The 56,166-nt window shown below is 55.8% G+C and carries 58 protein-coding genes and 1 tRNA gene (2 of these 59 running past the window's edge); 26 read left to right on the top strand and 33 right to left on the bottom strand.

Annotated features, from left to right (window positions below; translation table 11 throughout):
- Positions 1-1,598, bottom strand: the 5' portion of a protein-coding gene (locus GOX61_RS02025; RefSeq protein ID WP_170330871.1) for an acetolactate synthase 3 large subunit. The gene continues 154 nt to the left of window position 1, outside the view; 1,598 of the gene's 1,752 nt are visible here — the first part of the coding sequence; the start codon lies at positions 1,596-1,598; the stop codon falls past the left edge of the window.
- A 422-nt stretch (positions 1,599-2,020) separates the two neighbouring features.
- Here GOX61_RS02025 and GOX61_RS02020 point away from each other — a divergent pair, with 422 nt between their 5' ends.
- Both GOX61_RS02020 and GOX61_RS02015 read left to right on the top strand, forming a co-directional pair.
- On the top strand, positions 2,021-2,866 hold the full coding sequence (locus GOX61_RS02020) for a HalD/BesD family halogenase (RefSeq protein ID WP_170330869.1): 846 nt from the start codon (positions 2,021-2,023) through the stop codon (positions 2,864-2,866).
- A gap of 47 nt (positions 2,867-2,913) precedes the next feature.
- Entirely contained in the window at positions 2,914-3,294 is a 381-nt protein-coding gene (locus GOX61_RS02015; RefSeq protein WP_170330867.1) for a bleomycin resistance protein, read from the top strand.
- A 7-nt stretch (positions 3,295-3,301) separates the two neighbouring features.
- Here GOX61_RS02015 and GOX61_RS02010 read toward each other — a convergent pair whose 3' ends face one another.
- Both GOX61_RS02010 and GOX61_RS02005 read right to left on the bottom strand, forming a co-directional pair.
- Entirely contained in the window at positions 3,302-3,949 is a 648-nt protein-coding gene (locus GOX61_RS02010) for a response regulator transcription factor (RefSeq protein ID WP_155150930.1), read from the bottom strand.
- Complete coding sequence (locus GOX61_RS02005; RefSeq protein ID WP_170330865.1) at positions 3,946-5,379, bottom strand: cache domain-containing protein; 1,434 nt, start codon at positions 5,377-5,379, stop codon at positions 3,946-3,948. Before GOX61_RS02005 ends, GOX61_RS02010 begins: the two co-directional genes overlap by 4 nt.
- A gap of 247 nt (positions 5,380-5,626) precedes the next feature.
- Between GOX61_RS02005 and GOX61_RS02000 the strand changes: the two genes are divergently transcribed.
- From GOX61_RS02000 to GOX61_RS01990, 3 genes are all read left to right on the top strand, one after another.
- A complete protein-coding gene (locus tag GOX61_RS02000) occupies positions 5,627-6,709 on the top strand; it encodes a TRAP transporter substrate-binding protein (protein ID WP_155150923.1) in 1,083 nt (360 codons plus the stop codon).
- 121 nt (positions 6,710-6,830) lie between these two features.
- Positions 6,831-7,757: a TRAP transporter small permease subunit gene (locus tag GOX61_RS01995; protein WP_170330863.1), complete on the top strand. Its 927-nt coding sequence runs from the start codon at positions 6,831-6,833 to the stop codon at positions 7,755-7,757.
- Positions 7,758-7,774: 17 nt separating this feature from the next.
- A complete protein-coding gene (locus GOX61_RS01990; protein ID WP_170330862.1) occupies positions 7,775-10,129 on the top strand; it encodes a TRAP transporter large permease subunit in 2,355 nt (784 codons plus the stop codon).
- A 56-nt stretch (positions 10,130-10,185) separates the two neighbouring features.
- Here GOX61_RS01990 and GOX61_RS01985 read toward each other — a convergent pair whose 3' ends face one another.
- The 6 genes from GOX61_RS01985 to GOX61_RS01960 form a co-directional block, all read right to left on the bottom strand.
- The gene (locus tag GOX61_RS01985; RefSeq protein ID WP_254436720.1) at positions 10,186-11,541 is read right to left on the bottom strand and encodes a dicarboxylate/amino acid:cation symporter; all 1,356 of its coding nucleotides are present in this window, start codon (positions 11,539-11,541) and stop codon (positions 10,186-10,188) included.
- A gap of 269 nt (positions 11,542-11,810) precedes the next feature.
- Positions 11,811-12,200: a VOC family protein gene (locus tag GOX61_RS01980; RefSeq protein WP_170330858.1), complete on the bottom strand. Its 390-nt coding sequence runs from the start codon at positions 12,198-12,200 to the stop codon at positions 11,811-11,813.
- 6 nt (positions 12,201-12,206) lie between these two features.
- Positions 12,207-13,031, bottom strand: coding sequence for an arginyltransferase (locus GOX61_RS01975; RefSeq protein ID WP_155150909.1), 825 nt, complete (start codon positions 13,029-13,031; stop codon positions 12,207-12,209).
- 76 nt (positions 13,032-13,107) lie between these two features.
- Complete coding sequence (locus GOX61_RS01970; RefSeq protein WP_170330856.1) at positions 13,108-13,539, bottom strand: RDD family protein; 432 nt, start codon at positions 13,537-13,539, stop codon at positions 13,108-13,110.
- A 75-nt stretch (positions 13,540-13,614) separates the two neighbouring features.
- Positions 13,615-14,037, bottom strand: coding sequence for a DUF2852 domain-containing protein (locus tag GOX61_RS01965; protein ID WP_170330854.1), 423 nt, complete (start codon positions 14,035-14,037; stop codon positions 13,615-13,617).
- A 220-nt stretch (positions 14,038-14,257) separates the two neighbouring features.
- Positions 14,258-14,935: an SOS response-associated peptidase gene (locus GOX61_RS01960; RefSeq protein ID WP_170330852.1), complete on the bottom strand. Its 678-nt coding sequence runs from the start codon at positions 14,933-14,935 to the stop codon at positions 14,258-14,260.
- A gap of 629 nt (positions 14,936-15,564) precedes the next feature.
- On the opposite strand from GOX61_RS01960, the gene GOX61_RS01955 reads away from it, so the two are divergent.
- The 5 genes from GOX61_RS01955 to GOX61_RS01935 are packed head-to-tail and all read left to right on the top strand — an operon-like array spanning position 15,565 to position 20,843.
- Positions 15,565-15,954: a nuclear transport factor 2 family protein gene (locus GOX61_RS01955; protein WP_254436718.1), complete on the top strand. Its 390-nt coding sequence runs from the start codon at positions 15,565-15,567 to the stop codon at positions 15,952-15,954.
- 49 nt (positions 15,955-16,003) lie between these two features.
- Positions 16,004-18,796 carry a glutamine-synthetase adenylyltransferase gene (locus tag GOX61_RS01950; RefSeq protein ID WP_170330848.1) on the top strand — a complete coding sequence of 931 codons (2,793 nt, stop codon included), beginning with the start codon at positions 16,004-16,006 and terminating at the stop codon, positions 18,794-18,796.
- Positions 18,783-19,055 (top strand): hypothetical protein, encoded by a 273-nt coding sequence (locus GOX61_RS01945; RefSeq protein ID WP_155150893.1) that lies wholly within the window; start codon positions 18,783-18,785, stop codon positions 19,053-19,055. Before GOX61_RS01950 ends, GOX61_RS01945 begins: the two co-directional genes overlap by 14 nt.
- A 40-nt stretch (positions 19,056-19,095) precedes the next feature.
- A complete protein-coding gene (locus GOX61_RS01940; protein ID WP_170330846.1) occupies positions 19,096-20,304 on the top strand; it encodes an RSP_2647 family RNA methyltransferase in 1,209 nt (402 codons plus the stop codon).
- Positions 20,301-20,843, top strand: coding sequence for an RSP_2648 family PIN domain-containing protein (locus tag GOX61_RS01935; protein WP_170330844.1), 543 nt, complete (start codon positions 20,301-20,303; stop codon positions 20,841-20,843). Before GOX61_RS01940 ends, GOX61_RS01935 begins: the two co-directional genes overlap by 4 nt.
- Positions 20,844-20,852: 9 nt before the next feature.
- Here the strand turns inward: GOX61_RS01935 and GOX61_RS01930 are convergent, their stop codons facing one another.
- Positions 20,853-21,542, bottom strand: a complete 690-nt coding sequence (locus GOX61_RS01930) for a M48 family metallopeptidase (protein WP_155150888.1) — start codon at positions 21,540-21,542, stop codon at positions 20,853-20,855.
- Positions 21,543-21,810: 268 nt separating this feature from the next.
- Here GOX61_RS01930 and GOX61_RS01925 point away from each other — a divergent pair, with 268 nt between their 5' ends.
- Positions 21,811-22,746, top strand: a complete 936-nt coding sequence (locus GOX61_RS01925; protein WP_170330842.1) for a hypothetical protein — start codon at positions 21,811-21,813, stop codon at positions 22,744-22,746.
- Positions 22,747-22,855: 109 nt separating this feature from the next.
- On the opposite strand, the gene GOX61_RS01920 is transcribed toward GOX61_RS01925, so the two are convergent.
- From GOX61_RS01920 to GOX61_RS01900, 5 genes are all read right to left on the bottom strand, one after another.
- Entirely contained in the window at positions 22,856-24,040 is a 1,185-nt protein-coding gene (locus GOX61_RS01920; RefSeq protein ID WP_170330840.1) for a vWA domain-containing protein, read from the bottom strand.
- Positions 24,041-24,044: 4 nt separating this feature from the next.
- Positions 24,045-24,215: a hypothetical protein gene (locus tag GOX61_RS01915; RefSeq protein ID WP_170330838.1), complete on the bottom strand. Its 171-nt coding sequence runs from the start codon at positions 24,213-24,215 to the stop codon at positions 24,045-24,047.
- A gap of 7 nt (positions 24,216-24,222) precedes the next feature.
- Entirely contained in the window at positions 24,223-25,425 is a 1,203-nt protein-coding gene (locus GOX61_RS01910) for a DUF2927 domain-containing protein (protein WP_254436717.1), read from the bottom strand.
- A 161-nt stretch (positions 25,426-25,586) separates the two neighbouring features.
- Positions 25,587-26,036, bottom strand: a complete 450-nt coding sequence (locus GOX61_RS01905) for a GNAT family N-acetyltransferase (RefSeq protein WP_244328137.1) — start codon at positions 26,034-26,036, stop codon at positions 25,587-25,589.
- 125 nt (positions 26,037-26,161) lie between these two features.
- The gene (locus GOX61_RS01900; RefSeq protein ID WP_155150871.1) at positions 26,162-27,007 is read right to left on the bottom strand and encodes an AAA family ATPase; all 846 of its coding nucleotides are present in this window, start codon (positions 27,005-27,007) and stop codon (positions 26,162-26,164) included.
- A 386-nt stretch (positions 27,008-27,393) separates the two neighbouring features.
- Between GOX61_RS01900 and dksA the strand changes: the two genes are divergently transcribed.
- Positions 27,394-27,816, top strand: a complete 423-nt coding sequence (dksA, locus tag GOX61_RS01895) for an RNA polymerase-binding protein DksA (RefSeq protein ID WP_170331092.1) — start codon at positions 27,394-27,396, stop codon at positions 27,814-27,816.
- 72 nt (positions 27,817-27,888) lie between these two features.
- On the top strand, positions 27,889-29,037 hold the full coding sequence (locus GOX61_RS01890; protein WP_170330835.1) for an FAD-dependent monooxygenase: 1,149 nt from the start codon (positions 27,889-27,891) through the stop codon (positions 29,035-29,037).
- Between the two features lie 4 nt (positions 29,038-29,041).
- On the opposite strand, the gene xth is transcribed toward GOX61_RS01890, so the two are convergent.
- Together xth and GOX61_RS01880 are read right to left on the bottom strand one after the other, a co-directional pair.
- Complete coding sequence (gene xth, locus GOX61_RS01885) at positions 29,042-29,821, bottom strand: exodeoxyribonuclease III (RefSeq protein WP_170330832.1); 780 nt, start codon at positions 29,819-29,821, stop codon at positions 29,042-29,044.
- A 60-nt stretch (positions 29,822-29,881) separates the two neighbouring features.
- Positions 29,882-30,205, bottom strand: coding sequence for a HesB/IscA family protein (locus GOX61_RS01880; protein WP_155150862.1), 324 nt, complete (start codon positions 30,203-30,205; stop codon positions 29,882-29,884).
- A 76-nt stretch (positions 30,206-30,281) separates the two neighbouring features.
- On the opposite strand from GOX61_RS01880, the gene GOX61_RS01875 reads away from it, so the two are divergent.
- A complete protein-coding gene (locus GOX61_RS01875) occupies positions 30,282-31,424 on the top strand; it encodes a deoxyguanosinetriphosphate triphosphohydrolase (RefSeq protein ID WP_170330830.1) in 1,143 nt (380 codons plus the stop codon).
- Here GOX61_RS01875 and GOX61_RS01870 read toward each other — a convergent pair whose 3' ends face one another.
- Positions 31,425-31,976 carry a hypothetical protein gene (locus GOX61_RS01870; RefSeq protein WP_170330828.1) on the bottom strand — a complete coding sequence of 184 codons (552 nt, stop codon included), beginning with the start codon at positions 31,974-31,976 and terminating at the stop codon, positions 31,425-31,427.
- 133 nt (positions 31,977-32,109) lie between these two features.
- Here GOX61_RS01870 and argS point away from each other — a divergent pair, with 133 nt between their 5' ends.
- The 6 genes from argS to GOX61_RS01840 all read left to right on the top strand — a co-directional run bounded on the left by argS (position 32,110) and on the right by GOX61_RS01840 (position 37,756).
- Entirely contained in the window at positions 32,110-33,855 is a 1,746-nt protein-coding gene (argS, locus tag GOX61_RS01865; RefSeq protein ID WP_170330826.1) for an arginine--tRNA ligase, read from the top strand.
- A gap of 39 nt (positions 33,856-33,894) precedes the next feature.
- Entirely contained in the window at positions 33,895-35,010 is a 1,116-nt protein-coding gene (locus GOX61_RS01860; RefSeq protein WP_254436716.1) for an SPOR domain-containing protein, read from the top strand.
- Entirely contained in the window at positions 35,007-36,014 is a 1,008-nt protein-coding gene (gene nagZ, locus GOX61_RS01855) for a beta-N-acetylhexosaminidase (RefSeq protein WP_170330824.1), read from the top strand. Before GOX61_RS01860 ends, nagZ begins: the two co-directional genes overlap by 4 nt.
- Positions 36,004-36,798 carry a segregation and condensation protein A gene (locus tag GOX61_RS01850; protein ID WP_155150848.1) on the top strand — a complete coding sequence of 265 codons (795 nt, stop codon included), beginning with the start codon at positions 36,004-36,006 and terminating at the stop codon, positions 36,796-36,798. Before nagZ ends, GOX61_RS01850 begins: the two co-directional genes overlap by 11 nt.
- Complete coding sequence (gene scpB, locus GOX61_RS01845; protein WP_170330822.1) at positions 36,791-37,450, top strand: SMC-Scp complex subunit ScpB; 660 nt, start codon at positions 36,791-36,793, stop codon at positions 37,448-37,450. Before GOX61_RS01850 ends, scpB begins: the two co-directional genes overlap by 8 nt.
- Positions 37,451-37,513: 63 nt before the next feature.
- A complete protein-coding gene (locus GOX61_RS01840; protein ID WP_170330820.1) occupies positions 37,514-37,756 on the top strand; it encodes a hypothetical protein in 243 nt (80 codons plus the stop codon).
- Here the strand turns inward: GOX61_RS01840 and GOX61_RS01835 are convergent, their stop codons facing one another.
- The 8 genes from GOX61_RS01835 to GOX61_RS01800 all read right to left on the bottom strand — a co-directional run bounded on the left by GOX61_RS01835 (position 37,757) and on the right by GOX61_RS01800 (position 43,112).
- Positions 37,757-38,836, bottom strand: a complete 1,080-nt coding sequence (locus GOX61_RS01835) for a 2'-deoxycytidine 5'-triphosphate deaminase (RefSeq protein WP_155150842.1) — start codon at positions 38,834-38,836, stop codon at positions 37,757-37,759. It lies immediately after the preceding gene.
- Positions 38,837-38,897: 61 nt separating this feature from the next.
- Positions 38,898-38,974, bottom strand: a tRNA-Pro gene (locus tag GOX61_RS01830).
- Between the two features lie 61 nt (positions 38,975-39,035).
- Complete coding sequence (locus GOX61_RS01825) at positions 39,036-39,638, bottom strand: MerR family transcriptional regulator (protein WP_170330818.1); 603 nt, start codon at positions 39,636-39,638, stop codon at positions 39,036-39,038.
- 18 nt (positions 39,639-39,656) lie between these two features.
- Positions 39,657-39,959, bottom strand: a complete 303-nt coding sequence (gene ihfA / locus GOX61_RS01820) for an integration host factor subunit alpha (RefSeq protein WP_008755922.1) — start codon at positions 39,957-39,959, stop codon at positions 39,657-39,659.
- A gap of 97 nt (positions 39,960-40,056) precedes the next feature.
- On the bottom strand, positions 40,057-41,028 hold the full coding sequence (locus GOX61_RS01815) for a beta-ketoacyl-ACP synthase III (RefSeq protein ID WP_155150834.1): 972 nt from the start codon (positions 41,026-41,028) through the stop codon (positions 40,057-40,059).
- 21 nt (positions 41,029-41,049) lie between these two features.
- Entirely contained in the window at positions 41,050-42,138 is a 1,089-nt protein-coding gene (plsX, locus tag GOX61_RS01810) for a phosphate acyltransferase PlsX (protein WP_170330816.1), read from the bottom strand.
- A 24-nt stretch (positions 42,139-42,162) separates the two neighbouring features.
- Positions 42,163-42,369 carry a 50S ribosomal protein L32 gene (gene rpmF / locus GOX61_RS01805; protein ID WP_008756996.1) on the bottom strand — a complete coding sequence of 69 codons (207 nt, stop codon included), beginning with the start codon at positions 42,367-42,369 and terminating at the stop codon, positions 42,163-42,165.
- 206 nt (positions 42,370-42,575) lie between these two features.
- Positions 42,576-43,112, bottom strand: a complete 537-nt coding sequence (locus tag GOX61_RS01800) for a YceD family protein (protein ID WP_155150828.1) — start codon at positions 43,110-43,112, stop codon at positions 42,576-42,578.
- A gap of 83 nt (positions 43,113-43,195) precedes the next feature.
- On the opposite strand from GOX61_RS01800, the gene GOX61_RS01795 reads away from it, so the two are divergent.
- The 3 genes from GOX61_RS01795 to GOX61_RS01785 all read left to right on the top strand — a co-directional run bounded on the left by GOX61_RS01795 (position 43,196) and on the right by GOX61_RS01785 (position 46,381).
- The gene (locus GOX61_RS01795) at positions 43,196-43,672 is read left to right on the top strand and encodes an outer membrane protein assembly factor BamE (protein WP_155150825.1); all 477 of its coding nucleotides are present in this window, start codon (positions 43,196-43,198) and stop codon (positions 43,670-43,672) included.
- Positions 43,673-43,769: 97 nt separating this feature from the next.
- Entirely contained in the window at positions 43,770-44,510 is a 741-nt protein-coding gene (locus GOX61_RS01790) for a GNAT family N-acetyltransferase (RefSeq protein WP_170330814.1), read from the top strand.
- Positions 44,511-44,569: 59 nt separating this feature from the next.
- Complete coding sequence (locus GOX61_RS01785) at positions 44,570-46,381, top strand: ABC-F family ATP-binding cassette domain-containing protein (RefSeq protein WP_254436715.1); 1,812 nt, start codon at positions 44,570-44,572, stop codon at positions 46,379-46,381.
- Positions 46,382-46,451: 70 nt separating this feature from the next.
- On the opposite strand, the gene GOX61_RS01780 is transcribed toward GOX61_RS01785, so the two are convergent.
- Entirely contained in the window at positions 46,452-46,997 is a 546-nt protein-coding gene (locus GOX61_RS01780; RefSeq protein WP_170330812.1) for a sugar O-acetyltransferase, read from the bottom strand.
- Between the two features lie 9 nt (positions 46,998-47,006).
- Entirely contained in the window at positions 47,007-47,762 is a 756-nt protein-coding gene (locus GOX61_RS01775; protein ID WP_170330810.1) for an SDR family NAD(P)-dependent oxidoreductase, read from the bottom strand.
- Between the two features lie 338 nt (positions 47,763-48,100).
- On the opposite strand from GOX61_RS01775, the gene GOX61_RS01770 reads away from it, so the two are divergent.
- The gene (locus GOX61_RS01770) at positions 48,101-48,733 is read left to right on the top strand and encodes a hypothetical protein (protein ID WP_170330808.1); all 633 of its coding nucleotides are present in this window, start codon (positions 48,101-48,103) and stop codon (positions 48,731-48,733) included.
- 79 nt (positions 48,734-48,812) lie between these two features.
- Here the strand turns inward: GOX61_RS01770 and GOX61_RS01765 are convergent, their stop codons facing one another.
- From GOX61_RS01765 to GOX61_RS01755, 3 genes are all read right to left on the bottom strand, one after another.
- A complete protein-coding gene (locus GOX61_RS01765; protein ID WP_170330806.1) occupies positions 48,813-50,093 on the bottom strand; it encodes a serine hydrolase domain-containing protein in 1,281 nt (426 codons plus the stop codon).
- A 293-nt stretch (positions 50,094-50,386) separates the two neighbouring features.
- Complete coding sequence (tyrS, locus tag GOX61_RS01760) at positions 50,387-51,637, bottom strand: tyrosine--tRNA ligase (protein ID WP_170330804.1); 1,251 nt, start codon at positions 51,635-51,637, stop codon at positions 50,387-50,389.
- Positions 51,638-51,721: 84 nt separating this feature from the next.
- Positions 51,722-53,014, bottom strand: coding sequence for an MFS transporter (locus GOX61_RS01755; protein ID WP_170330802.1), 1,293 nt, complete (start codon positions 53,012-53,014; stop codon positions 51,722-51,724).
- A gap of 340 nt (positions 53,015-53,354) precedes the next feature.
- Between GOX61_RS01755 and GOX61_RS01750 the strand changes: the two genes are divergently transcribed.
- Complete coding sequence (locus tag GOX61_RS01750; RefSeq protein ID WP_437436572.1) at positions 53,355-54,452, top strand: anhydro-N-acetylmuramic acid kinase; 1,098 nt, start codon at positions 53,355-53,357, stop codon at positions 54,450-54,452.
- Here the strand turns inward: GOX61_RS01750 and GOX61_RS01745 are convergent.
- Together GOX61_RS01745 and GOX61_RS01740 are read right to left on the bottom strand one after the other, a co-directional pair.
- Entirely contained in the window at positions 54,449-55,339 is an 891-nt protein-coding gene (locus GOX61_RS01745; protein ID WP_170330798.1) for a fatty acid desaturase, read from the bottom strand. The two genes, GOX61_RS01750 and GOX61_RS01745, sit on opposite strands and share 4 nt — an antisense overlap.
- A gap of 57 nt (positions 55,340-55,396) precedes the next feature.
- The gene (locus tag GOX61_RS01740; protein ID WP_170330796.1) at positions 55,397-55,816 is read right to left on the bottom strand and encodes a cupin domain-containing protein; all 420 of its coding nucleotides are present in this window, start codon (positions 55,814-55,816) and stop codon (positions 55,397-55,399) included.
- Between the two features lie 87 nt (positions 55,817-55,903).
- On the opposite strand from GOX61_RS01740, the gene GOX61_RS01735 reads away from it, so the two are divergent.
- Positions 55,904-56,166: the 5' portion of a protein adenylyltransferase SelO gene (locus GOX61_RS01735; protein WP_170330794.1), read on the top strand. Its footprint extends 1,156 nt past the window's final position; 263 of the gene's 1,419 nt are visible here — the first part of the coding sequence; it begins with the start codon at positions 55,904-55,906; the stop codon falls past the right edge of the window.

Genomic DNA, 56,166 nt, shown 5'->3' with positions numbered 1-56,166 from the left:
ATCATCTCCATGATCGCATCATCCAGATCGGCGGGGTCGCTGACCATGATACCTTTGGCACCGAACGCTTCGGCAAGTTTGACGAAATCAGGCAGGGCCTCGGACCAGGAATGCGAATACCGCTCGCCGTGCAACAGTTCCTGCCACTGGCGCACCATGCCCAGACGTTCGTTGTTCAGGATAAACTGTTTCACCGGCAGACGGTATTGTACTGCGGTGCCCATCTCCTGCATGTTCATCAGCCAGGATGCTTCACCGGCCACGTTGATGACCAGCGCTTCAGGATGAGCCATCTGAACGCCGATAGAGGCAGGGAAACCATACCCCATGGTACCGAGGCCGCCGGACGTCATCCAACGGTTCGGATCTTCAAAGCCCAGGTATTGCGCTGCCCACATCTGGTGCTGACCAACTTCGGTCGTGATGTAGCGATCATGCTTTTTCGTCAGTTCCTCAAGTCTTTGCAGTGCGTATTGCGGTTTGATCGACTTCTTGTTCTCCGAATAGGCAAGGCAGTTGATCTTGCGCCAGTCTGCGATCTGGCTTTGCCACTGTTTGACATTTGCAGCGTCTGTCTTGCGTCCGCGCGCTTTCCAAACCTTCAGGATATCTTCAAGAACATGGGCAACGTCGCCAACAATCGGGATGTCCACCCGGATCACCTTGTTGATCGATGACGGGTCGATGTCGATATGCGCCTTTTTCGAGTTCGGCGAGAATGCATCGATGCGTCCGGTGATCCGGTCATCGAACCGCGCGCCGATATTGATCATCAGGTCACAGTCATGCATCGCCATGTTGGCCTCGTAGAGGCCGTGCATACCCAGCATTCCCAACCAGTTTTCACCCGACGCAGGATAAGCACCCAGCCCCATCAGGGTCGATGTAATTGGGAACCCAGTCGCATCCACCAGTTCGCGCAGCAACTGGCTTGCGGCGGGACCCGAGTTGATAACCCCACCGCCCGTGTAAAACACTGGCTTTTTGGCGGTTTCAATAGCGGCAACAAGCTCGGTGATCTCTTCCAGATCGCCTTTCAATGCTGGCTGATAATGCGAAGTCGACGGTTTTGGTGGCGTGTATTCACCGCTGGCGAACTGCACATCCTTGGGGATGTCGATCAGAACCGGGCCGGGGCGGCCGGCGGTTGCGACATGAAATGCTTCATGCAGCGTAGATGCCAGGGAATCCGTATCCTTCACCAGCCAGTTGTGCTTGGTGCAGGGGCGGGTAATGCCAACTGTGTCAGCCTCCTGAAATGCATCAGAGCCGATCATAAAGGTCGGCACCTGGCCGGTCAGAACCACGATCGGGATCGAGTCCAGCAACGCATCCGTCAGGCCGGTCACCGCATTGGTGGCACCGGGGCCGGATGTAACAAGCGCAACGCCGGGCTTTCCGGTCGAGCGGGCATAACCTTCGGCGGCGTGGATGGCACCTTGCTCGTGCCGCACCAGAATGTGGCGAATGTCGTTCTGCAGAAAAATCTCATCATAGATCGGTAGCACGGCGCCGCCGGGGTATCCGAATACTGTGTCCACGCCCTGATCCTTGAGGGCTTGAACAACCATCTTTGCGCCGGTCATCTCACGTGTCATCTGCTTTGCTCCGTTCGCGACATGTGTCTTGCGTTTGACAAAAAAAAGCCCCCGAGATTTTCGGAGGCGCATGGGTTCGATTATGGTTTACCGTTACCGGCCCATGCGCGTGGTTCCTACGATTACGACTAGCGTTCTCATCGCCAGAGGCTCCTCTTTGCTTGCAGGGGACATTATGAGCGGGGGGAAGGGGCGTCAACAGGCAATCGCACCAATTTTCTATCTTGAGGGCGGTATTTTGCGACATTTTATTGCGCAGATTGACGCATGTCGGGAATTTCCGAGAATTTGATCGTGCATTTGGTGCTCATGGCACTGAATTGACTTGTCAGAATGCGTCAGGCCGATGTCCGAAACGGGCATGATCGGCGCCCCTGTCTGCGTCACGCTAAACCTGAGAGCGCAAACAAGGGAGGCGGAACATGTTACACGATCTGGTAGATCTTGGGCGGTATCCGATCGATCGGCCGGACTCACCGGCGTATGACAGGATGATCGAAGATTTGAAGCGCGAGTTGGATCAGGACGGATGCGCGGTTCTGCCCGGCTTTGTTCATGAAACCGGTATCGAGCTGTTGTTGCAGGAGGCTGACACTGTCGCGCCCAAAGCGCACCGGTCTTTCAACCGTACCAATGCCTATTTCACCAAAGACGATCCGCGTTTTGGGATCGCGCATCCAATCCGCCGCTTTTGTGACCGTTCAAACGCGTTTGTGCCCGCTGACAATTTTCCAGCTTCCGGTCCGCTGCGCAGGATCTACGAGTTTGAAGGCTTTCTGCCTTTCATTCGCGAAGCATTGGGAGAAGATGAGGATCGGTTCTTTAGATACGATGATCCGCTGGCTGATGTGATTATCAACGTGGTCGAAGAAGGGCAGGGCTTCCCCTGGCACTTCGACACAAACAACTACACCGTGACACTTGCGATTCAGAATGGCGAAGAGGGTGGGGCGTTTGAATATGCACCCAATCTGCGCAGCACTGAGGACGAGAATTTTGATGCGGTCGCTTCGATCCTTGACGGAAACATGGCACGTGTCAGGCAACTAGAGCTGCAGCCCGGTGATCTGCAGATTTTCAGGGGGCGATATTCTCTACATCGTGTCGCGCCGGTCAAAGGTGACCGCAGACGATATGTCGGCATTTTTTCATTCGTTGAAGCAGAGGGCATGTGTGGCGGGGTGGAGCGGACCAGACAACTTTATGGGCGAGTGCTGCCTCATCATTATGAACGTGAGGGGCTGAGGAAAGACCAGTTGCTGGATTGAACGGCTTTGACCGGTAAGATAGCGCTGTTTCAAACAGGAGATTCAGCGTGTCACAGATATTGCAACTCACACCTTTTGTTTTGTGCTCATCTTTGAAGAAGCAGATCGACTTTTACTGCGATCGATTGGGCTTCAACTGTGGTTTCACGCAGGACAACTATGCTTTCCTATCTTTGGGATCGGTTGCCATTCGCTTGCTTGAGTGTCCGCCGCGTGCAGATGGCCGACCCCTTGGGGATGAGCATTCCTTTTACATTGATGTAGAAGGGATCGATGAGTTGTACGAACAACTACGTTCGGGGTTGGACGATCTGCCCGAAGGTCGCGTACGCGCACCGTTTGACCAACCCTATCTGCAACGCGAGTTCCACGTGCTCGATGAAGATGGCACGCTTATATTCTTTGGAGAAGATATTCGGCCACGTTGAGGTCGAACTAAAAACCGACACCAGTGCCTTGCAGCATGCCATGTTCCATGGCGTATCGTGTCAGGCCTGCGGTCGAGGAAATGCCAAGTTTACGTTTGATGTTCTTGCGATGGGTCTCAACGGTTCGCACTGAAATATCCAGGGCCAGAGCAACCTCTTTATTGGATTTACCCTGTGCAAGCTCCAAGAGAATGGTTTGTTCACGCCCTGTAAGAGCCTCGCGCGCGCTGTCGCCTTTGGGTTCAAGTGAGCCACTGGCGCCAGTGCAAAGGTAACGCTCACCCTGCATCACGGCGTCGATCGCCTGTTTGATTTCCTCGGTCTGTACGTCCTTCAGAATGTAACCTCTCGCACCGTGGCTAAGAGCCGTAGAAATGTACTCCGGGCTGTCATGCATGGACAGGATCAGAACACGGGTGTCCGGCAGCCGTTCGAGGATGAGCTCGGTCGCGCTCAGACCACCCAGTCCGGGCATGTTCAGATCCATTAAAATGACATCCGGCTGTAGGAGGTTCGCCTGATCTACTGCTTCCTGACCGTTACTGAGCGTACCGACGACTTCGATTTCGTCATAGCTTTCCAGGATTGACTGAATGCCTTCGGCAACCATGGGGTGGTCGTCGACGATCAGGACACGGATCGTATTGGAACTCATGAACCGGCCTTTCGTTTCGGTGTTGCGTCTTCCTGCGGTGGCAGCAAGTGGCTAAGCGGCAAACTGGCCTCGATCACAGTGCCACTTTGCGCGCCGCGTGATGACAGAATGCGCAGGGAGCCGTCAAGCTGTTCGATGCGCTCCTGCATGTTGCGAAGCCCAATGCCGCTGCCTGATCGGTTTGGTCCGGTGCGCAATCCGCGGCCATTGTCCGTGATCCGCATGGTTGCACCTTTCTTGTGGCCGCGCAGGTCAATGGTAACACGAGTTGCGCCGGAATGGCGTTCGATATTCGTCAGCGCCTCTTGCGCAATACGGTAAAGAGCGATCTTGCTGTCCTGATCCAGACGGTTGCGGAAAACAACGGTGGTGAATTCGGTTTCAATTCCGGTGCGTTCCCTGAAATCATCGGTCAGCGCCTTGAGGGCGGGGCCAAGACCCAGATCATCCAGAACACCAGGGCGCAGGTCTCGGCTGATACGGCGAACCTCGGTAATAGCGGTGCCCAGATGCTCGATCCCTTTGTCCAACGGATCACGTGCGCCATCATCGTCGCCGCGGGACAAGCGGCGGCGAGTGTTATCCAGCGCATAACGGACACCAACCAGTATCTGGCTGATCCCATCGTGCAACTCGCGGGCCACGCGACCACGCTCTTCCTCCTGCGCATCGAAAACACGCTGGGTTAGTTCCTTGAGTTTGGCATCCGCCAAGCGGCGTTCGCGGATGTTCAGTAACATACCCGAGGTAAAGACGATCAGAACCGCCGCCAAAACAATCCCGCCAATATACATGAAAGTACGCTGTACGCGCGCCTCAACCTCGGCCCGGGCATTGGCAACGGTGGCCACAATGTCGTCGATAAAGACACCTGTCCCGACCACCCAGCGCCAGTCCTGCAGTCCCACGACATATGCAATCATCTGCGCCTCTTCCCCGGTCGAGGGCTTTTGCCACATGAAGCTGTGCCAACCGGCACCCTGACGGGCGAGACGAATGAATTCGTTTACGACGGGCGTGCCATCGCTGTCGGTCAAGCCTTCCCAGTTGCGGTTGATGAACTCGGTCTGGCGCGGGCTGACCAGATTATTTCCCTCATAGTCATAGACAAAGAAAAAACCATCCTTGCCATAGATCATTGCCGAGAGGATTTGTTTCACGAGGTTCTGCGCGATCTCATCATTTGGGGCGGCGCGACCATAGATATAGGCGAAACCGTTGCGTGCCTGAGTAACGTAGTTGCGCAACTCTTCTTTCTTGGCCTCGATCAGACGACGCTCGAGGGCCTGAATCTCACGCTCGGCTGTGGCCCGAGATTCATATGTCACCAACAGTGCAATTGCCGCCACAGCCACGACCAGCGGTAGGGCGGCCACCAGTGACAGCTTCTGTGCGTAGGTCAGTGAGACCAGATTTCGGAATCCCCTCATGGTCGAATCGATACGCAAGCCGAGGGATAATTGCAAAAAGAATGGGCATTTTAGTGCGGTAAAGCCTTGAGAATTCGGGTTCAGGCTTGAAATTGAGGCTAATAATTATCCGGAAAGCTGAAAAAAGCCCGTCCTCTACGCAGTACTAGGTATTCACATTCACATCCTCGTCATTAGGCTGGCGCGCACTGAAACGACTAAGCCCGGAGGAGTCCGGGTACTGAATATGTAGGGGAGGATCACTCATATGGATCGTCGTAAGTTTCTGAAAACGTCAGCACTGGGCGGCTCGGCCGCGGCGGCGACCGCTCTGGCGGCACCGGCATACGCGCAGGGTAACCGCACGCTGACTATGGTTACCTCGTGGGGCCGTGGCCTGGCTGGGGTATTTGACAGCGCGCAGCGTTGCGCCGACAGCATCAATGCTATGTCGGATGGCAGCCTGACCGTTGACATCAAGGCAGCTGGTGAGCTGGTTGGCGCGTTCGAAGTATTCGACGCCGTATCATCGGGCCAGGCGGACATGTATCATGCGGCTGACTACTACTTTGTTGGTCAGCACCCAGGCTATGCCTTCTTTACTGCTGTTCCGTTCGGTATGACCGCTCAGGAAATGGTGAATTGGTACTACCAGGACGGCGGCATGGAGCTGCATGACGAGCTGGGCCAGATCTTTGGTCTGAAATCGTTCCTGGCAGGTAACACCGGCGCGCAGGCAGGTGGCTGGTACTCGAAAGAGATCAACAGCCCCGAAGACTTCAACGGTCTGAAGTTCCGTATGCCGGGTCTGGGTGGTAAAGCTCTGGGTAAACTGGGCGCATCTGTTCAGAACATCCCGGGTTCGGAAGTGTATCAGGCGCTGTCGTCCGGAGCGATCGACGGAACCGAGTGGATCGGTCCGTGGGCCGACGAGAAAGCCGGCTTCCAGGAAATCACCAAAGTGTACTACACCGCTGGTTTCCACGAGCCGAACGCAGGTCTGTCGCTGGCAACCAACCGCGACGTCTTTGAAAGCCTGACACCCGCACAGCAGAAGATCATTGAGATCGCGGCGGCTGAATGCCACCAGTGGAACCTGGCTCAATTCCTGGCCAACAATGGTGCGGCCCTGCAGCGTCTGCAGTCGGGTGGCGTCAAGGTTATGGAATTCCCGGACAGCGTCTGGGATGCGTTCGGCGCAGCCAGCCAGGAAGTTCTGGACGAAAACATGGGCGATGAGCTGTTCAAGAAGATCCACGACAGCCACATGGCGTCGTCGGCGTCTTCGGCAGGCTGGCTGGACCAGTCTTCGGGCATCTACACGGCCCAGCGTAACCGCGTACGCGGCTAATCACATTCAATACGATCAATTGGTTTCCCCGCCTGTGCGGGGGAACCTTTCCTGTTGCAAATGCGCGGATTGGACAAAGCCGCTATAATCAGCATTGCAACTGATGCGACCTGGGGACAACATGCAGGACGATAACGGTATCTCCTTCTTCGGCGCCCTGTGGAACGGACTGGTCTGGTTCGTTCAGAACATCGCCGAAGCATTCTATAATTTCGGATACGCCATCACGCATCCGCAGCTCTGGCTGAACTGGTCGGACAAAGAAGCCATCATGCGCTTTGTCTATTATGGCGGATCGGTCGAGTTTTTCTTCGTGATCTTCACGCTGTTTCTGGTTCTGACGGCCATTGGCCTCTATTACCGGAACTTTATGTGGGGCATGGTGCGGGGCCTTGAGGCGTTCGCGAACACAACCGGGCGTTTCTTTGCCTGGGCAGGTTTGCTGATGGTGATTCAGCAGATCGTCATCGTATTCATGCAGCGCGTATTCGCGCGCCCCGACATGTCGTTCGGGCTGGGTATTCCGGTCCAGATGGACATCAGCTGGTACGCTGAGGAACTGAAGCTCTATAACGCAATGGTCGTTTGCCTTTGCTGTACCTACACATTCGTACAGGGCGGGCATGTTCGTGTTGACCTGATCTATGCAGGTATCAGCCACAAGGCCAAGCGTGTGGTGGATATGCTGGGTTCGGTACTGTTCATGATGCCAATGGCGGTGCTGACCTGGATGTACGGCTGGTACTTCATGTGGCGGCACCTGATCGTGCCAAAGCCTTCGGCAAGCGACACACTGGATCGGTTGGTGATGAAATCCCGCGCCTTGCGCTGGAACGTCGAAACCATCGGTTTCAGCCCCAACGGCTTTAATGGCTATTTCCTGTTCAAGATCCTGCTGGTTGCATTCGCGGCGATGGTTTTCCTTCACGCAATCGCATTCCTGTACCGATCCTATCTGGAGTACGTGGAAGGACCTGAAAGCGTTGGAAAATACCTCGACAAGGACAGCCTTGGCGAGGGCGAAGAAGCCTACGAAGGCGCACATTAGGGACGGAGACCCAGACTATGTTATTCGGACTTGATGGCGTCGAAATAGGCCTCATTATCGTATTTTTCTGCCTCTTCGGGGGCATCCTATCCGGCTTTCCGGTGGCCTTTGCCATCGGTGGCGCAGGGATTATCTCGTTCGGGATCATCGCGGCGTTGGACAGCGCCGGATTGTTGATCCATCAGGCGATCGATACCGGTTCGCAAGCCTATAGGGATGTAGTGAACTCGGGCATCAAACCCGACACGATATCCGTGTTCCGATACCCGGATTTGCCAAGGATCGCAGAGCCGGTTTTTGCATCGGGTTGGGAAACCGCTCTGGACCGCAACGTGTCGTTCATCGTTAACCGTATGAATGAACGTGTTCTGGCGGGCCAGTCGATTGAGACCCTGCTGGCGGTGCTGATGTTTGTCCTGATGGGCATCACGCTGGAGCGCTCGAAGATTGCAAACGATCTGCTGACTACAATGGCGCGCGTCTTTGGCCCGCTGCCGGGTGGTTTGGCCGTGTCGATTGTGGTCGTGGGCGCGTTTCTTGCAGCCTCGACCGGGATCGTGGGTGCCACCGTTGTAACCATGGGCTTGCTCGCGCTACCGACCATGCTGCGCAACAACTACTCGCCTGAACTGGCGACGGGTGTCATCGCAGCATCGGGCACGTTGGGCCAGATCATTCCACCGTCCATTGTTATCGTTCTGCTGGGTACGCTTGCCGGTGACCTCTATTCGACCGCACAGGAAACCCGCGCGGTTGAGGCAGGGTGTACCGACGCGCTGACCTATCTGGGTGAGCCTGCCGTGGTTTCGGTCGGAACGCTGTTCCAGGCGGCTCTGCTGCCGGGGATCATGCTCGCGTTGCTCTATGCGCTTTATGCGTTTGGCTATGCACTGCTGAACCCGGACAAGGCGCCTGCGGTTGCAATGTCGGGTGGCACGGGTGAGCCGATTACCCGCGCGGAAGGTCTGACTTGGCTGCTGGGTGCACCGGTTGCTCTGATTGCTGGTGCCTTCCTGCTGGGCAGTGTCGGTGTGATCGGTAGTCAGAACATCGCAGTATCGGGCTTTTCCGATGTCGGGCAGGGCGCGTCGCTTCGCACCAATGTCTCGGCTGAGTGTCAGGCTTCGATGATCGAACTGCATGGTCAGTCTGCCTGGGATCAGGCCGTGGCCGAGCAGGAAGCGATTGACGAGGCAGGCGGTGTGTCACAGGCTCAGCGTCTGAGCGAAGAGGAGATCGCGGCTGAACGTGAGGCCAAGATCGCGGCAGCTGCTCCGATTGGCACCGGCGTGGCCGTGACAGTTGTACTGCTGGCTCTGACGCTGGTTCTGGGTCGGGGTATCGCACCCTCGCGCCCGATGCAGCCTTTGATCCTTGGTGCTATTGGCCTGTTGCTTGTCTTGCTTGTCGATACCTTGCTTGTCGCGCCAACAACATCTTCGGGTGTGACGTTCCTGTTACTGGCGATACCGTTTGCGATTGCGCTGTACGGGTGCAAAGAGGCTGCGGCTCGATGCGCCACAAATGATCTGATCCGGGTGGTCTTCCCGCCACTGGTTCTGATCATCGCGGTCTTGGGCTCGATCCTTGGTGGTATCACCAACCCGACACCGGCCGCTGCGCTGGGTGCGGGTGGTGCGATCATGCTGGCCGCCTATCGCAAGCTGCAGGATGAGGGCCGTTCCGGCAAAGTGATCATCTGGTCGACCTTCGCAGTCATCATCTGTCTGCTGTTGGGTGTGAACTTTGATCTGCGCATCAATCAGGGTGGCGTTACGTTCGAGACCTGGGTGGCATTCGTTCTTGCCTATGCGGCGTATCTCTATGCGCTGTTCGGCTTGCTGTTCGGATGCTGGATCCTGTTTGCCAGTGGTGTCCTGACACCTGTGGTACGCGAGACCGCCAAGGTGACATCGATGGTGTTCACCATCCTGATCGGATCACAGCTTCTGAATCTTGTGGTGATTTCGTTTGGTGGTGAGCATTACATCCAGCAGTTCCTGAAGAGCTTTGACAACGAGTTCACGGTCTTCCTGATCGTGATGCTGGTGCTGTTCATTCTGGGCTTTGTGCTGGACTTCCTCGAGATCATCTACATCGTGATCCCGATTGTTGGTCCGGTGATCTATGGCGGGTCGTTCGATCCGAAGTGGGTCACCATCATGGTTGCAGTGAACCTGCAGACATCGTTCCTCACGCCACCGTTCGGGTTTGCCCTGTTCTACTTGCGCGGGGTGGCACCCAAAGAGGTCACGACGGGCCACATCTACAGAGGTATCATCCCGTTCGTGATCATTCAGGTGGTCGGTATTGCGATCCTTTGGTTCTTCCCAACGATCGTAACGATCGTTCCGGATCTGATCCCGAATTAAGAGATCGCATAGCAACAAGACACAACCGGAGGCCAAATGGCCTCCGGTTTTTCGTTTCAGACGTCGGTTTTTGCGTGGGTTAGTTTGGCGAACTCACGCTCTGCACCGTGATCGATCTCCAGATGGGTGACATCCAGTGTGCCTGCGTTCGGGTCGTTGAAGACAGAATGGTCCATCTTACCGACCCTTTGCGCGACGATCGTGGTAACTACCGCGTCTCCGGTGACATTCACGACAGTCCGCATCATGTCTACGATCCGGTCAACCGCCAGAATGATGGCGATCCCTTCAAGTGGCATCCCAAGCTGGTTCAACACCATGGCCAGCATGACCATGCCGACGCCCGGCACCCCAGCCGTACCAATGGACGCCAGAACCGAGATAGAGATCACCGTCAGATATCCGCCCAGACCTAAATCGATGCCGTAGACATTGGCCAGAAACACTGTCGCGACACCATGCATGATGGCGGTTCCATCCATGTTGATCGTTGCCCCCAGCGGAATACCGAAAGACGCGACCGAACGGTCAACACCAACGCGCTGTGTCACGCATTGCATGCTGGCCGGGATCGTTGCGTTCGAGCTGGAGGTTGAAAACGCGAAGACCTGAGCTGAGCGCATCTTGCGCATGAACATGCGTGGGTTCAGTCCTGTAAATGCATAAAGCAGCACCATCAGCGTTACACAAAGGTGGAAGACCAGCGTCAGGCTGATTGTTGTCAGATAACCGATGACCGGTGCGAACAGGCTGAATCCTTCAAGGGCAAAGGTTCTGGCGATCAGGCAGAAGACACCGATCGGCGCAAAGGCCATGACGATTTCGACAATCTTCATCGCCAGTTCGTTCATGAATTCACATCCTTGAACAAACGCTTTGGCTTTGCTGCCGATCATCAGGACGGCAACGCCAACCACGACGACATAAAAGATGATCTGCAGCATCTCACCGTTCGCCAGTGCATGCACCGGGTTCTTGGGAATGATGTTTGCAAGTATGTCCCACGCGGTTTGTTGAGACGCCACAGCGACGTTCTGATCAGCAAGGTGCATTCCCGAAAATCCGGTGCCGGGACCAATCAGGCTGGCAAACACCAATGCGGTGGTTACGGCCAACGCAGTTGTTGCCAGATAGGTAACGAACGTCAGCCCACCTACGCGCCCTAATACTCTGATGTCACCGATACCGATGACGCCGCAAAGCAGAGAAAAGACGACCAGAGGCACTACCAACATCTGAAGCGCATTCAGAAACATCTGGCCGATCATACCGAACAGACCATTTACCAGATTGTTCTCGAGAAACGGATAGCTCCAATAGTTCAGTATCAATCCAAGAACGGTTCCCACAACCAGGGCAACCAGGATTTGTGTCGTCAGGTTTGCCGCAAGCAGTTTACGCGTGGCGTACATCATTTGCTTTCCCCCAAAATAATACCAAAGCGACGGGCCGGGGACCCGTTGCTGCAATCGATAATTCAATGATGTCAAACGGCTGTGGCCGCTGAATTCCCGCTCGGTGCAACAGTGCACGAGGTCAGCGATATCTGGTGACCCAGCGTCAGTTTTCAACTCTCCGCTGAGCGCGATCACCAAAAACAAGCGCCTAGTTTCAGCCTAAGCTATTGATCGGCGCGTGCTGTAGGGCTGTGAATATGTGATTTATTTCAGGTGGTTGCCAGTTACGCGAACTGAATCAGATCCCAGCGGTTTCCAAATGGATCGCGCCAAACTGCCACAGTGCCATATGGCTCGTGTCTGGGCTGTTCCTCGAATTGAACGCCATTTGCAACCATGGCCGCGTGATCCCGCTGAAAATCATCCGTTTCGAGGAAGAATCCGACGCGGCCACCGGTTTGATTGCCGATGGCGGATTGCTGTTCTTCTCCGTCTGCCTTGGCGATCAGCAGGGACGCCCCGCTTGATCCCTTTGGGCTCAACCGAACCCATCGTTTGCCACCACCCAGATCGATGTCCTGCGTTAGCTCAAAGCTCAGCGTTTGGGTGTAAAATGCGATGGCGTCATCGTAATCCGGCACCACGAGGGTGACCGCATGAAGGTTCTGCTGCATGGGAATTTATCCTTTGGTCGGATGCCGATCCGGAAGTTGGATATTGGCAACCTGCTCGGCAATCGGAGGGGACGACAGCGGATGCTGAGCCGTTTCGGCAAACTCATCCGGGTCTTTGATGCTTTGCCACTCACCCTGCACATAGGCTTCGAGGCCCGAGAACTTGGCTTTGTAGCCCATTTTCGGGCTGCCCGGCACCCAGTAGCCGAGATAGATGTAAGGCAGACCTGCCTCCCGCGCGATATCGATGTGATCAAGGATCATGTAGGTACCCAGCGAGCTTTGCGGCTGCTGCGGGTCATAAAATGAGTAGACCATGCTCAGCCCGTCATCCAGAACGTCGGTCAGGCTGACCGCAATCAAGTTTCCGGTTTCAGGATCTGCGTATTCCACTACACGACTGCGGATCGGCGTCTCTTCGATCATTGCAGCGAACTCGAACACATCCATATCTGCCATACCGCCATCGGCGTGCCGGGCGTCCAGATAACGTCGAAACAGTTCATATTGGTCGTCCGTCGCCCAGGGCGATGTGGCGCGCCGCTCCAGATACGAATTGCGTTTGGCCGCGCGTTTCTGGCTTTTGGTTGGGCGGAAGGCCGAGACGTCGATGCGCGCCGACAAACAGGCGGCGCAATCGGTGCAGGACGGGCGGTAAAGGACATTCTGGGATCGACGAAACCCTTGTTGCGACAGCGAATTGTTCAGCTGATCCGCGCCTTCACCCTGCAAGGCGGTGAATAGCTTACGCTCCATCCTGCCTTCAAGGTAAGGGCAGGGTTGTGGAGCCGTCACATAGAACTGTGGCGCTATTGGCAGCGTGTGTCGCATGAAGGTCCCGTGTTTCCTCGGAACGGATGATAGCAACCGTTCCGGGACGCGCCAAGTGATTCACTTCAAGACTGGCTTATGCGCGCTGATTGATCATCACAGTGCCAAGGAAGGCGTCTGTCAGGCCCTGACAACGGGCGCTGGTCAGCATCATGATCACTGAAATGATCTGGATAACGGGGAAGGCCATGCTGACGAAATACCCGGCCGTATGGGCAACCGCTTTACCGGTATCCATTCGCGCGCCAAACGCATCGCGCAACTCGATCCCCATGAAACGCATGCCCAGCGTGGCTGACCCGTTCGCGATTGTCACAACGCGATACACAAAGCTGACGACCATATAGATCAGCGCGAGGATAAAGAACCCGAGCCCAAAGGTCAGCACAATGGCGACTGTGCAAAGTAGTGAGATAAAGGCGATATCAAACAACCAGGCAATAAAGCGTTTGATCGCCACAGATTGATAAAACTCCGGTTGGCGATCAGGGTCAGGCAAATGGTTCATTTCATGAAGTCCAGGTGATGGGTGTCAAAGGCCCTGACCCGGGATGCGGGGCAGGGCAAAGTTGTCTTGGGCAGGTCAGGCAGGATTGCCCGACTCGGCCTCATTCTGGTTGTCGCGGGCGCGTTCGTCCATGAACTGGTCGAATTCGGCTTTGTCTTTAGCTTCGCGCAGACGACGCAGGAAGGATTCGAACTCCTGCTGTTCACGCTCCAACCGTGCCAGCGTGTCGGCCTTATAGGCATCAAACGCGCTGTTGCCTGACGGCTTCATGGCGCTCATGTGGCTCTGCCAGGATTTGCGGTGGCTGCAGGATTTGCTGAACATGCGTTTGCTCCAGATCATATAGGCAAGAAAGGCCAGGCCGATAGGCCAGAAAAAGATAAAGCCAAGGACCATGGCGGCAATCCAGGCGCCTTTGCCCTTGCTGTCTAGCCAGGCTTCACAACGGTGAAGCCATCCCGGATTTTCTGGGACGGTGTGTTCGGACAATGCGGTCATTGGGGTTCTCCAGGTTGATGTAAATTCCTTTCACATTGTCTAGATGGGAAGCCTTGGACTGGTTGCAAGGGGTGTATGTGAAAAAGATTTACATTTGGCCGAATGCAAGATGTTTGATCGGCAGGCGAAAAGGCAGGATGTGTCGAATTTACCGTTGAACTCGAAACAGGTTCTCTCAAACTCTGACACCAGTGTTTGCAGCAAGACAGTTTTGAGAAATCTAGAAGTCGAAACCGGTTTGGATGGGGGGGTCGTAGGGGGATATTAGTTCTTCACCGTTTGCGCCCGGCTTGATTGGCTTTACGGTATGATGCTCAAATCGACCTTCGTATTTCGTACCAAGTGTCACTTGTGCGTCCTGCGGAGTGATGACGCCTGTTAGCCAATCTTCAATTTCTTCAGGCGTCAGAATGACCGGCATTCGATTATGGATATGTGCGATCTGAGAGCTGGGATTGCGGGTCATTATGCTGCAACTGTGGCCTCCATCTTCTGTCCGGTAGAAGCCCGCAAAGAACATCGTGGGTGAGTTGCTTTTAACAGAGATAAACACGGGACAATCGTGACCCTGGCCCTTTGGCCATTCATAGTAGCCAAGGGCTGGTACGAGACAGCGCCCGTTGTCCCAATAGTCCTTCCAGAAACTGACGTTTTCGATTTTTGAATTGATCAGAGGCTTCCGACTGCGGGGATCTTTGATTTGCCAACGCGCCGATGTAATTTCCGCACAATCACCATCCCAGCGGATCATGCTGACCTGGTCGGTTGGCGATATGTTGAAACCTCCTGATGGCAATTGCTCGGGAAGGTGAGGGGAGACTTTTCCATAAAGAAGGGCCTCCATAATCGCCAGCATTTGTCGCTGTGTCAGATGGCCGGCTGCAAATTTTCCACACATGGGAGAAGGTTAGGCGGATTGGGTAATTGGAACAAGTAAACGGCAAAATAAAGTACTTAGATTGTCGGGGCGACGTTGTTGTACATCATTGTCGTCTGGATCGGCTCTCGATCCGTCGCATCAAGGTCCCCATCCCCTAAAATGCTTGTCCGACCTGACAGTCTTGTTTGCAATTCTGGGGAATGAGGCGGTTTAAGTGTTTTAGCTGGTTAGGCAGAGGTCGATTCAAATGAAATTTCGAACGGTATGTCGGGCAAATACACCCACCGGTGAAAAACCGTTTTGAAGTTACCGGGTATCATGGCGAGTTCGTGAGTAACTCGATGGCCTTCAAAGTATCCTATGATCGTGCCGCCTCACGTCTTATGTTCGAGCCATAGCGCGAGGACGGCCTTCATTACATAACGCGTTTGCGATGCTGGTTCATTTGCAGGCTTGTGTGTCAATGAAATCAAGATTTGCAGATGAAACCTTGTTTTAACGCTGTTTGAAAAGCACTAGGGTTACATGAACTTATTCTGCCGGAGCTTTTTGTGAACACCTTTCTTAACCGCTCATCCGCATTTATCCGGATCGCTCCGGGCTCTTCTGGGTATCTTTAAAAACAAATGTCAAACTACATTCCGACTATGGAAAATACAGAAAACAAGACCGCCCCTACGCTTGATGAGATCCTGACACTCGAGAAGAAGGTGTGGACAGCGTTGGTTGAAGGGAATGCAGAGGCAGACCGTGCATTGCTAAGCCCGGACTTTCTGGGGGTTTACCCGACAGGGTTTGCAAACCGAGACGATCATGTGGGTCAATTTGCTGATGCGCCGACTATGGCCAGATTTGAACTCAGCGAGACCAAGCTAAGGGTGCTGTCACCTGATATCGTGTTGCTTTCCTACCGCGCAGATTATCAAAGGCCGGATGCGGCCGAGTGGGAGGCGATGCTGATCTCTTCACTTTGGGAGCGTCGCCTCGGCGTTTGGATCAACAGTTTCAGTCAGGATACTCCGACAGAGGCCAAGTGATAGGTTTGTCCCATTGACGCCGTGCGATGGGGCTGCGCAATTTGCCTCTATGAAAGATGTTCTTGCCATCAACCGTGTTCCGCGCCCCTTCGATCCATCTCTTGGTGAGGAGGCGCGTTCGTTTGTTCCGGATTTGACACCCGAGCAATCCGAGTTGATCACGGGGACAGCAGGGTCCAGCCCATACCTAAAAGGGCTGATCGAGCGTGAGAGGGAGTGGCTGCCACAAGCCATGCAACACCCGGATCAGGCATTGGCCGAAGTGATGACGGCTGCGCGTGATCTTCCCCCCGACCAACTTAAGCCGGGTCTGCGTCAGGCCAAGCGTCGCATGGCGCTATTGACAGCGCTTGCGGATCTGGCAGGTGCGTGGCCATTGGAAAAAGTGACCGCAGCGCTGACTGATTTTGGTGCACTTGCCGCAGATGTGGCGGCAAAGGCCGAGATCGCAAACCTGATCCGTCGTGGCAAGCTGCCAGGTATGACGGATGATGACCTTGAAACCGCTGCTGGGATGGTGATCCTGGCGATGGGCAAGATGGGTGCACATGAGCTGAATTACAGCTCTGACATCGATCTGATCGTGTTATTCGACGAGACCCGATTTGATCCTGATGACTTTTATGAGGCGCGTCAGAGCATGGTGCGCGCGACACGGAATTTCTGTGCAACACTCAGCGACAAAACAGCAGACGGCTATGTTTTTCGCACCGATCTGAGGCTGAGGCCCGATCCTGCGGTCACGCCTGTCTGTCTGGCGATGGAAGCGGCTGAACGCTATTACGAGAGCCTTGGTCGGACTTGGGAGCGCGCAGCTTACATCAAGGCACGACCGTGTGCCGGTGATCTGTCGGCGGGAACAAAGTTTCTGGAAGCACTGCGCCCGTTTGTCTGGCGGCGACATCTGGATTTTGCCGCGATACAGGACGCCCATGATATGCGCCTGCGGATTCGGGAAAACAAAGGTACTGGCGGTGCCCTGTCCATTCCGGGGCACGACATGAAACTGGGGCAGGGCGGAATTCGCGAAATCGAGTTTTTCACGCAAACCCGACAGTTGATTGCAGGCGGGCGCGATCCGGATTTGCGGGTTCGTGGAACTGTTGAAGGTTTGGCAGCCCTGTCGTCTAAGGGATGGGTGCCGCAGGATGTGGCTGACAAGCTGACTGATCATTATCGTGCCCATCGCGAAGTCGAGCATCGCATCCAGATGGTGCACGATGCCCAGACACACAAAGTGCCACAATCCGATGATGGCATAGAACGGGTGGCATGTCTGATGGGGCTCAGCAGCGAAGAACTGACATCGGACCTGACCCGCCGCCTGACCGAAGTACATGAACTGACCGAAGGTTTTTTTGCTCCGGGGCCCGGTGTCGCGCCTGTGGCTGCACAGCCTGTCGAGTTCGACAAAGGTGTATTAGCACGATGGCCCACATATCCGGCCCTGCGTTCGCAACGGGGTGCACGGATATTCGAACGGCTGAAGCCCGAGCTGATGTCGCGTTTGGCAAAGACTGCCCAACCAGAAGAAGCTCTGGTTGCACTGGACGGGTTTCTTTCCGGGTTGCCTGCAGGTGTTCAGCTGTTTTCCCTGTTCGAGGCTAATCCGCATCTGATTGATCTGTTGATTGACATTGTGGGCACCTCTCACGCGCTGGCCACCCATCTGTCACGCAATGCATCGGTGTTCGATGCTGTGATCGGGGGCAGCTTCTTTACCGATTGGCCAGGTCAAGCCGATTTGCAGGCAGAACTGTCACAGCTGCTTTCTGCCGAAGCCGACTATGAATCTCAGCTCGATCTCGCCCGCCGTTGGTGCAAGGAATGGCATTTCCGGGTTGGTGTTCATCATTTGCGGGGATTGATCGATGGCGCTCAGGCAGGGCAGCAATATGCCGAACTGGCGCAGGCGGTGATTACCGCCATACTTCCCTTTGTCATCGAGAATTTTGCGCGAAAACACGGCCCGGCACCCGGGCGCGGTGCGGCCGTCCTGGGGATGGGGTCTTTGGGGGCAGGGCGGATCAACTCGCAATCCGATCTGGATATGATCGTGATATATGATCCGCAGGATCAGGATATGTCAGACGGTCCCCGACCGCTTGCCACGCGCACTTACTATGCTCGTTTTACCCAAGCATTGATTACGGCTCTTGCTGCTCCGATGGCGCAGGGTCGGCTGTATGAAGTCGACATGCGGTTGCGCCCCTCTGGTAATCAGGGGCCGGTGGCAACCAGTTGGCATAGTTTCACCAATTACCAGCAGAACGAAGCCTGGGTTTGGGAGCATCTTGCCCTTACGCGGGCGCATGTGGTGGCTGGTGATGATGGGTTGGCTGAAGACATCGAAGCGTTCCGTTCGGAGTTTCTGTCACGACCACGGGACCACGGCAAAGTTCTGCGCGAAGTTTCCGAGATGCGTGGGCGCCTTGCGGCGGCCAAGTCTCCGGCCGGGATCTGGGATGCGAAAAACGGCGCAGGCCGCCTGATGGATATCGAACTGATTGCCGAAACCGGAGCTTTGCTGTCGGGGACAACCAAACGTGATGTACATTCGGGATTGGATGGCGCAGTCGCTGCCGAATTACTGGATGTCGCGCAGGCGCAAACGCTTAAAGACTGTTACGATTTATGCTGGTCCGTACAATGCGCGGCACGGCTGTTGTCTGGCAAGGTGATCGAAGCTGACAAGATTGGCGAGGGCGGCACGGCCTTTCTGTGCCGTGCTACCGGCTTTGAACAGGTCGAACAGTTGCAGGCTGCGCTGCAGGAAAGTTATGACACCGCTGCCGCATTGATCGGAGCCGTGGTTGAGGGGGACGAAAATGGCACGCAGTGATGATCCGAATGATCCAAAGGGCCTTATCCGAGAAGCTTACCGCATCGAAGGCATCGCTTTGCCTGAGTGTCGAAGCATCTTTCTGGACTGGGCGCTTAGCCTGCCTGATGACCGTGACCAGCAGCAGGCTTTGTCCGACCTGCACACAGTGTATTCTGGTCAGGATGCCGAACACCCGATGACACAGGTGCTGAGCGAGGGGTTGCAGGCTGCACAAACGCCCAAACGGCGCGGCGGCTGGCGCTCGCGCCCGCGCTAAAGGGCTTTTACACCCGCATGTTCGGGACTATGAGGGCGTCATGACCCAGACTTCCTCTTCCGACCGCCCACGAATCCGTTTGAAACCCAAAGCCAACGCTCGTGGCGTGCGTCACGGATTTCCTTGGGTGTACGCCAATGACATTGTCACCGACCGGCGCACCCGCAAGATCGAAGCCGGAGCGCTGGCGGTCCTTGAAGATGACAAGCGTCAATCAATGGCTTTGGTTGCGGTCAATCCCGCATCAAAGATCATGTGCCGCATTCTGGATCGCGATCCCTCTGCTGAGCTCAATGCAAATTGGTTCGAGGCCCGACTGCAACGCGCGCTGGAGATGCGAGAACGCCTGTTCGACAAACCCTACTACCGTCTGGTCCATGCCGAGGCGGATGGATTTCCGGGAGTGATCATTGACCGGTTTGGTGACGCATGTGTTGTTCAGCCGAATGCGGCCTGGGCTGAGTTGCATCTTGAACTGCTGACAGAAGCTCTGATCAAGGTGACCGGCGTCAGCACCGTAATCAAGAACGCATCAGGTCGGACCCGTGGATTGGAAGGTCTGGACGATGTCAATCTGACCTTGCGGGGCGACGCACCTGACGCTCCTTTGCCGGTGCCGATGAACGGCGCGACCTATATGGCAGACCTTACCGGCGGGCAGAAAACAGGGCTGTTCTACGATCAGCGCCCAAACCATGCCTTTGCAGCCAGATTAGTCCAGCCGGGAGCACGCGTGCTCGATGTGTTCAGCCATGTCGGCGGTTTCGGGCTGGCAATGCTGGCAGGTGGTGCGGCACAGGCTTTGTCGGTCGATGGCTCTGCCGCTGCGTTGGAACTTGCCACAGAAGGTGCCAATGCCTCGGGTTTCGTTGACCGGTTTGAAACGCGTCAGGGGGATGCCTTTGATGTCTTGACGAAACTTGGCGAAGAATGCGCTGAATTCGACGTTGTCATCTGTGATCCACCTGCATTCGCACCGTCCAAACAAGCGCTCGATGCCGGGCTGCGCGCCTATGAACGAATTGCACGGCTCGCTGCGCCCCTGGTCAAGCCGGGTGGCTATCTGGGTCTTTGCTCGTGCTCTCACGCGGCGGATTTAGGGCGGTTCCGTGATGCATCCTCGCGTGGCATTGGTCGGGCAGGCCGGCAGGCACAAATGATCCACACGGGATTTGCCGGGCCTGATCATCCGCAACTGCCGCAACTGGCTGAGAGCGGTTATCTCAAAGCCGTGTTCTACCGGTTGTGAAGGCAGTTCTGGATACTTGCGTCATCTACCCCACAGTGATGCGGGAGATGTTACTGGGTGCTGCGGCCATAGGGCATTTCACGCCAATCTGGTCAGCGCGCATCCTTGAGGAATGGGCTCGAGCTGCCCGTAAGCTCGGACCTCAGGGCGAAGCGCAGGCACGCGCCGAGATCGCATTGGCGCAATCCAAATGGTCCGATGCCGAACGCCCAGCCGCTCCGGGTATCGAACAACGGCTCTGGCTGCCGGACAGTGCAGATGTTCACGTCTTGGCGACGGCCGTCAGTGCCTCGGCGGATGTAATCGTTACCGTGAACGCCAAGGATTTTCCCAGAAATATACTGGCGGAAGAGGGGCTTGAGCGAATTGATCCGGATGCACTGCTGCATCAGTTTTGGATCAAGGATCCTCAGGGTATCGAAGCTGTTTCCGCGGATGTCCTTGCCGAAGCCAACCGTCTGTCGGGCGACCAATGGACCTTACGCGCGCTGATGAAGAAAGCCCGGCTGCCGCGCTTGGGCAAAGCACTGGCGACTTAGGGCAAGACCTTAGCCATTCGAACCCCAGCGGTGTTCCAGTGCCTCAAGCGCCGCAATGCGCTCGTCCGTCTTGGGGTGGCTCATCAGCCAGGCCGGTACCACACCAGCCCGCTGCTGAGTCAGATCCTCAAGCTTGTGGAAAAGAGATTTCTGTGGTCCGATCCCGATACCCGCTTTAGTCAACAACGCAGCCGCATATTCGTCTGCCTCGTATTCATCCGCACGCGACAGGCGTGAGGCGAGCAGGGCGGTCAGGGCATTGGCAATCCATGCGCCGATAAACGGGATGAACCTGTTCAGGATCATCATCAGCGCAGCCCGCATCGCATTCTGACCCGAAAAGTCGATCATCCGACGACGCGCATGCCCAAGAGCTACGTGGCCGAGTTCATGCGCGATCACGCTTGCCATCTCTTCTGCGGACACTTCGCCATTGCGGAACTTTCGATAGAACCCACGTGTGATGAATATGCGCCCATCCGGGGCCGCTAGGCCGTTCACAGGGTCGATCTCATAAATGTAAACTGGCACCCGCGCGACATCCAATGCCGCCGCAAGCCTGTCCGTCATACGTTTCAGTGCCGGATCAGCCAGTTCAGTAGACTTTGCATCTAACTCGCGATGCGTGCGCCAGACGGATATCCGGTACATGACAAAGGCATAAGCGATGGCTAGCAAAATGGGAGTTAGACGGAGCATGTTCTAGATATGGGACCGCGTTATCGGCGGGGCAAATACTATTTTGACATTGCCTTGTAAAAGATTGTGCGTTTCGCCTGAAGCAACACATGATGCCTTGGTTCGCAGGTCGTTGATCTATAAAGCACACCCCAGAAACTTGATATCTGATGCCCTATTTCCGCCATTTTGGATCAGCAAAAAGACGATAAGGTTCAAGAAACGAGCATGCGCGGCAAGGTCGGTTTCTGATAGATATAACAACTGAAAATTTGAGGGAGCATTCGTCATGGGCCATGAGTTTGACTACTTGATTGAAAAAATTCGTAGTGCGGAGTTTGAGAGCAACCCGTTCAAGCATCTTCATATCGAGAGTTTTTTGTCCGACGAACATTTTGCGGCGGTTGTAGGCGCGAGTGAGATCGATACGACTGCTGCAAACACGCCAGAGCAACTTCTAGACCAGCTGGAAAGCGTTGGTTACAAAGCCATCTCTTTTCCGGGTTGTGTGACTTCGAAGGCCGAGTACCTGAAGTGGCTCGAGGGTGAGTCTCAGAAGAGCGTTCATAAGGCGACCGAGGGATTTGGAATGGTCCTGCGCCTCACGCCCCCAAATGGCAGCATCCTGGAAGCACTTGATGCTTTTCTGAAATCCGACGAGATGAAAGAGGCGCTGGCCAACAAGTTCGAGCTTGAGGGAGAGCTTGTGGTGGATGCCGGAATACAGAAATACCTGCATGGCTACGAAATCAGCCCTCATCCCGACACCCGACGCAAGGCGCTAACGTGGATGTTTAATGCCAATCCCGGCTCGGATAGCGAAAATGCCGATATCCACACGCACTATATGACACTCAAGCCAGAGTGGGCGTTTATTTCAAGCTTCTGGCAAGGCAATCAGGATGTCGATCGGTGTTGGGTGCCGTGGGATTGGTGCGAAACCCGGAAGCAGCAACGCAACAACAACAGCATCGTGTTTTTTGCGCCCTCAGAGGACACTATGCACGCGGTGAAGGCGAATTATGATCATCTGAAGACGCAGCGGACCCAGTTTTACGGAAATCTCTGGTACAAAGTCGATCCTATGTTGCCGAAGGTCGAGTTTGAAGATCTGGACATTCGGGCGCATATGGCGGCCTCTTCTTCAACGCTCAATTCCATGAAACGCACAGCGGCTGGACGAGCAGCGATTAGCCTTGCCAAAAAATTCAAAGAGCGGGTGTAACGCTTTCAACAAAGCGACTTTCGCCTGTCAGGTGCTAAGCAGCCCGGTCACAGTGCATCGTACAACTGGGCTGCAACACGTTTGGACCTGAAGGGTATGCAGAAGTTAATTAGCGCGTAAGTTCCCGCATTCCCTGTTCAAGTCCGGCCAAGGTCATGGGGACCATGCGATCTTCAAAGATCTCGCGGATCATGCCAATCGAATGCGTATACTCCCAGTATTTTTCAGGCACCGGGTTGATCCATAGATTCGAAGTCCATTGCTCGCGCGCACGTTGTAGCCAGACCTGCCCGGATTCCGGGTTCCAGTGTTCGTTTGCACCACCGGGATAGGCGATCTCGTAAGGGCTCATCGATGCGTCGCCGACAAAGATGCACTTGTAGTCTCCGCCATAGGTACGAAGGACTTCGTGTGTCGGGGTCTGCTGGTCCCAGCGACGACGGTTGTCACGCCAGACGCCTTCGTACAGGCAGTTGTGGAAGTAGTAGTATTCCAGATGCTTGAACTCGGTCCGGGCGGCCGAGAACAGCTCTTCGACCACCTTGATATGCGGGTCCATCGAGCCGCCTACATCGAGGAACAGCAAGACCTTCACCGCATTGTGGCGTTCGGGTCGGGTTTTGACGTCCAGATATCCATGTTCGGCTGTCGCTCGGATGGTGCCATCCAAGTCCAGCTCTTCGGCAGCCCCTTCACGCGCCCAACGGCGCAGGCGTTTCAGTGCGACCTTGATGTTGCGGGTGCCAAGCTCAACCGTGTCGTCGAGGTTCTTGAACTCACGCTTGTCCCAGACTTTCACCGCACGTTGATGGCGGCTTTCTTTCTGCCCGATACGAACACCTTCGGGGTTGTAGCCATATGCGCCAAACGGAGAGGTGCCTGCGGTGCCGATCCATTTGTTGCCGCCCTGATGGCGACCCTGCTGCTCGCTCAGACGTTCACGCAGCGTTTCCATAAGCTTATCGAAGCCTCCCAAGGCTTCGATCTCGGCTTTCTCCTCGTCCGACAGATGTTTTTCCGCCATCTTGGCCAGCCAGTCGGCCGGGATGTCGACAGCTTCGAGCACCTGTTCAAACGAAATCCCATCCAGTCCTTCAAAGCTGGCGGCAAAGGCTCGGTCGAACTTGTCGATATTGCGTTCATCCTTCACCATCGACACGCGGGCGAGGTAGTAGAATGCCTCGACGTCGTAGGTCGCCAATCCCTTTTTCATACCTTCAAGAAAAGTCAGATATTCCCGCAGCGAAACGGGAATGCCGGCTTTTCTGAGGTTTTCGAAAAAGGGTAGAAACATGGATCTACGCTACCAGACGGACAAGGATCAGCGACAGGATTAGTCCAACCAATGCAAAGGCGATGCCGTAACCGGCCGCGTATTGCGCCATGTCAGCGCCACTGCCGTTACGTTTCCGAGCCGTCAGGGCACCCAGAATCGCACCCAACAAAGCCATTCCCAGAACCACTACCATGCGCGTATCATCCGTCTTCGATGTTCTGCGGGTTGCGCAATGCGATGTCCTGCATCAGCGAGCGAACCACAACTTCCGAGCCAAAGCCGTATCGCGCCCACCCCAGACTGTCCAGCCTGACGGCGCGTGCCTGTTCGTATCTTCCGGACTGTTTCAGAGCTTCGGATTTCAGCAACATAAGCGTGGCCAGCATGGATGCGTTTTCGGCGCGTGTCATGACTGCGATTGCATTGTCGATTTCAGGCAGGACGCTTGGTCCCTTTCGACGTGCCAGTGCATAAGCCGCGGTTTGCGTGGTGATATACGCACGATGTAACTCGGTGCCGGGTGTGTTCGCCAGATATTGCTGTGCGATTGCATATTGGCGCTGCGCTTCCTCTGGGTTGTCGAATTGCCCCATCCGCCCCATCAGATAATGTGGAAATGCCCTGCGGTGATCAGTCCACCCTTGTTGCTGCCCGATTTGTGCTGCCCTTTGAGCGGATCGGAGCCGATTGGCAGAGGATGAACGGGATCCAACGGATTTGTGGATTGCCTTGATCCATTCCCGTGGTGTTTCCGAGATGTGTTGTACGGGCAGGTTGTTGCCGCGCGGGTTCAGTCGACTAAGAACACCAGGGATGACCGCAGCAGCCTGTTCGCGCGTCATGCCGCTTTGCAGTTCAGGCGAATAGGCCGCACGCAGCATCAACATGTCGAAACCAGTCAGCACGGTGTGGAAATTATCATCGTTAAAGACTGAATCCGGCAAACGATACAGGTCGTTTAGCGGACCCAGAGCCTGTGCTAGCTCTTCATGCAGACAATCCCGGATTTCCTGCGGACTAACGTCATAGGGAATAAAGATGCCAAGCCGCTCGCGACTGCGCAGTTTGGACCAGTTGCTTTTCGGTTTGCGACGGTCGCTGCGATACTCTTCGAAACTGGATGCGTTTGGAACGACGAAACAGGCTGCTTGCGGCAATATACGCTGGATCTGCTTCTGGCTGACGGCTTCGATGGTGATGTTGGCCTGACCATCTGTGATCTCTTGGATGTCGATCCCGGCCTCTCTGCGAAGACGTGACAACAGGCGAGTGAGATCAGTTCGCATAGTGGCCGGTGGCGACCCCGTTAGCCGCACGGTGACGGGCATCTCGAAACGAGTAAAAACAGGAAGCTCGGCGCCGCTTTCGAGCTCGAAGTGAAGATCCAGAAAATCTTCGGCCATGTTTTTGTTCGATCGCACAGGCGGCAGAGGCCGGGACCTGCTAAACGACTTTGCCGGTGGCAGCACGATTTCTACGGTTTTGACCTCACTCGGAAGTTCAATCGATTCAACCGTAGTGCATCCGGCCATGATGGCGCCAACTAGAACAAAGCTCCAAAGCTTCACGGGCGCTGGTACCTGATGAATGGGGTAAGCTTGCCTATTCGGTCATAGAGCTTTCGCGCAGTATGGTTGAAATCCTGCGTCAGCCAATACACGCTGGGTGCGCCTTTGTTGTCGGCCTCAGCATACACTGCTTCGATCAACGCCCGGCCGATACCGGTTCCGCGCGCTTCAGGGCTTGCAAACAGATCTTGCAGATAGCAGACGCTTTCAACCTTCCAGGCATGGCGGTGAAACAAAAAATGGGTCAGGCCAACAAGTCGTCCATCAACCTCAGCGACGAAGCATGAGAAATCATGCGGATCATCTCCTAGTAACCGTTCAAAAGTCGTCTCATAGATTTCATCGGATACCTCGGTTTCGTAAAACGCCAAGTAGTCGCGCCACAAAACCGACCATTCCGGACGGTCGGCTGCTTTCAGGGGTCTGATGATCGGAGTTTGGGTCAAATGGCTATCCTGTCTTTGGCATGAAAGCGCGACCCGATGAGGGGCCGCGTACATGTTTGGCCGATGCTGGCAGCCAACCTGCCATATGGCAAGCCGTGATCACCGGATGTTCATGTCCCGGCTGATCAGCGCTTGCTGCGCGCCATGAAGGCAAGCCGTTCAAACAGGTGCACATCCTGTTCATTCTTCAGCAACGCACCGTGAAGTTTGGGCAGCGCGTCCGCTCCTCCGCGCTTGAGGTCTTCGGCAGTCAGATCCTCGGCAAGAAGAAGCTTTAGCCAATCCAGCACTTCGGAGGTCGATGGTTTTTTCTTCAGCCCCTGCGTCTCGCGAATTTCGTAGAACTGGGTGAGGGCGGTGGTTAGCAGAGAGTCTTTGATGCCGGGATGATGTACCTCAACGATCCGGCGCATCGTGGCCTCATCCGGGAAACGGATATAGTGGAAGAAACAGCGGCGCAGAAACGCGTCTGGCAGTTCTTTTTCGTTGTTCGACGTAATGATCACGATCGGGCGGTTCTTGGCGCGGATCGTTTCGCCTGTCTCGTAGACATGGAACTCCATTTTATCGAGTTCCTGCAGCAGGTCGTTTGGAAATTCGATATCGGCCTTGTCGATCTCGTCGATCAGCAGAACAACCTTTTCGTCCGCGTCGAATGCCTGCCAAAGCTTACCTTTGCGAATATAGTTCGACACGTCATGAACGCGCTCTTCACCCAATTGACTGTCGCGCAAGCGGCTTACGGCGTCATATTCATACAGGCCCTGCTGCGCACGGGTGGTGGATTTCACGTTCCACTCGATCATCTTCAGACCCAGCGCACCGGCGACCTGTTTCGCCAACTCGGTCTTGCCGGTTCCCGGCTCGCCTTTGACCAGCAGAGGACGCTCGAGTGTGACGGCAGCGTTTACTGCTATCGTCAGGTCGTCGGTGGCGACATACTCGGCTGTGCCTTGGAAACGTGCGGTCATTGGGCCCTCATGATCAGTTTGCGCGCGGTGCGGGCATAGATTGTGTTGCCCGGGTTACAGAGAGGAGGATATTTTTACAAGCATGGCCGCTACGTCGCGTCACGATGAATTTCTCTGCGACTTCAATCCGTTTTGCTTGATTCGCACGCGTTCGGGTAAGCCGGTGGTTGAAAAATGCCTTGGAATAGCCTGGCAATTTTCACAGAAAAACAAGGTTTTGTTGTTTAAAGTCTCATATTTAGACTGGTGAGCGTGACGGTAAACTGTGCAGAAGTTTGTGTAGTGACATTCTGTGCCCTGTCGGATAAACGCTCCGCAGAAGGGGGTGCCAAATGTCAGGTGAAACTACCGCGACCGACGTTTCTGGCCATACCGAGGGAGCCAATATGAAGCAGGAAGTTTTTCTGCCGGAGGATTATCGTCCGGCCGAAGATGAACCTTTCATGAATGACCTTCAGCTTGAGTATTTCCGCCGCAAGCTGCTGGATTGGAAGAACGAACTTTTGGCGGGCAGCCGCGATACTATCGAAGGCCTGCAGGACAATACCCGAAATATTCCCGATGTCGCCGACCGCGCGAGTGAGGAAACCGATCGTGCGCTCGAGCTGCGCACCCGGGATCGTCAGCGCAAGCTGGTGGCCAAGATCGACTCGGCCCTGCGCCGGATCGACGAAGGCGAATACGGATATTGTGAAATGACGGGTGATCCGATTTCACTCAAACGTCTGGATGCACGTCCAATTGCAACTATGACGCTTGAAGCGCAGGAGCGTCACGAGCGCCGCGAAAAAGTCCACCGCGACGATTGATCGCTGGAACATAACAACACATGAACGCCGGGGCCTGTAGCTCCGGCGTTTTTTTTGCGCTAAGCCCGGGACATGAATATCGAGGGTCTCAAGTTTTGCGTTATTGGCGCTGGTATTGGCGGGTTGGCCGCAGCCATCGCGCTGCGTCAACGTGGTGCTGAGGTTCTTGTACTCGAACAAGCCCCAGAAATAGCTGAGGTAGGTGCCGGTCTGCAGATCAGTGCCAATGGCATGCGCGTCTTACGTGCACTTGGCGTGGTTGGTGATGTGCCCGAAGCTGGCCAGAAATCCTATGGCACAGTGCTGAGGGATTACCGCGGTGGACGGTTCATAAGTCGTATTCCGGCGCCAGCAGCCGGACCGACATATTACTATCACCGAGCCGACCTGATCGACTTGCTGCTTCGCGCGGCCGTCGCCTCTGGGGTGAACATCCGTCTGGACGCCAAGGTGGAGCAGATCCACGATGCCCCAGATGATGTGGGCGTGGTTTTGGGTAATGGCGAAGAAATTGGTGCCGATTGCACAATTGCTGCCGACGGAGGGCGAAGCAGTATTCGCCCTGCCTTGAACGGCGAAGAGCTACTTGGTTTCACGCATCAGGTTGCCTGGCGTGCAACAATTCCTTGGGATCGCAATCTGACAGCCCCAAAGGCGCATCTGACGATGGGTCCGGGTCGTCACGTCGTGACCTATCCTTTGCGCAACCAAAGCCTCATGAACATCGTTGCAATCGAGGAGCGTTCTGACTGGCAGGAGGAGGGCTGGCGCCTCAAGGGTGATCCCAACGATCTCCGCGCCCGCTTTGCCGATTTCGGCGGCAAGGTGCAGGAGGTCCTGCAAGAGGTGCAAGAAACGCATCTGTGGGCTCTTTTCCTGCGTCCCGTTGCCCGCAAATGGCAGAACGGGCGAATTGCCCTATTGGGTGATGCGGCGCATCCAACGCTGCCCTTCATGGCGCAGGGTGCTTGTCTTGCGCTGGAAGACGCGTGGATACTGGCAAAGTCCTTCGATCAGGACGACGTCACCAGCTCTTTGGAGGCTTATGAAACCAAGCGTGCCCCACGTGCGCGTAGGGTTGTCGACGCAGCTTCATCAAACGCGCGCAATTTCCATCTACGTGGTCCCATGAGGATCGCCGCCCAAATGGCTCTGACAGCTTTGGGTCCAAGGATGGGGCGGCGTTACGACTGGATATACGATTACGACCCTACGGCGTAAGCGGTTACAGATCGAGATCGACCCAGACGGGAACGTGGTCTGACGGTTTTTCGTGCCCGCGCACTTCGGCGTCAATCTTGCAATCGCGCATCAGATCAGCGGCCTGCGGTGTCAGCAGGAAATGGTCGATCCGGATACCATCGTTCCTGTTCCAAGCCCCGGCCTGATAGTCCCAGAATGAATAGTGTTCGGGCCCTTGGGTCACGGCGCGAAATGCCTCGGTGAAACCCAAATTCAATATCTTGCGAAACGCCGCGCGGCTTTCCGGACGGAACAGAGCATCCTCGCGCCACGCATCCGGGCGTTTGGCATCCTCGGCCTGGGGAATGATGTTGTAATCACCAGCCATCAGTGCAGGTTCTTCCGTCAACAACAGGTCGCGCGCCCGATCATAGAGACGCTCCATCCAGGCCAGCTTGTACTCGTATTTGGGGCCAGGCACGGGATTGCCGTTCGGCAGATACAGACCACAGATGCGAAGTGCCTTTTTTCCAATGACAGTCGCCTCGATCCAGCGCGCTTGTTCATCTTCATCATCGCCGGGCAGGCCGCGGATCACGTCCTCAAGCGGCAGCTTGGACAGGATCGCCACACCGTTGAAGCTTTTTTGTCCATGGGTTTCGACGTTATAGCCGCGTTCCTCGAACAGCTCGCGGGGGAAATTCTCGTCGATCGATTTGATCTCTTGCAGCAGCACGACATCGGGCTGTGCATCATCCAGCCAGCGGGGCAGGGCTTCGGCCCGCGCTTTGATGCCGTTGATGTTGAACGTGGCGATTTTCATGCGCGATCCTCCGGCTGGCTGCCGGTTGATCTATCCCTCAACCGCGCGGGCAGGGCAAGGTCACATTGAAAATGAAGTGCCGCAGCCGCAGGATGAGGTTGCGTTCGGGTTTTCGATCACAAACCGCGCACCGATCAGTTCCTGTGTGAAATCGATCACCGCGTTTTCCAGAAACGGCAGGGAAATCGAGTCGACGATTACTTTTTCACCTTTGCCTTCCAGCACAAGGTCATCCTCTTTGGGCTCGTCCAGCGCGATTTCGTATTGAAAACCGGAACATCCGCCGCCTTCCACAGCGACGCGCAGGGCCTGACCCTGATCTGCTGCGCCGATTTCGGCGAGACGCTCAAAGGCGCGTTCTGTAACTGTGGGGGGCAGATTCATGCCAAACTCCAAAGGTTTATTTCCTTTACGCCTTACAATATAGAAATTGCAAGGACAGGCGACAAGGACAAGACCTTTGGACATAGCGGGTTTTGCCTCAGACCCAGGCCGCGCAAGGGGGCGGCTTGTGCCAGAGGAGGAGAGCAGTTTCCGGTCATGCTTTCAGCGTGATCGCGACCGGATCATTCATGCCAGTGCGTTTCGGCGGCTCAAGCACAAGACGCAGGTGTTTGTTGAGCATGAGGGTGACAGTTATCGCACTCGACTAACGCATTCAATTGAAGTCGCTCAGGTTGCGCGCACAATTGCCGGGGCTTTGGGTCTGAATGGCGAACTGACCGAGGCGGTCGCACTTGCCCATGATCTTGGTCATACGCCGTTCGGTCATACCGGCGAGGATGCTTTGCATGCGTTGATGGAACCCTATGGCGGGTTTGATCACAACGCCCAAGCCATTCGGATCGTTACGAAACTCGAGCGTCACTATGCGGAATTCGACGGGTGCAACCTGACGTGGGAATGTCTCGAGGGGATTGCTAAGCACAACGGACCAGTCACGGGGGAGCTGCCTTGGGCACTGGCAGAATGCAACGAAGGTTTTGATCTGGAATTGCATACTCACGCCAGTGCCGAGGCGCAGGTGGCAGCGCTGTCTGACGACATTGCCTATAACAACCACGATCTGCTGGATGGATTACGGGCGGGGTTGTTCACTGACGAAGAGATTCAGCGGTTACCGATTGTCGGCGATTGTTATGCTGAAGTTGATCGGAAGTATCCCGGCTTAGACCGCTATCGCCGCCGACACGAAGCACTGCGGCGCGTTTTTGGGGTGATGGTTTCCGACGTGATCGAAACCTCCCGGGGGCTGATATCCCGGTCGGGCGCAAAGACGGTGGAAGATATCCGGCACCTGGGTTACCCGGTGATCCAGTTTTCCGACGGGCTTTGGGCGCAACTCAAAGAAATCAGGGCGTTCTTGTTTGCGCGCATGTACCGTGCACCAACAGTCATGCAAGTGCGGGAAGAGGTCAGCAAAGTCGTTGAGGACCTGTTCCCGATATATCTGAATGATCCCAAGCAGATGCCACAACGTTGGCACGATGATATCGAGGCAGCTAAGACCGAGACGGCACTTGCGCGCATTGTCTCGGACTACATCGCCGGGATGACAGACCGGTTTGCGTTGCAGGACCATGCAAGGCTTACCGGCAACTGATCATTCAATTCCGATATAAGCGATCGCCCAGACCTGCTGCCCGGATTGCTCCTGCGCCAGATCAGCATCGTCCGTAGGTGGAAAGACGATCATTGTCGGGCCATAGCCACCGATGCCCATGGGGACGCCGTCAGCATGCGTCGCAACGATTGGTTGGTGCGCAGCGATACTTTCCCACGGGATTTCGGACTGATAACCGTCCATGGCAACCGGAGTTGCTGCTTTTCCTTCTGCACCGGCCATGATCATGACGTCCGACAAGCGCGGCCCGGAAAAGGCGATATCGCGTTTGTTTCCTTCGGGGCCGTAGGAAATGGTGATTTTGGTCTGATCCATTCTGTCCAACATGGCGGCATCAAAACCTGCCGCCCCATCATGCTGAACCTCGAGATACCCGAGCAACCCACCATCATCTTCACCGCGTGCAGGTAAGTTGGTCTCTGTCACCGCACCACCCAGCGTTAACAACACGTGCCCTTGCGGAGCGGGCATCTCGGCCCAGGCCGGCATGGAAGTTGATAACAGAACGGCAAAGGGTAGGGCTAAGCGCATGGATCGGTCTCCGTTTCCTGAATTTACGCTGACAGTAGCGGGCTTTGTCGGTAAACCAAGTCCAATCTGATCGCTTCCATTGACCTTACCGTGCTGCGTGGTAAACCGCCGGGCAAGTAAAAGGACATCCGAAATGAACCTGTTTTCCGAGATCCGCGGCCTCGTACTGGACGCGCTGGCACAGATGCAGTCCGAAGGCGCTCTGCCCGAGGGGTTGAGCTTTGACAACGTGGCCGTTGAACCGCCGCGCGATGCCGCGCATGGCGACATGGCGACAAACGCTGCGATGGTGTTGGCGAAACCAGCCAAGATGAAGCCGCGTGATATCGCCGACGCGCTTGCCGAAAAACTGGCGGCGGATGACCGGATCACCAGCGCCGAAGTGGCCGGGCCGGGCTTCCTGAACCTGCGCCTTGCGTCGTCGGTGTGGCAGGGTGTTCTGTCGGCTGTGTTGGAGCAGGGTACCGACTATGGCCGTTCGACCATGGGGCATGGCCAGAAGGTGAACGTGGAATACGTGTCCGCGAACCCCACCGGTCCGCTGCATGTTGGTCATACGCGGGGTGCTGTATTCGGTGACGCTCTGGCGAGCCTGCTCGCATATTCCGGCCACGAGGTGACCCGTGAGTATTACATCAACGACGGTGGTGCGCAGGTGGATGTGCTGGCGCGGTCGGCATACGAGCGGTACCGGGAGGCAAATGGCCTGAGCCCAGAGATCGCTGAGGGGCTATACCCGGGTGACTATCTGATCCCGATCGGTGAGGCGCTGAAAGAGAAGTATGGCGACAGCCTGATCGACAAGCCGGAAAGCGAATGGCTTGAAGATCTGCGCGAGTTCTCGACCGACGCTATGATGGACCTGATCCGGGCTGACCTGAAGGCGCTGGGTGTTGAGATGGACGTGTTCTTTTCGGAGAAATCGCTCTACGGCACCGGCAAGATCGAGGCGGCACTGCAGTCACTGACTGATAAGGGCTTGATCTACGAAGGCGTGCTGGAACCACCCAAAGGCAAAAAGCCCGAAGATTGGGAGCCGCGCGAGCAGACCCTGTTCAAGTCCACCGAGCATGGCGATGACGTCGACCGTCCGGTCAAGAAGTCAGACGGCAGCTGGACCTATTTCGCCCCGGATATCGCCTATCACTATGACAAGGTGACCCGTGGTTTTGACGCGCTAATCGACGTGTTCGGTGCGGACCACGGCGGTTATGTCAAACGGATGAAGGCGGCCGTATCTGCGCTGTCCGATGGCAAGGTGCCGCTGGATATCAAGCTGACGCAGTTGGTGAAGCTGTGGAAAAACGGCGAGCCGTTCAAGATGTCCAAGCGGGCAGGGAACTTTGTCACCCTGCGAGATGTGGTCGATCAGGTTGGTCCGGACGTCACCCGGTTCGTGATGCTGACCCGTAAGAACGACGCCCCGCTGGACTTTGACTTTGACAAAGTACTGGAACAGAGCCGCGAGAACCCGGTGTTCTACGTGCAATATGCCCATGCCCGTGTCATGAGCGTGCTGCGCCGCGCCACCGAGGCCGAGATCGCCGCAGATGACGTGACCCTGAGAACCTCTGATCTAGGCAAGATCGACCATGCCTCGGAACTGACGGTTGCCAAAAAGTTGGCGGAATGGCCCCGCTTGGTTGAGATCGCCGCCCGCACCAATGAACCGCATCGGGTTGCTTTCTACCTGTATGAACTGGCTGGTGACTTCCATGCGCTCTGGAACAAGGGCAATGAAGAGCTTTCGCTGCGTTTCATCCAGGATGGCGATGTTGCCACAAGCCAATCAAAAATCGCATTGGCCCGGGCCGTTTCTGTTGTGATTTCAGCGGGCTTGGGTATTCTTGGTGTCACTCCGGCGCAGGAGATGCGGTAACCAATACCGCCCGAACCGCCGGATCGAGGCAGACAAGAAATGACCCGCGCGCCATATTTTCCGGCGCAATCGGGCGGTGAGGCGGAAATGGCGAGTTACGATTACTCGGGGCAAACAGGCCCCGAGCACATGCATTACACGAATCAGCCGCATCCTGAGGATGCGTATGACTATTCCGACGAAATGCAGGGTTATGACGAAGCTCCGCGTGGCGCAGGCGGGCTGGGCCGCATGGTTAATGTCCTTGGTGCGGTCGCCTCTCTGGCACTGGTCGCAGGCGTTGGTGTCTGGGGTTACAAGCTTGTCATGCGCGATGTCAGCGGAGTGCCTGTCGTGCGCGCAGCCGAAGGCCCGATGCGTATTCAACCTGAAAGTCCTGGCGGCACCCCAGCTGATCACCAAGGGCTTGCCGTCAACACAGTTGCCGCTGAAGGTTCGGCAGCACCTCCGGCAGATCGCCTGATCCTTGCACCTCGTCCGGTGTCTCTGACTGACGAAGATGCTCCTATGGGCACTCTGCAGCCGACACCAGCGGTACATGTGGTCGAGGAAGAAATTACCAATCAGGAAGCCGCCGAGTTGCGTCAGGGCGCTGTTGATGCACTGGTTGCGGAATTGGCAGGCGAGGCTGCCAACCCCGCGCAGGCCCAGGAGCCGGGGATCCAGCTTGCATCGCTGTCCACACCTGAAGAAGAGCCAGCGATTGATCCCGCAGATCTTGCGGCACAATTGCCTGACCCCGCCATTGCCGCGCTGCCGGGTGTGCGACGCTCTCTGCGTCCACCCACGCGTCCGGCGCGGGCGACGCCCAGTGGGATTAGCGCAGACAGCAATACCGAGGATGCCATCAACGCTGCTGTCAAAGCTGCGGTTGGATTGGATGTGAGCCCGGATTCGCTGAGCAAAGGAACTCGTCTGGCGCAGCTGGGCGCTTATGAAAGCGTCGAAGTTGCGCAGGCCGAATGGGATCGGGTGAACGGGCGTTTCTCAGAGTATATGGTTGGAAAACAGCGTGTTATACAAAAAACATCAAGTGGTGGGCGCACTTTCTATCGTCTGCGGGTGTTGGGTTTTGAGGACCTGAGCGACTCGCGTCAATTCTGCGCTGCTCTGGTTGCGCAAGGCGCAGACTGTATCCCGGTCGCTGTCCGGTGAAGTTCGGAGCCGCAATCACTGACGCCGAAGGATTGCGTCTGACAGCCGAAGAAAAAGCACTGTTTCGTAAAATGAACCCGTTTGGGTTCATTTTGTTTGCCAGAAACATAGACACAGCCGATCAGGTCCGTGCCCTTTGCGATGACTTTCGAGAAGCTGTAGGCCGGGATTGCCCGATTACGGTTGATCAGGAGGGCGGGCGCGTCCAGCGTCTGCGCGAACCTCTGGCTCGTGAATGGTTGCCGCCGCTTGATCACGCCGAACGGGCGGGTGAGGCAGCAGAGCGGGCCATGTATCTGCGTTATCGTTTGATTGCCCATGAGCTCCGCTCGTATGGCATCGACAGCAATTGTGCGCCAATGCTCGACATAGCCCGGGAAGGGACGCATGTCTTTCTGAAGAACCGTTGCTACGGCCATGATGCCAACCATGTTGCGCGGATTGGGCGTGCAGTAGCGCAGGGTCATCTGGATGGTGGTGTTCTGCCCGTCATGAAGCATATGCCGGGACATGGTCGTTCCACACTGGACACCCATTTTGACCTTCCCCATGTCGATCTGTCGCTGGAAGAACTGGAGCAGAGTGATTTTGCCCCATTCCGTGCGCTGAACGATTTGCCCATGGGAATGACCGCGCATCTGGTTTTTGAGAAGATCGACGCGCAGCCTGCCACGGTCTCGGCAAAGATGATTGAGGTCATCCGTCAGAATATTGGCTTTGACGGGCTGATCATGACCGACGATATCTCGATGAAAGCGCTAAGCGGATCTGCGGCTGAGTTGTCGCTCAAGGCGCTTCAGGCAGGCTGTGACATTACCCTGCATTGCAATGGCTCATTTACGGACCGTGCTGAAGTGCTGGAAGCGGTCGGTGAAATGTCAGACGATGCTCAACGTCGGGCGGAACATGCGCTTGCGATGCGTAAAACCCCGGCAGAACTTGACATCGAGGCTGCTGAGGCGGAACTATCCCGTTTGATGAACGGGCAGGTGTATGACGGATAACCTTTTCAGCGAAGACCCAATCTCGGTTGCTGATCGCCTTGCGGCCGAGGCTCTTATCGTTGATGTGGACGGGTTTGAAGGCCCGCTGGACGTTCTGCTGACCCTGTCGCGGACGCAGAAGGTTGATCTACGGAAAATCTCAGTTCTGGCTCTTGCGCAGCAATATCTGGCCTTTGTTGAAAAGGCGCGTGCGCTACGGATCGAACTTGCGGCAGACTATTTGGTCATGGCCGCATGGCTGGCCTTTCTGAAATCCCGCCTTCTGCTTCCACCCGACCCTGACGAAGAGGGGCCGACCGGCGAGGAACTGGCCGCACACCTGGCCTTTCAGTTGGAACGGTTGCAAGCCATGCGGGATGCCGCCGCGCGTCTGATGGCGCGCGACCAGCTTGGGCGCGATTTCTTCAAACGCGGGCAGGGCGAAGATATCACTCGCATCCGTACCGTGACATACTCGGCAACCTTGCTGGACCTGATGCAGGGTTATGCGCGTATCCGCACGCGTGACGAGTTTCGGCCCTTTGTCATGGATCGTGACGCGGTCTTTACAATGGAGCAGGCACTGGAGCGTATGCGTCCGCTGATTGGGTTTGCCGGAACATGGACCGATATGGAAACCTATCTTCCAGACGGATGGGACGCTGATCCGGTGCGCAGGCGGTCGGCCACGGCAGCTACATTTGCGGCTTCGCTGGAACTGGTTAAAGAAGGACATATGGAGATCAAGCAAAGCGACACCTTTGCCCCCATCCATTTGCGTAAGAGGACCGATAAACGTGACTGACGCTCCTAAAGATGATGGCACAGGCACCCTGTTCGAAGCGCCCCCATTGGCCGAGCAGGAACGTATGGTCGAGGCTGTTCTGTTCGCGAGCCCGGAACCGGTGACCGTTGCAGATCTGGAGGCACGCATGCCCCATGGCAGCAATGCTGCTCAAGCGATCGAAGTGCTTCAGAAACGATATGAAGGGCGGGGTGTTCGGGTTGTGAAAGTAGGTGAGGCCTGGGCCATCCGTACAGCACCCGATCTGGGGTTCCTCATGCAGAAGGAAACTGTCGAGACCCGCAAGCTGAGCCGCGCGGCCATCGAAACTCTGGCTATCGTTGCCTATCACCAACCGTGCACGCGGGCCGAGATCGAAGAAATCCGGGGCGTGTCGGTTTCGCGCGGGACTATCGATCAATTGCTTGAGATGGAATGGATCAGGCTGGGCCGACGGCGTATGACACCGGGTCGTCCTGTCACCTTCGTGGTAACACCCGAGTTTCTGGATCATTTTGGTTTGGAGAATGCACGCGACTTGCCGGGTCTCAAGGAACTGCGTGCTGCTGGTTTGCTGGAAAATCGACCGCCTCCGGGTGCCATGCCGCTGGGTGAAGGGCGTGATGATGATGAGAGTGAAGAGGATCAGACGGAACTCTTCGAGGAAGAGTGATCAACTCGCCCTTTTGTCGTCGCCACAAGAGCATATGTTCTTACGCAGAAAGCGGAGGAAGCCATGAATGCGAACCGGATCATAGATATGATTGTACGACAGGTGATGCGCCGCCTTGTCAGCCGTGGGGTGGACAAGGGATTTGATCTGGCCGATCGAATGTCGCGCAAACCGGGTGAGAAATCCGCTCCGCCACACGATCCAGAAACCGCGCGCAGAATGCAGCAAAGCGCTAATCAGCAGAGGCAAACCTTGAAGCAGGCGCAGCGAATGACACGCCAAATGCGCCGGTTCATGAAATTCTGATTAGCTGACCGCCTTGAAGTGCTTGGATAGTTTCAGGCCCTGTCCCTGATAGTTCGAGGCAATTCCTGCCCCGTACAGTTGGGTTGGCATCTCGGCCATGCGTTCATAAACCAATCGCCCGACCACTTGACCGTGTTCCAGCACAAATGGCGCTTCGTGGCAGCGAACTTCAAGCACGCCCCGAGAACCAGCCCCGCCTGCAGCAGCATGACCGAATCCCGGGTCAAAGAACCCTGCATAGTGCACTCGGAATTCGCCCACCATGGCGAGGTAGGGTGCCATTTCGGCCGCATACATCGGGGGGATATGCACGGCCTCGCGGCTTACCAGGATGTAGAATGCACCCGGGTCAAGAATGATCCGGCCATCACGCGTCCGCACCTCTTCCCAATAGTCCTGCGGGTCGTAGCCACCGATGCGGTCCAGATCGATCACACCTGTATGTGGTTTGGCGCGATAGCCGACCAAATCTGTTTCGGGCAGTTTCAGATCGACTGAGAAACCCAGACCATCCTGAATCACGGCAGGTCCATCTACCAGCGGCGATTCTGCGTGCAGGCTTGTCAGTTCAGCGTCAGTCAGAACTGCTTGTCCCTTCCGAAAACGGATCTGGTTCAAACGCATTCCGGGGCGCACCAGAACCGAGAAAGAGCGGGGGCAAATCTCGGCATAAAGCGGGCCGGAGTAGCCAGCCGGAACCCGGTCAAACTCGGTGCCGCCATCGGTGATCGTGCGGGTCAAAAGATCAAGACGTCCGGTCGAGCTTTTGGCATTGGCAACGGCGCTGGTGTCCGCTGGCAGTGCCAAAGATTCCATGAGCGGCACCAGATAAACGCAGCCCTTTTCAAGAACAGCGCCCTCGCTGATATCTATCCGGTGCATCTCGAATTCGGACAGACGATCAGAAACCGTTCGGCCCTCACCGGCAAGGAAAGAGGCTCGAACGCGGTAAGCTACTGTCCCTAAACGTAAATCAAGGCTCGCGGGTTGAATCTGTGCAGGCAGAATATCAGGGCTGGCGGTTAGTTCGCCGCGCGTAATCATCGCCTCGATTTGCTGGTTTGGGCAAACACCTGTCATCTCGATCCCCTCTTGTGCCAGAGCGGGATCTGGCCTTTGTGCCATAAACGTCGGTGTGATTTGGTCGGGCTAGCAGGACTCGAACCTGCGACCTTCCGTCCCCCAGACGGACGCGCTACCAGGCTGCGCCATAGCCCGACGTTGAGGTGTTCATAAAGACTTTCCCGGCAGGGGCAAGAGGAAATCATCGCCTTTTTGTTTATCCTGCCGATCGATTTTCGACCCGATTTAGCCAAGCTCGCAAGTCCTTGGCAATCGGTTCTATCTTGCGCAAAACCTCATCGTCGAAATCCGTTGTCTGCCATGCTTGTGAAGCGATACCACCAAACAAAGGCGCTGTGCTGACCTCACCCAGTTCTGACGGTGCCTTAGTAGGTTTCTCGTCAGCTTCACCTTTTGAGCCAGCACCATTGACCTTTTGGTCAGACCCTACCTGCAAGTCCATGTCGATTTGCGCGTTTGGAGGTGTAGGCTTGGGGGCAAAGGGGACGACGGTCTCATCTGCAGGTGCAGGTGCCGAGTTTTCATCAAGGCTCTGCGACAGCGATGACACATAGCTGACGCCTTGCTCGCGCAGAATACGCTGAACGCCCTTTATCGTAATCCCATCCTCGTGCAGCAGTTTTTTGATGCCGCCAAGCAGCCGCATGTCATTCGGGCGATAGTAACGGCGCCCGCCTGCACGTTTGACTGGTTTTACCTGACTAAACCGGCTTTCCCAGAAACGCAGGACATGTGCCTGAACACCGAGCCAATCCGCAACTTCACTGATTGTGCGAAATGCGTCGGGAGACTTGCTCATACCTGCGCGACCTCAGATTTACTTACGATTCCCGGCAGCAACACGATCCTTCATCAGATGCGAAGGACGGAAGGTCAGCACGCGGCGCGGCTGAATCGGAACCTCTTCACCGGTTTTGGGGTTGCGGCCGATCCGGGCGGTTTTGTCCCGGACACTGAACGTGCCGAAAGACGAAATCTTGACTTGCTCGCCACGCACCAAGGCGTCGGACATGTGGTTCAGAACGCTTTCGACCAGTTGCGCGCTTTCGTTGCGTGAAAGGCCAACTTCACGAAAGACGGCCTCGCTCAGATCCATGCGAGTCAGTGTTTTATCGCCCATGCTATTTTCCCCTGTTTATATTAAAGCATATGGTTAGGGGAAATTCGCTGTCAATATCAATGAATTGCAGGCGGCTGTGTAAGCCGGTTTGTGCCAGTTACCAGCGCAGAACAACCGCACCCCAGGCCAAACCGCCGCCAATTGCTTCGGTCACGATCAGATCACCAGGCTTGATCTGCCCGCGTTCCTTGCCCACCGAGAGGGCGAGGGGAATCGATGCAGCAGATGTGTTGCCGTGATCCTGAACAGTCACCACGACATTCTCCATCGGCAGACCCATTTTCTTGGCTGTGCCCTGGATAATGCGGATGTTGGCCTGATGTGGAACGATCCAGTCAACGTCGCCACTGGTCAGCCCGGCGCGACCCAGTGCGGTTTCGGCAGTTTTTGCAAGCTTTTCAACGGCATGCCGGAAAACCTGATTGCCCTGCATACGCAGATGACCGGTCGATTGCGTCGACACGCCGCCATCTACGTAAAGCAGATCTTTGTAGCGTCCATCCGAGTTCAGATCTGTGGACAGAATTCCGCGATCATCCGATGATCCGTTGCCGTCCTGTGCCTCAAGCACCAGCGCACCTGCGCCATCGCCGAACAGCACACAGGTCGAGCGGTCGCTCCAATCCATGATTCGTGAAAAGGTCTCTGCTCCGATGACAAGAACGCGCTTGGCCTGTCCGGACAGGATCAAGGCATTGGCATTACTCAGCGCAAAAACGAAACCGGCGCAAACGGCCTGAACATCAAAGGCGAACCCGTTTGTCATGCCCAACCGGGCCTGAACCATGGTTGCGGCAGAAGGGAAGGTCAGATCTGCGGTAGATGTTGCCAATACGATCGCGTCGATATCGCTCGCCTCGAGCCCGGCATCCTTCAGGGCTGCTTCGGCAGCTTTGGTCGCAAGATCCGAGGTGGTTTCGTCATCCGCCGCAAAGTGCCGGCGCTCGATCCCTGAACGAGTGCGAATCCATTCATCCGATGTGTCCAGCGTCTGTTCAAACTCAGTATTTGGAACGACGCGCTCTGGCAAATAATGCCCAACACCTACAACAACTGAACGGCCTGCCATTTTGGGTTACTGCCTTCTTTGTTATTTTTTCGTCTGCGGCGCAGCATGCGCGGCATCTTGTGCAAGCTCGGCTGTTGATGCAACCCGTGCCGCCAATTTTTCGGAAAACCCGGATTGGGCCAGCGTAAAGGCCAGTTTCACAGCCGCAGACACGCCGGTCGAATCAGCGCCGCCATGTGATTTGATGACTGTACCATTCAGGCCCAGAAAGACCCCGCCGTTCACGCGGCGCGGATCAATGCGCTTTTTCAAACGCTGAAGCGATGTGATCGCAAGAATTGAAGCCAGTCGTGAAAGGGGGGTATACTTAAACGCTTCACGCAGCAGATCGCCGATCAGGCTGGCAGTACCTTCGCCTGTCTTGATGGCGACATTTCCGGTAAATCCATCGGTTACAATCACATCTGCCTTGTCGCCGGGGATGTCACTGCCCTCGACAAAGCCCACGAAATCGAAATTCGCCCGGTCGGCGAAATCGGCGATCATGGAGTGCGCTTCTTTCAGCTCAGCGCGGCCCTTGTGTTCTTCGGTGCCAACGTTCAGCAAGCCGATGCGGGGCCGGTTCAGGGCCATACCATTGCGCGCGTAAGACGCGCCCATCAGCGCGTATTGCAGCAAATCCTTGGCGTCGGCCCGTACATCGGCGCCCACGTCCAGCATCACGTTGAACCCCTGAGGGTTGCGCGATGGCCACAAAATAGCGATGGCGGGGCGGTTGACGCCCGGCAGTCTGCGCAGGCGCATCATCGACAATGCCATCAGTGCACCGGTGTTCCCGCAAGACACCGCACCATGCGCTTCACCCTGACGGACCGCCTCCAAAGCGGACCACATCGAGGTTTGTTTGCCGTTTCGGACAACCTGACTGGGCTTGTCTTCCATCGTGACGACATCCGGGCAATCACGAAAAACGACGCGTCCTTCAAGGACACGCCGTTTGGCTACAAGCTTGCGCAGCACATCTTCGGGGCCATGGAGAAGAAACCCGATTTCGGGATTCTTCTTTGCCGATTTCGCAATTCCAGCCACTACAACCGCGGGACCTGAATCCCCGCCCATTGCATCAACCGAGATAACGATCCGTCCGGTTTGCGTGGGCTGCGCCGTCATGCCAGAACCTGCGTTTAATCAGGCTTAGGCCGCGTCTTCGTCCAGGTCGATTTCATCGGCCTGCGCGACGACTTCGCGATCGTCATAGTGGCCGCAGGATGCGCAAACGTGGTGCGGACGCTTCAGCTCGCCGCAGTTCGGGCATTCGTTCGGGTTTGCAGCAACCAGAGCGTCGTGTGCGCGGCGGTTGTTGCGACGCGACTTGGAAACTTTGTTCTGTTGGACGGCCATGGTCTCAACCTTTGTCTACTAAAGGGTCAGCAGATTCGCCGCCGACCGGGTTTCATACTTCGTTTTCTCGTGGTTCGACGCGCGTTTAGGGTACATGCCCCACGTTGTCCAACCCAAATTCCGATGAGCGCGCGAAAATACTGCGATTCTCGACATGTTCAAGCGATTTTTCTGACCGCCTGCTATGACAGGAAATCAATCCTGTGTCACTCGTCTTTTTTCAGGGCATCACGCAAACCCGCCAATCCGGCAAAGGGTTTAACATCTTCGTCTGTAATCGCTTGTTTTCCGGGTTCGGTGTAGTTTGCCTCACCCAGATGCGCACCATCTTTGCGCGGATACTGGGGCAGGGCCAGCGATAAGGCCTCGATCATGACCTGCGCCGGGTCGATTTCCGGGCCGAGTGCTTCGGTTTCATCATCCTCTGGCATTTCAAATTCGGGTTCGTCGGGTTCGGACCATTCCGCCAGAAACATCCGTCGTACAGGTACATCGATACGAGTCGTTACTGGATCCAGCGTGATGACACAGGGCTGGATAACCGTAGCACCCAGTTTCGCGGTCAGAACCCAATCGCGCTTTCCTTGTGCTTGAACTGAACCTACAAAGCTGACCTTACGTAGCCCCAACAGGCCCAGTTCCTGCTTGATCGCGTCCAATTCAGGCGAACTGGGGCGCAATTCGAACGGGGTCGGCGTGTTCTGAGGCAGATCAGCTACCCGTAAGGATGATTGGTTCGTCATTCTGACTCTTTCCTGTGTTGAACCGTAGCACCGGTTTCTGTAATCGGATAGAAGCCGCAAGGTGCCAAGGCAAGAGGGTGAAGATGTCGAAGGTAATGAACAAGCTGAAACCAGCGTCCAAAGCGCTAGCATGCGGCGTTGTTTTGTCCGGGCTCTTGGCCTGCTCTCCTGTCATTAAGCATCACGGCTACGTTCCGACCCCCCACGAATTGGCTGAAGTGAAGGTGGGGGTGGATACCCGGGATACTGTTCTCGAAGCGATTGGCGCGCCAAGTGCCGCCGGTGTATTGCGTGATTCTGGCTTCTACTATGTGTCTTCTGAGGTTCGCCATTTTGGCCCCAAGCGACCAAAGGTCATCTCGAGAGAGTTGGTCGCCGTGAGCTTTGATCAGCGTGGCGTTGTCAGCAATATTGAGCGATTTGGTCTCGAGGACGGGTATGTCATCGTTCTCGACCGCCGCGTGACCGATTCCAGCGTTCAGGACAAAGGCTTCTTGCGTCAGCTGCTGGGCAACATCGGTAACTTTAATCCGGCAAACATCCCAGGGGCTAACAACTAATTCACTCTTGGCTCTTGTTCCTTCACGGGACAGTCACAAAATTTGTGATAGGAGGGCGGCGAAGACCCAAGGGTCTGCAACCGCGGAGGATGCGACCATGGCCAGTGCAGTGTTGCTGAACAAAGGGCGCTATCGTGCCCGATTGGCGCAGTCGGCGCCGGACGTGACGGCTGCGCAAGCGTTGCGAACGTTGGCCTTTGCTACCGCACAGACCGATAGGGACGACTTTGACAACACCTGTGCCCATGTTCTGATCGAGGATATGCGGTGCGGTGGTCAACTGGTCTGCTGTTTTCGCATGTTGACGATGGAGAATGGGAGCGAGATCGGTCAAAGCTACTCGTCCCAATACTATGATTTATCAGCACTAGGGGAATTCAACGGTCGCATGGTCGAGATGGGCCGATTCTGTATTCACCCAGATTGGTCCGATCCGGATATCCTGCGTGTAGCGTGGGGTGCGATGACGGCTTTTGTGGACCAAAACAGGGTCAAGATGCTGTTCGGCTGTTCATCTTTTGCCGGGACCGAGACCGGGGAGTACCTTGATGCTTTCGCTATGCTCAAACATCGGCATCTTGCACCAAAGCGATGGCTGCCTCGCGTGAAAGCACCGGATGTATTTCGATTTGCTTCCCGGCTTCGTCGCCGACCCGATGCGAAAAAGGCGATGCTGCGTATGCCGCCCTTGTTGCGTACCTACTTGCTGATGGGGGGGTGGGTCAGCGACCATGCGGTCGTGGATCGGCACATGAATACGCTACATGTGTTTACCGGGCTCGAGATTGGGGCCATTCCCCCGGCACGCAAAAGGTTGCTGCGTGCAGTGGCTGTGTAATCCGAAAAAGGTCGGGTAGGGGCGTTGACGCCCTGATCATGCCGGTTTAGCTGGCTGGCATGGCGAGAATTCCTTTGTTGCAGATGTCCGGCATTTCCCTGACTTTCGGGGGTGATCCGGTATTTTCGGATGTCGATCTGGTGGTCCAACCCGGTGACCGTGTTGCGCTGGTCGGGCGAAACGGATCAGGCAAGTCCACCCTGATGAAAGTGATGGCCGGTCTGGTCGAGCCGGATCAGGGCGATATCGTGATTCCTCCGGGGAAATCCGTTGGATACATGGAGCAGGACCCGGGGATGGAGGGGTTCGCCACACTGGGTGACTACGCTTCAAGCGGGTTGGAGCCAGGTGAACTTTATAAGGTCGAACGCGCGGGTGAGGGCCTGAAATTTGATCCGTCCCGCGCGGTTGAGACCGCCTCGGGTGGTGAACGCCGGCGCGCAGCGCTGGCTAAGCTGATGGCCGAAGCACCTGACCTGATGCTACTGGACGAACCGACCAACCATCTGGATATCGAGGCGATTGCGTGGTTGGAGCGGGAACTTGGCGCGACACGCGCGGCCTTTGTTCTGATTTCCCACGACCGGGCGTTTCTGCGGGCATTGACCCGGGCGACCTTGTGGGTCGATCGCGGTGAAGTGCGTCGTCAGGAACAGGGATTTGAGTCGTTCGAAGCATGGCGCGATAAGATCTGGGAAGAAGAGGATCAGAAGCGGCACAAGCTGAATCGCCTGATAAAATCCGAAGCGCGTTGGGCGGTCGAAGGCATCAGCGCTCGCCGCAAACGTAATCAAGGCCGTGTTCGTGCCCTTCAGGCCTTGCGCGCAGAGCGCGCATCGCAGATCAAGCGGCAGGGTTCTGCGGCGATGTCTTTGGAATCTGGCCCGAAATCCGGCAGAAAGGTCATCGAAGCCAAAGGGTTATCCAAGTCATTTGATGGCAAGCCGATTGTCCGAAACTTTGATTTGTTGGTGCAACGCGGTGACCGCGTGGCCTTTGTCGGTCCGAACGGAGTTGGAAAAACTACGCTGCTGAAAATGCTGCTGGGCCAGACCGATCCTGATGAAGGGACGGTGACATTGGGTACCAATCTTGAAGTCGCTGTCTTTGATCAGACCCGCGCTCAACTGGACCCCGAGATGAGCCTTTGGGACAGTCTGACCGGAGACCCCGAAATGCGGGTGTCAGGTAAGGCCGATCAGGTGATGGTGCGCGGTCAGCCCAAGCATGTTGTGGGGTATCTCAAGGAATTCCTGTTCGATGATCAGCAGGCAAGAGCGGCTGTTAAGTCCTTGTCTGGTGGGGAAAAAGCGCGATTGCTGCTTGCCAAACTGATGGCAAAATCGTCGAACCTGCTGGTGTTGGACGAACCGACAAACGATCTGGACGTTGAAACGCTGGACCTGCTGCAGGAATTGCTGGACGACTTTGACGGGACAGTTCTGCTGGTGAGCCACGACCGGGATTTCCTGGACCGGGTCGCGACGACAACGGTTGCGATGGAAGGAAACGGTCAGGCCACCGTTTATGCAGGTGGATGGTCAGACTATATCGCCCAACGTGGCGATGTGACTGCCAAAAAGGAAGAAAAAACAAAGATCAACAAGCCTAAGGTCAAGCAGGAGGCAAAGCCGAAATCCGGGCTGTCCTTTTCCGAAAAGCACCGATTGGAAAAACTGCCGTCCGAGATTGCAAGGCTTGAAGCAGAGATCGCCAAACTGGAAGAGCTGATGTCGGACCCCGAATTGTTTTCGCGGGAACCGGTCAAGTTCCAGAAGGCCACAGATGCGTTGGTCGAGCGGCAGGAAAAACTGTCTGCTGCTGAGGAAGAATGGCTGTTGCTGGAAGAAAAGGCTGAGGCAGGATCTTAGGATTTGTACTAGCTCCGGACGCCACCTTGTCCGGTTTGTACAATCCTCGGCTCAAGCCAAATGAGAGCGTTTAGGTGATCGGGCGCGCCGGATTGCCGACGACGGTGACGCCCTCGGCGACGTCTTTGGTCACAACACTGCCTGCTCCGATCGTGGCATTGTCGCCAATCGTCACTCCGGGAAGAATGATCGCGCCTCCGCCGACCCAGACACTTTGACCGATGGTTACGGGCAGGGCGATCTCAAGACCTTGTGCGCGTTCAATCGGATCCTGCGCATGTTGGGCACAGTAGATCTGGACGCCGGGGCCGAACATAGTATCACTGCCGATACGAATAGGTGCGGTGTCAAGAATGGTGCACCCAGCGTTGAAATACACCCGCTCACCCAAGTGAATGTTCAGGCCGTAGGCGCAGTGAAACGGGGCTTCGAGGAAACAGCCTTCACCAGTTTCGGCAAAGAGGGACTTTAACTCAGGTGCAAGCGGACCGCGCAAATCCGGTGCGGTGTGGTTATGGGCATGGACCGCGCGCCGGGCCTGCATGCGCAGGTCCTCTAGTTCGGGGTCCATGCAATTGTACCACTGGCCGGACTGCATTTTCTGCCGCTCGCTCATGAGGCAGACCTAGCGCATCCGCAGCGCGCCGTCGATGCGGATGACCTCGCCGTTCAGATATCCCATCTCGACAATGAACCCTGCCAGCCGCCCGTACTCTCGCGGATCGCCCAGACGAGGCGGATTGGGCACATCAGCCGCCAGTTGCTGCTGCACCTCTTCCGGCAGACCGGCCAGCATCGGGGTCATGAAGATACCCGGCGCAATGGCCATCACCCTGATACCGCTGGGGGCAAGGTCACGCGACATGGGCAGGGTCATACCGACCACACCGCCTTTGGACGCGGCATAAGCAGCCTGACCCTTTTGGCCGTCAAAAGCTGCAATCGACGCCGTGTTGATGATCACACCGCGCGCGCTGTCTGACTCCGGGTCGTTCTTGGCCATTTCGGCCGAGGCAAGGCGGGATACGTTGAACGTACCAACAAGATTGATGTCGATTGTGCGCTGGAAAGCGTCCAAAGGGTGGGGGCCATCTTTGCCAACGGTTTTGATGCCATAGGCGATACCGGCGCAGTTTACTGCCGCAGTAATCTTGCCCATTTTTTCGACTGCCAGAGCGATGGCTGCAGCAACGGATGCTTCGTCGGTTACGTCCGTCTGTGCAAAATGCCCACCAATCTCAGCCGCAACCTGCGCGCCGCGCTCGGCATCACGGTCCAGGATCGTGACCTGTGCACCATTTTCGGCAAAGTGACGGGCGGTGGATTCTCCCAAACCCGACGCGCCGCCTGTGATAATGGCGGCAGTGGTGGACAATTGCATGGCGGGCTCCTCTTCCCGTAATATGAACATGTGTTCAAATAATCGGAAGAGCCTGTTGCTGTCCAGTCATGTGGTGAAGGGGGAAGTCATGGAATGTCGGCGATGAGCCCTAAGTTCAAATTTCTGCACCGTGCATCAATGCCGGAAGTGCAGAAGAAAGCTGTCGTTGAGTGTTCTATTCAAACCGCACCTTCTTCACTTTTTGGGTTGTGCTTTTGCTCCCAAGGGGTGTCTCATACAAATTGTAATGTGATCATTGGATCTTAGCCGTGTTCGACGCGTCGACATACCTCGCGATAACATCGATTGCAGTCATAGGCACTGTTCACGTCTTCTGCGTGTCTTTTTACCGGAGATTCCCCGCCCTAGCAGGCTGGCTTTCTGATTTTTCATCTGGGATCGGACTTGGCTATGCTTTCCTTTTCTTACTGCCAAAAATCGGTGAATTGTCGGCCGATTTGGCTGCAAATGGGAAATGGGAAAACTCGCTGTTCGGTTATTCGCTCCTAGGATTTCTCATTTACTACTTGCTGGAAGCCAGTCGCGACACGGGGGCCGATAACAGGTTGTCGCTTGGCTTGGACACAGTGGCGCTTGGAACCTATAATTGCTTGCTTGCCATTACCGTCATGCAAACGACGGGAACATCACCTGAGCTGTACGCTGTTGGAACGTTGGCCTATTCATTGCATTTGTTTGGGGTGAATATCTTTCTCTATAAGACCCACCCCGGACACATGTCTGGATGGTTACGCGCATACTTTGTCGCGTCGCTTGCAGTCGGCATATTGATAGGTCTCAACGCAGACAAAAGTAGCATGATTTATTCAATTGCAACTGGGTTGACAGGGGGTGTGATAATAGCCCTGTCTCTTCGGGTCAAACTACCCAGCCTTTCGGCAGTGAATACAAAAGCTCTGTTGATTGGTGTGGTGTTTGCTGCGGTCGCAGTTGAGGTCACCCGATACTAACCCGACGACACTGCTAAGTCATTCCGTAGTATAAGCCGAGCCATTTGGCTCAGCTTGCTAGATTAAGATAATCTGAAATTCATTTACTCAAAGTCTCTGCAATTTTTTTCATTGCAACCATAGAGTCCAGGTACATAGGTGTGTTTTGAACTTCTGGCTGGCTTGATAGCTTCACCATAACCACATTGGCTTCCTGGTTCACATACAATAGCTGTCCATAGACACCGATACCGTAGAACGCACCTTTTTCTCTATCTTTCACCCAAACTTGATTACGGTAGTGGAAGCCTTCAAACACCTCTGCATATGCGCTTTTCTCATAAGCTGCGATAACGTCATCATTTGCTTGAATCGTGTCAGCTATCCAATCTGGAGGAATAACTTGAGTGTCGTTAACCCTTCCGTTGTCCAGCATCATTATGCCAAATCGCAATAGGTCACGAGAGCTGGTAAATAACCCACCACTCGTTTGCACAATCTTTTTGGGCCCTAGTTCGCTATATGCAGGGTCTTGAGCACCGATGCCCTGCCACAACTCGGCCAGTACATCCAGATAGCTTTCTCCAGTTGCCGACTCGATCACCATACCCAGCAGCGCAGATAGCACTGAACGGTAACTATAAACTTCACCGTCTTCTACCAAGGTCTCGCGATCACTAAGAGAGATCATGTACTCCTTAACGCCAGACTCTGTATCACAAATTTCAACTTTTTCAGAGAGGTCCTGACCAAACGCACAGAACAGATCACCGGCATCGTCTAAGTAGCCGCTAGAAGCATCTTTCCAATCAACAGCAGCGGTCATATCAAGTAGGTGTCTAACCGTTGTATTTTTGAATGCTGGGCCTTCCAACTCTGGCAGGTATTCGGTGATCAGTTTTTCAGGATCTAATTCTCCCGCCTCAACCGCCAGCCCCGCTGCCATACCCAACACTGTCTTGGTGATCGAGTGAATGCGGTGAGGCGTATCAGCTCTCATGCCATTGAAGTACTTTTCAGCGACCAATTTGCCATCGTGATAAATCAAAAAGCTATCGGTATGCGTTTGATGCAACCAATCGTTGATGTTCTGTTCTTCACTATTGCTAGCTGTGAAAACAAAAGTCTCAAGCTCAGTTGGGTATGCCGCTTTTTCCAAAGTACGTACCCAATCTGACGGTGGAACTCGTGCTAATTCGCCAAAAACATTTGTGCCTTCAAATATCCAAGGGCTTCTATCTACAGAATCAACGGTTTCATCCCAGAAATAACCAGCCTCTGCGCTTGCTGGTTGTGTAGAAGCAGTAAACACAGCACCGGAGGCCAAAAGAGCGATAGCAATAGCGGAAGTCACTAACTGCTTGTTTGCATTTCTTTTCATTTTGGGGATCTCCGTCCGACTAGGCAATCTCCAAGCAATCCAGCCACGCTTGAGCTCTGGTGTCTAGCCTCTTGTGTTTGGGCCAGAGGCTGCCAAACGACTACGAACTAATCTCTGGAAGGACAGCTTAGTAGTCGCAAGCGACGGATGGCAGATACTGTGCGTTAGTCGCCTTGAGCATAAGGCGGCTTTGTCCGCAAACTGAGCATTCAACAGATACAAATGGGTCGAGCCTTCAATTGAAAACGGCCACCCCGATGGGTGGCCGTTTTCAATGGTCTGACTAGGGTCGTTTACCCCAACTGAACCAATGCGTGGCGCTTTTTACCTGCGCTCAGCTTGATGGGTGAGGACAGCGCGCCAGCATCAATCATCAGACCGGCATCGGTCAGGGGCGCGTCGTCCATCTTGGCGCCGTTTTCGGCGATCAGGCGCTTGGCCTCCTTGCCGGATTTTGCCAGACCGGACTTCACAATGATCTGCACGATCGACATGCCATCACCCAGCTCATCCGCGCTGAGGGTCAGTGTGGGCAGATCGCCCCCGACACCACCTTTTTCGAATACTTCACGCGCTGTCGCTTCGGCGGTCGCAGCGGCTTCGGCACCGTGCAGCAGGGTGGTGACCTCGTTGGCCAGGCGGATTTTGGCCTCGTTGATCTCGGACCCGGCCAGAGCGCCCATCCGGTCGCATTCTTCGACAGGCAGTTCGGTGAAGATTTTCAGGAACCGGCCCACATCGGCGTCGGTGGTGTTGCGCCAGAATTGCCAGAACTCGTAGGACGACAGCATATCGCCGTTCAACCACACAGCGCCGCCCTGCGACTTGCCCATTTTACGACCGTCGCTGGTGGTCAGAAGGGGCGTGGTGAGGCCATAGATCTCGTGATCCAGCACCCGGCGGGTCAGGTCTATGCCGTTGACGATGTTGCCCCACTGGTCTGAACCGCCCATTTGCAGAACGCAGCCATAGCGGCGGTTCAGCTCGAGGAAGTCATAGGCCTGCAGGATCATGTAGTTGAATTCGAGGAAGCTCAGCGATTGTTCACGATCCAGCCGTGATTTCACCGATTCAAAGCTGAGCATCCGGTTGACCGAGAAATGCCGCCCGATGTCGCGCAGAAAATCCAAGTAGTTCAGGCTGTCCAACCATTCGGCGTTATTCAGCATCAGAGCGCCGGTTTCACTGTCGTCATAGGACAGGTATTTGGCAAAGACCTGCTTCATACCTGCGATATTGGCGTCGATTTGTTCGGGGCCCAGCAGTGGGCGTTCATCAGAACGGAACGAGGGGTCACCCACCTTGGTGGTGCCACCGCCCATCAGGGTGATCGGCTTGTGCCCCGTTTTCTGCAACCAGCGCAGGACCATGATGTTCATCAGGTGACCCACGTGCAGTGACTGCGCCGTGGCGTCATACCCGATATAGGCAGTTTGCACCCCGCTGATCAGTGCCTCATCAAGGCCCTGATAATCGGTGCAGTCGGCGAGAAAGCCGCGCTCGATCATCGTGGCGATGAAATCCGATTTGGGGTGGTAGGTCATGTCGTGCCTCGGGTTAATGTTGCGGGGCACTGTATAGGCGGCGCTGTGGGTAAGGAAAAGGCACCTTTTCCATGAAAAATGACCTTATTGCTGCGTTGTTGCACCCGCAGTTTTGGTAGGTGGCAGACCAAAGGCATAAAACATTGCGATCAGGTTGAGAGCCGCAAGAACAATGAGCGGTGTGACCGGGTCGTGAAAATGCGCCACCGCACCAAGGATCGCAGCGAATACTATGCCGACAACCCCGGCACTGACATCTCCCAGAGCAACAAGATAGGGGCGTTCCTTTTCGTTGGTCTTTTCGATGATGTAGAGGTAGCGGCCATAGATTACACCGTTGCCGCCCAGCGACAAAAGCATGATGACCAGCGCATACAGCCAGACGTTTTGGGCGTAGCCGGTGAAGGTGAATCCCAGTGCGATGATGGCCGAAAGTGCAGAAATCAGGCAACCCAGCCACATCACGGGTTTGACGGAGATACGCCCACTGAGCCAACCCCAGACAATCGATCCGATCACAACGCCTGCACTGGCGCCGATCACAAAATAGCTGAGCGAGTGTTTCGTGCCCACGTGGAAAGTTGCTGCGTGTATCGTGTAGAAGGGCATGGCAAGTTCAACCGAGACAAACAGCAAGCGCGCGAACAGGAATTTGCGATACCATCTGTAGGCCATGCCTGTTTTGAAGCCGGTGACAAGCTCGGCCATCGGCTTCGGTTTTTTAATCTTGGGGGCAGGATGAAGTCTCTCTTCCTCGAATATGCGTACGCCGGCAAAGCTGATGCCTGCCGCAAACATTGCTGTCACGCCGCACCACATGACGACGATGTGACGCTGCATCGGTTGGTCTGATACCAGAAGATCTTTGGTAATCCAGACCACAATGATGGCCAGAATTCCTGAGATGGTGGCTTGTGCAAACACCATGCGGTTGCGCTTGGCGTCGGGGATCGAGATTCCATAGATCTGACTGGTGCCCAGGCTGGTGATACCTTGGCATAGCCCCATGACCACTGCTGTTGTCAGGAACAAAAGAACGATCATGACATTTGGCAGATCGGTCGCGAAAAGGGCGACCATCGCCAGTACCGCACCGGTCAGGATGTTGGGGACATAGACGGCCAGCTTTGCGCGGGTGGCGCGGTTGATGAAGGGCGACATGAAGATTTCGGCGATCAATCGCGACCCGGTGACAAAGGGCAACAAGAGCCCGGCAAAGAAGGTTGGCGCCCCCAGCGCAAGGTAGAGAAAGGGCAGAACGAGTGTCGGATTGACCAGTTGCCCACCGATCGTGGCCAGCGCACCAGACCAGAAGATCAGCTGATAGTTTCTGCCCTCTGCCGGGGGGCTTACCTTAGGCGTTTGCGTCTGTGCCATTTATCAATGGGCCATCTACCGTTTGATCCAAGCTCGCACGATACCGTCTGCTCCGGGCCAGCTATGACTTAGTTGAACGATCTGTGTGAGCAGAATGCTTGCCGATTTATTAACTTGTTGCAACGATCACGGGGTTTCCGGGTTAGGTGTGCCGAAGAGCGGGCGCGTAGTACGGGTGTTGGAGTTTGGTCTCTCCGCACAAAAAACACATTCCCCGGTATTCATGCGCCTTGCCTTGCATTTGCAATCGCGGGCAGGGTGAACACGCCGTATTGCAAGAGCCGTATGCAGCCAAGCAGGAGATAACGTGGTGAAGCAAGCCATCAAACGGGTTGGGGCGATCAAGGCTCTGGGTGCGATGTCAGGCACCTCGCTGGACGGTGTGGATGCCGCTGTGGTCGAAACAGACGGGCAGTCCATCTTTGGCTTCGGAGAGTCGCGGTATCGGGCGTATTCTGATGAAGAGCGTACAATGCTGCGTGGCGCGCTTGGGCAGTGGCACGGGGCAGAGGTGGAAAAGGCCGGTGAATTGGTCACCCATGCTCACGCAGATGTTCTGTCCGAATTCGAGGATGTGGACCTGATCGGCTTTCATGGTCAAACGTTGGCACATGAGCCGCGCGGTCGGGGGACGCTGCAGGTAGGTGACGGCATCGGGCTGTCGCAGGCGCTGGGTTTGCCCGTAGTTTGGGATTTCCGCAGTGATGATGTTGCCATGGGTGGCGAGGGTGCACCCCTGGCGCCGTTTTTTCACTTCGCCTGTGCCAAATGGATCGGTGCCGACACACCAATCTGCTTTCTGAATCTGGGTGGTGTCGGGAATCTGACTTATGTGGACCCGTCCTTTGATGGTCCGGAAATGCCGGGGGCATTGCTGGCCTTTGATACCGGGCCTGCAAATGCGCCGGTAGATGATCTGATGCAGGCGCGCTTGGGCAAACCGATGGATCGGGATGGCGCTGTTGCCCGCGGCGGTACGGTCGAGACCGGAGCGCTGGAGTTGTTTCTGGCTGAACCGTTCTTTGCCCGGATGCCGCCGAAATCGCTGGACCGCAATGACTTTGCCGAAATGATTGGTCTGGTGAAGGAACTCAGCGATGCGGATGCAGTTGCGACGCTGACCGGGATGTGCGCGGCTGGCGTTGCACAGGGAATGGAACACTGCCCGAAACCGCCCGCACGGGTTTTGGTCACGGGCGGCGGACGACACAATCCGGTTCTGATGGAGATGCTGCGTGTCTCGTTGGATTGCCCGGTTGAGCCTGTTGAGGCCGTCGGGCTGGATGGTGACATGCTGGAGGCGCAGGCCTTTGCCTATCTCGCCGTCCGGGTTGCGCGCGGGATGCCGACCTCTTGCCCGGGAACGACGGGGGTGCAGGCGCTGGTAGGGGGCGGTGTTGTTTCTGCCCCGATGCGAGGAGCAGTCAGCAGCGCCTAGCGCGTGATCGATCGCGCATAGTCTGCCGAAAATTCTGTATATCCGTCTGATGTCGACTTCAGGTGTTTCTGTGTCCATTCATGGAACACCGGAAGCTGATGGAACGGGACGTTCGGAAAGGAATGATGCTCGGCATGGTAGGGCATGTTCCAGGCCAGAAAACGGACGATCCGGTTGGTAAAAGTAGTCCGCGAGTTTTCGAGCATATTTGCCACTGGTGGGCAGAGCCCGTGTTCAGCCAGCAGATAGATGCGCAATACCGGTTGCGCGACGAGAACGGGCAACAGCCAGACCCAGAAAAGTGCCGGTGAAAAGAACAGGCTCAAGGCAGCAAGTGCATAAATGCCGAGGAGAATGCGGGCTTCAATCTTCATCGCGCCATGCTGGCGTGCTGGCAGATAGGGGGCGTCGATACGACCCAGTGCGTTAATCACCAACACTTTTGCCATTCCGCTCCAGTAGAACCAGCCGCTGAGATAGATCAACAGGCTGCCCCAGCTGTCAGGGCGCGGTTTTCCACCAAGCTCGGGGTCACGCTCCGGATCGTTTGTCCATTTGTGGTGCGCGAGGTGGAAATACCGGAACCACACAAAGGGCAGGGCGATCGGAACTGAGATCAGGTGCCCGACTGCCTCATTCAGCCAGCCCGACTTAAACGGCGTCTTGTGAGTGCATTCGTGGCTGAGCGTGAACAGAAACACCAACAGGATGCCTTGCGGCAGGATCAGCAACGGCCAAAGCGGGACCTGCATCAGAATTCCAGTGCTGATCACCGCTATTGCAGTGAAGTAAAGCACCAGATGCTTCAGCCCGGCTATATCCGAGCGTTGTTGCAGCTGGTTTTTGGCTTCCGGTGGCAGCGAGGCTATCAGGGCGCGATGATCCATAACGTGACATTAGATGCCCAGTGAAATGGATCAAGCCCTTGTCGCGGGCGCTAGGGTCTAACCGCGCGGGATGTCGAAATCGGGCTCTGCCAGTTCGAAACCATCGAATTCGAATCCGGGGGACACCGTGCAGCTGACCAGCGTGTAGTCGCCGGTGGTGCGGGCGGCTTGCCAATGTCCTTTGGGGACAATCAATTGGGGGGCACCCTGAGACAGGTCTGGTGACAACAGGTATTCGGTGGCCGGCCCCTGATCGGTTTCACTGAGCGACAAGATCAGCGGTGCGCCGGAGTGATACAGCCAGATCTCAGTCGCATCGACACGGTGCCAGTGGCTGCTTTCTCCCTCCTGCAGCAGGAAATAAATACAAGTGCCGGTGGCACGGCCTTCATTGTCGGCTCTCCATGTTTCCTTGAACCAGCCACCCTCGGGATGTTGTTGCAGGCCGAGGTGATCGATGATGTCTTGCGCTGTCATTGGGATCCTCTTGTATTTTCGCGCGATTATGCACGGGACAGGACGATCCGCTATGGCAATCGTCAGCACAGGCCATATGTTTGCGACATGACCCTGACGATCCCCTTCGACAACAGTTACGCCCGGCTGCCGGACACCTTTTATTCCCGACAGGCCCCCGAGCCCGTACGTGCACCGCATCTTATCGCCTTCAATAAAGATCTCGCCAGTATACTGGGGATCTCGGTCGGAGACGTGAAAGAGATGGCCGAGGCCTTTGCAGGAAACTCTGTGCCTGATGGAGCGGAGCCTTTGGCGCAGCTCTATTCCGGGCATCAGTTCGGGCACTATAACCCTCAGCTGGGGGACGG

This window comes from Ruegeria arenilitoris (assembly GCF_013030265.1).
GTDB classification, from domain to species: Bacteria; Pseudomonadota; Alphaproteobacteria; order Rhodobacterales; family Rhodobacteraceae; genus Ruegeria; species Ruegeria arenilitoris_E.
The sequence above is the reverse complement of the archived record's forward strand: the minus strand, read 5'-3'. Positions and strand labels throughout refer to the sequence as shown.

Excerpts from the sequence above, each read along its gene's own strand:
- GOX61_RS02020 (WP_170330869.1), top strand. The coding sequence starts at position 2,021 with ATGTTACACGATCTGGTAGATCTTGGGCGGTATCCGATCGATCGGCCG.
- GOX61_RS01925 (WP_170330842.1), top strand. The coding sequence starts at position 21,811 with ATGGGCCATGAGTTTGACTACTTGATTGAAAAAATTCGTAGTGCGGAG.
- GOX61_RS01785 (WP_254436715.1), top strand. The coding sequence starts at position 44,570 with ATGGCGAGAATTCCTTTGTTGCAGATGTCCGGCATTTCCCTGACTTTC.
- GOX61_RS01755 (WP_170330802.1), bottom strand. The coding sequence starts at position 53,014 with ATGGCACAGACGCAAACGCCTAAGGTAAGCCCCCCGGCAGAGGGCAGA.
- GOX61_RS01985 (WP_254436720.1), bottom strand. The coding sequence starts at position 11,541 with ATGTACGCCACGCGTAAACTGCTTGCGGCAAACCTGACGACACAAATC.
- GOX61_RS01825 (WP_170330818.1), bottom strand. The coding sequence starts at position 39,638 with ATGAGCAAGTCTCCCGACGCATTTCGCACAATCAGTGAAGTTGCGGAT.
- GOX61_RS01990 (WP_170330862.1), top strand. The coding sequence starts at position 7,775 with ATGTTATTCGGACTTGATGGCGTCGAAATAGGCCTCATTATCGTATTT.
- GOX61_RS01910 (WP_254436717.1), bottom strand. The coding sequence starts at position 25,425 with ATGGCCGAAGATTTTCTGGATCTTCACTTCGAGCTCGAAAGCGGCGCC.
- GOX61_RS01800 (WP_155150828.1), bottom strand. The coding sequence starts at position 43,112 with ATGACGAACCAATCATCCTTACGGGTAGCTGATCTGCCTCAGAACACG.
- GOX61_RS01955 (WP_254436718.1), top strand. The coding sequence starts at position 15,565 with ATGGAAAATACAGAAAACAAGACCGCCCCTACGCTTGATGAGATCCTG.
- GOX61_RS01960 (WP_170330852.1), bottom strand. The coding sequence starts at position 14,935 with ATGTGTGGAAAATTTGCAGCCGGCCATCTGACACAGCGACAAATGCTG.
- GOX61_RS01900 (WP_155150871.1), bottom strand. The coding sequence starts at position 27,007 with ATGACCGCACGTTTCCAAGGCACAGCCGAGTATGTCGCCACCGACGAC.
- xth (WP_170330832.1), bottom strand. The coding sequence starts at position 29,821 with ATGAAAATCGCCACGTTCAACATCAACGGCATCAAAGCGCGGGCCGAA.
- GOX61_RS01920 (WP_170330840.1), bottom strand. The coding sequence starts at position 24,040 with ATGTTTCTACCCTTTTTCGAAAACCTCAGAAAAGCCGGCATTCCCGTT.
- GOX61_RS01795 (WP_155150825.1), top strand. The coding sequence starts at position 43,196 with ATGTCGAAGGTAATGAACAAGCTGAAACCAGCGTCCAAAGCGCTAGCA.
- plsX (WP_170330816.1), bottom strand. The coding sequence starts at position 42,138 with ATGACGGCGCAGCCCACGCAAACCGGACGGATCGTTATCTCGGTTGAT.
- GOX61_RS01965 (WP_170330854.1), bottom strand. The coding sequence starts at position 14,037 with ATGACCGCATTGTCCGAACACACCGTCCCAGAAAATCCGGGATGGCTT.
- GOX61_RS01775 (WP_170330810.1), bottom strand. The coding sequence starts at position 47,762 with ATGCAATTGTCCACCACTGCCGCCATTATCACAGGCGGCGCGTCGGGT.
- GOX61_RS01970 (WP_170330856.1), bottom strand. The coding sequence starts at position 13,539 with ATGAACCATTTGCCTGACCCTGATCGCCAACCGGAGTTTTATCAATCT.
- ihfA (WP_008755922.1), bottom strand. The coding sequence starts at position 39,959 with ATGGGCGATAAAACACTGACTCGCATGGATCTGAGCGAGGCCGTCTTT.
- GOX61_RS01880 (WP_155150862.1), bottom strand. The coding sequence starts at position 30,205 with ATGAATCTGCCCCCCACAGTTACAGAACGCGCCTTTGAGCGTCTCGCC.
- GOX61_RS01860 (WP_254436716.1), top strand. The coding sequence starts at position 33,895 with ATGACCCGCGCGCCATATTTTCCGGCGCAATCGGGCGGTGAGGCGGAA.
- GOX61_RS01790 (WP_170330814.1), top strand. The coding sequence starts at position 43,770 with ATGGCCAGTGCAGTGTTGCTGAACAAAGGGCGCTATCGTGCCCGATTG.
- GOX61_RS01980 (WP_170330858.1), bottom strand. The coding sequence starts at position 12,200 with ATGCAGCAGAACCTTCATGCGGTCACCCTCGTGGTGCCGGATTACGAT.
- GOX61_RS01915 (WP_170330838.1), bottom strand. The coding sequence starts at position 24,215 with ATGGTAGTGGTTCTGGGAATGGCTTTGTTGGGTGCGATTCTGGGTGCC.
- GOX61_RS01950 (WP_170330848.1), top strand. The coding sequence starts at position 16,004 with ATGAAAGATGTTCTTGCCATCAACCGTGTTCCGCGCCCCTTCGATCCA.
- GOX61_RS01815 (WP_155150834.1), bottom strand. The coding sequence starts at position 41,028 with ATGGCAGGCCGTTCAGTTGTTGTAGGTGTTGGGCATTATTTGCCAGAG.
- GOX61_RS01780 (WP_170330812.1), bottom strand. The coding sequence starts at position 46,997 with ATGAGCGAGCGGCAGAAAATGCAGTCCGGCCAGTGGTACAATTGCATG.
- GOX61_RS02010 (WP_155150930.1), bottom strand. The coding sequence starts at position 3,949 with ATGAGTTCCAATACGATCCGTGTCCTGATCGTCGACGACCACCCCATG.
- dksA (WP_170331092.1), top strand. The coding sequence starts at position 27,394 with ATGAAGCAGGAAGTTTTTCTGCCGGAGGATTATCGTCCGGCCGAAGAT.
- GOX61_RS01835 (WP_155150842.1), bottom strand. The coding sequence starts at position 38,836 with ATGACAGGTGTTTGCCCAAACCAGCAAATCGAGGCGATGATTACGCGC.
- GOX61_RS01945 (WP_155150893.1), top strand. The coding sequence starts at position 18,783 with ATGGCACGCAGTGATGATCCGAATGATCCAAAGGGCCTTATCCGAGAA.
- GOX61_RS01850 (WP_155150848.1), top strand. The coding sequence starts at position 36,004 with ATGACGGATAACCTTTTCAGCGAAGACCCAATCTCGGTTGCTGATCGC.
- GOX61_RS01745 (WP_170330798.1), bottom strand. The coding sequence starts at position 55,339 with ATGGATCATCGCGCCCTGATAGCCTCGCTGCCACCGGAAGCCAAAAAC.
- GOX61_RS02005 (WP_170330865.1), bottom strand. The coding sequence starts at position 5,379 with ATGAGGGGATTCCGAAATCTGGTCTCACTGACCTACGCACAGAAGCTG.
- GOX61_RS01870 (WP_170330828.1), bottom strand. The coding sequence starts at position 31,976 with ATGCGCTTAGCCCTACCCTTTGCCGTTCTGTTATCAACTTCCATGCCG.
- GOX61_RS01975 (WP_155150909.1), bottom strand. The coding sequence starts at position 13,031 with ATGCGACACACGCTGCCAATAGCGCCACAGTTCTATGTGACGGCTCCA.
- GOX61_RS01765 (WP_170330806.1), bottom strand. The coding sequence starts at position 50,093 with ATGAAAAGAAATGCAAACAAGCAGTTAGTGACTTCCGCTATTGCTATC.
- tyrS (WP_170330804.1), bottom strand. The coding sequence starts at position 51,637 with ATGACCTACCACCCCAAATCGGATTTCATCGCCACGATGATCGAGCGC.
- argS (WP_170330826.1), top strand. The coding sequence starts at position 32,110 with ATGAACCTGTTTTCCGAGATCCGCGGCCTCGTACTGGACGCGCTGGCA.
- GOX61_RS01930 (WP_155150888.1), bottom strand. The coding sequence starts at position 21,542 with ATGCTCCGTCTAACTCCCATTTTGCTAGCCATCGCTTATGCCTTTGTC.
- GOX61_RS01940 (WP_170330846.1), top strand. The coding sequence starts at position 19,096 with ATGACCCAGACTTCCTCTTCCGACCGCCCACGAATCCGTTTGAAACCC.
- GOX61_RS01740 (WP_170330796.1), bottom strand. The coding sequence starts at position 55,816 with ATGACAGCGCAAGACATCATCGATCACCTCGGCCTGCAACAACATCCC.
- rpmF (WP_008756996.1), bottom strand. The coding sequence starts at position 42,369 with ATGGCCGTCCAACAGAACAAAGTTTCCAAGTCGCGTCGCAACAACCGC.
- GOX61_RS01995 (WP_170330863.1), top strand. The coding sequence starts at position 6,831 with ATGCAGGACGATAACGGTATCTCCTTCTTCGGCGCCCTGTGGAACGGA.
- GOX61_RS01840 (WP_170330820.1), top strand. The coding sequence starts at position 37,514 with ATGAATGCGAACCGGATCATAGATATGATTGTACGACAGGTGATGCGC.
- GOX61_RS01890 (WP_170330835.1), top strand. The coding sequence starts at position 27,889 with ATGAATATCGAGGGTCTCAAGTTTTGCGTTATTGGCGCTGGTATTGGC.
- GOX61_RS02000 (WP_155150923.1), top strand. The coding sequence starts at position 5,627 with ATGGATCGTCGTAAGTTTCTGAAAACGTCAGCACTGGGCGGCTCGGCC.